This window comes from Tardiphaga sp. 768_D3_N2_1 (assembly GCF_052076105.1).
GTDB lineage: Bacteria > Pseudomonadota > Alphaproteobacteria > Rhizobiales > Xanthobacteraceae > Tardiphaga.
The window spans coordinates 3,010,491-3,065,230 of the sequence record NZ_CP197245.1 but is presented as its reverse complement, the minus strand read 5'-3'; the positions used below and the strand labels follow the sequence as shown (position 1 = coordinate 3,065,230).

Annotated in this window: 60 protein-coding genes and 2 tRNA genes (2 of these 62 cut by a window edge); 45 read left to right on the top strand and 17 right to left on the bottom strand. The window is 61.7% G+C overall.

The genetic code is table 11. The features are described from left to right. The 7 genes from AB8A27_RS14355 to AB8A27_RS14325 all read left to right on the top strand — a co-directional run. A protein-coding gene (locus tag AB8A27_RS14355; protein WP_441242461.1) for a YbjN domain-containing protein crosses the window boundary here: on the top strand, positions 1–148 show its final stretch. The gene continues 368 nt to the left of window position 1, outside the view; the window shows 148 of its 516 coding nt (coding positions 369–516); its start codon lies beyond the left edge, outside the window; its stop codon occupies positions 146–148. 330 nt (positions 149–478) lie between these two features. Then, positions 479–1,009 (top strand): lytic transglycosylase domain-containing protein, encoded by a 531-nt coding sequence (locus AB8A27_RS14350; RefSeq protein WP_441242460.1) that lies wholly within the window; start codon positions 479–481, stop codon positions 1,007–1,009. A gap of 7 nt (positions 1,010–1,016) precedes the next feature. Next, on the top strand, positions 1,017–1,397 hold the full coding sequence (locus AB8A27_RS14345) for a hypothetical protein (RefSeq protein WP_441242459.1): 381 nt from the start codon (positions 1,017–1,019) through the stop codon (positions 1,395–1,397). Positions 1,398–1,413: 16 nt separating this feature from the next. Continuing rightward, entirely contained in the window at positions 1,414–2,163 is a 750-nt protein-coding gene (locus AB8A27_RS14340) for a S1 family peptidase (RefSeq protein ID WP_441242458.1), read from the top strand. 13 nt (positions 2,164–2,176) lie between these two features. After that, positions 2,177–2,644 (top strand): hypothetical protein, encoded by a 468-nt coding sequence (locus AB8A27_RS14335; protein WP_441242457.1) that lies wholly within the window; start codon positions 2,177–2,179, stop codon positions 2,642–2,644. A 595-nt stretch (positions 2,645–3,239) separates the two neighbouring features. Continuing rightward, on the top strand, positions 3,240–3,695 hold the full coding sequence (locus tag AB8A27_RS14330) for a type II 3-dehydroquinate dehydratase (RefSeq protein WP_441242456.1): 456 nt from the start codon (positions 3,240–3,242) through the stop codon (positions 3,693–3,695). Further along, positions 3,692–4,621, top strand: coding sequence for a 2-hydroxyacid dehydrogenase (locus tag AB8A27_RS14325; protein ID WP_441242455.1), 930 nt, complete (start codon positions 3,692–3,694; stop codon positions 4,619–4,621). The genes AB8A27_RS14330 and AB8A27_RS14325 overlap by 4 nt, the downstream gene beginning before the upstream one ends. On the opposite strand, the gene AB8A27_RS14320 is transcribed toward AB8A27_RS14325, so the two are convergent. Further along, complete coding sequence (locus tag AB8A27_RS14320) at positions 4,589–5,536, bottom strand: LysR family transcriptional regulator (RefSeq protein WP_441242454.1); 948 nt, start codon at positions 5,534–5,536, stop codon at positions 4,589–4,591. The two genes, AB8A27_RS14325 and AB8A27_RS14320, sit on opposite strands and share 33 nt — an antisense overlap. Before the next feature lie 91 nt (positions 5,537–5,627). Here AB8A27_RS14320 and AB8A27_RS14315 point away from each other — a divergent pair, with 91 nt between their 5' ends. The 7 genes from AB8A27_RS14315 (at position 5,628) to AB8A27_RS14285 (ending at position 12,098) form a co-directional block, all read left to right on the top strand. Then, positions 5,628–7,088: a 4-hydroxyphenylacetate 3-hydroxylase family protein gene (locus tag AB8A27_RS14315; protein WP_441242453.1), complete on the top strand. Its 1,461-nt coding sequence runs from the start codon at positions 5,628–5,630 to the stop codon at positions 7,086–7,088. Beyond that, on the top strand, positions 7,085–7,588 hold the full coding sequence (locus AB8A27_RS14310; RefSeq protein ID WP_441242452.1) for a flavin reductase family protein: 504 nt from the start codon (positions 7,085–7,087) through the stop codon (positions 7,586–7,588). Before AB8A27_RS14315 ends, AB8A27_RS14310 begins: the two co-directional genes overlap by 4 nt. Positions 7,589–7,599: 11 nt before the next feature. After that, positions 7,600–8,010, top strand: a complete 411-nt coding sequence (locus tag AB8A27_RS14305; RefSeq protein WP_441242451.1) for a RidA family protein — start codon at positions 7,600–7,602, stop codon at positions 8,008–8,010. Positions 8,011–8,185: 175 nt separating this feature from the next. Continuing rightward, the gene (locus AB8A27_RS14300; RefSeq protein WP_092151743.1) at positions 8,186–9,223 is read left to right on the top strand and encodes an ABC transporter substrate-binding protein; all 1,038 of its coding nucleotides are present in this window, start codon (positions 8,186–8,188) and stop codon (positions 9,221–9,223) included. A 76-nt stretch (positions 9,224–9,299) separates the two neighbouring features. Next, positions 9,300–10,154 carry an ABC transporter permease gene (locus AB8A27_RS14295; protein WP_092151741.1) on the top strand — a complete coding sequence of 285 codons (855 nt, stop codon included), beginning with the start codon at positions 9,300–9,302 and terminating at the stop codon, positions 10,152–10,154. After that, on the top strand, positions 10,151–10,966 hold the full coding sequence (locus AB8A27_RS14290; protein ID WP_441242450.1) for an ABC transporter permease: 816 nt from the start codon (positions 10,151–10,153) through the stop codon (positions 10,964–10,966). Before AB8A27_RS14295 ends, AB8A27_RS14290 begins: the two co-directional genes overlap by 4 nt. Then, complete coding sequence (locus AB8A27_RS14285) at positions 10,950–12,098, top strand: ABC transporter ATP-binding protein (RefSeq protein ID WP_441242449.1); 1,149 nt, start codon at positions 10,950–10,952, stop codon at positions 12,096–12,098. The genes AB8A27_RS14290 and AB8A27_RS14285 overlap by 17 nt, the downstream gene beginning before the upstream one ends. Before the next feature lie 11 nt (positions 12,099–12,109). Here AB8A27_RS14285 and AB8A27_RS14280 read toward each other — a convergent pair whose 3' ends face one another. Then, a complete protein-coding gene (locus AB8A27_RS14280; RefSeq protein WP_441242448.1) occupies positions 12,110–12,763 on the bottom strand; it encodes a DUF1028 domain-containing protein in 654 nt (217 codons plus the stop codon). Between the two features lie 39 nt (positions 12,764–12,802). Between AB8A27_RS14280 and argE the strand changes: the two genes are divergently transcribed. From argE to AB8A27_RS14260, 4 genes are read left to right on the top strand one after another with little or no spacing between them, the layout of a single operon-like run. Further along, a complete protein-coding gene (gene argE / locus AB8A27_RS14275) occupies positions 12,803–13,981 on the top strand; it encodes an acetylornithine deacetylase (RefSeq protein ID WP_441242447.1) in 1,179 nt (392 codons plus the stop codon). Continuing rightward, a complete protein-coding gene (locus AB8A27_RS14270) occupies positions 13,963–14,988 on the top strand; it encodes an NAD(P)H-quinone oxidoreductase (protein ID WP_441242446.1) in 1,026 nt (341 codons plus the stop codon). Before argE ends, AB8A27_RS14270 begins: the two co-directional genes overlap by 19 nt. A 48-nt stretch (positions 14,989–15,036) precedes the next feature. Further along, positions 15,037–15,462, top strand: a complete 426-nt coding sequence (locus tag AB8A27_RS14265) for a GlcG/HbpS family heme-binding protein (protein WP_441242445.1) — start codon at positions 15,037–15,039, stop codon at positions 15,460–15,462. A gap of 8 nt (positions 15,463–15,470) precedes the next feature. Continuing rightward, on the top strand, positions 15,471–16,079 hold the full coding sequence (locus AB8A27_RS14260) for a glutathione S-transferase (protein WP_441244911.1): 609 nt from the start codon (positions 15,471–15,473) through the stop codon (positions 16,077–16,079). Positions 16,080–16,086: 7 nt separating this feature from the next. Here AB8A27_RS14260 and AB8A27_RS14255 read toward each other — a convergent pair whose 3' ends face one another. Both AB8A27_RS14255 and AB8A27_RS14250 read right to left on the bottom strand, forming a co-directional pair. Beyond that, the gene (locus tag AB8A27_RS14255; protein ID WP_441242444.1) at positions 16,087–16,359 is read right to left on the bottom strand and encodes a hypothetical protein; all 273 of its coding nucleotides are present in this window, start codon (positions 16,357–16,359) and stop codon (positions 16,087–16,089) included. A gap of 72 nt (positions 16,360–16,431) precedes the next feature. Further along, positions 16,432–17,577 carry a diguanylate cyclase gene (locus tag AB8A27_RS14250; protein WP_441242443.1) on the bottom strand — a complete coding sequence of 382 codons (1,146 nt, stop codon included), beginning with the start codon at positions 17,575–17,577 and terminating at the stop codon, positions 16,432–16,434. Positions 17,578–17,795: 218 nt separating this feature from the next. Here AB8A27_RS14250 and AB8A27_RS14245 point away from each other — a divergent pair, with 218 nt between their 5' ends. After that, a complete protein-coding gene (locus AB8A27_RS14245; protein WP_092151725.1) occupies positions 17,796–18,044 on the top strand; it encodes a hypothetical protein in 249 nt (82 codons plus the stop codon). Positions 18,045–18,161: 117 nt separating this feature from the next. After that, a complete protein-coding gene (locus AB8A27_RS14240) occupies positions 18,162–18,485 on the top strand; it encodes a hypothetical protein (protein ID WP_441242442.1) in 324 nt (107 codons plus the stop codon). 9 nt (positions 18,486–18,494) lie between these two features. On the opposite strand, the gene AB8A27_RS14235 is transcribed toward AB8A27_RS14240, so the two are convergent. Next, entirely contained in the window at positions 18,495–18,854 is a 360-nt protein-coding gene (locus AB8A27_RS14235; protein WP_441242441.1) for a hypothetical protein, read from the bottom strand. A gap of 264 nt (positions 18,855–19,118) precedes the next feature. On the opposite strand from AB8A27_RS14235, the gene AB8A27_RS14230 reads away from it, so the two are divergent. From AB8A27_RS14230 to AB8A27_RS14210, 5 genes are read left to right on the top strand one after another with little or no spacing between them, the layout of a single operon-like run. Next, the gene (locus tag AB8A27_RS14230; RefSeq protein ID WP_441242440.1) at positions 19,119–20,126 is read left to right on the top strand and encodes an ABC transporter substrate-binding protein; all 1,008 of its coding nucleotides are present in this window, start codon (positions 19,119–19,121) and stop codon (positions 20,124–20,126) included. A gap of 42 nt (positions 20,127–20,168) precedes the next feature. Beyond that, entirely contained in the window at positions 20,169–20,984 is an 816-nt protein-coding gene (locus tag AB8A27_RS14225; RefSeq protein WP_068732044.1) for an ABC transporter permease, read from the top strand. A 4-nt stretch (positions 20,985–20,988) separates the two neighbouring features. Beyond that, the gene (locus tag AB8A27_RS14220) at positions 20,989–21,774 is read left to right on the top strand and encodes an ABC transporter permease (protein ID WP_441242439.1); all 786 of its coding nucleotides are present in this window, start codon (positions 20,989–20,991) and stop codon (positions 21,772–21,774) included. After that, positions 21,771–22,832, top strand: coding sequence for an ABC transporter ATP-binding protein (locus AB8A27_RS14215; protein ID WP_441242438.1), 1,062 nt, complete (start codon positions 21,771–21,773; stop codon positions 22,830–22,832). Before AB8A27_RS14220 ends, AB8A27_RS14215 begins: the two co-directional genes overlap by 4 nt. Next, complete coding sequence (locus AB8A27_RS14210) at positions 22,832–23,683, top strand: phosphodiesterase (protein ID WP_441242437.1); 852 nt, start codon at positions 22,832–22,834, stop codon at positions 23,681–23,683. Before AB8A27_RS14215 ends, AB8A27_RS14210 begins: the two co-directional genes overlap by 1 nt. Positions 23,684–23,827: 144 nt before the next feature. Here the strand turns inward: AB8A27_RS14210 and AB8A27_RS14205 are convergent, their stop codons facing one another. Together AB8A27_RS14205 and AB8A27_RS14200 are read right to left on the bottom strand one after the other, a co-directional pair. Beyond that, complete coding sequence (locus AB8A27_RS14205) at positions 23,828–25,306, bottom strand: GH1 family beta-glucosidase (protein ID WP_441242436.1); 1,479 nt, start codon at positions 25,304–25,306, stop codon at positions 23,828–23,830. Between the two features lie 30 nt (positions 25,307–25,336). Further along, positions 25,337–26,173, bottom strand: a complete 837-nt coding sequence (locus AB8A27_RS14200; RefSeq protein ID WP_441242435.1) for a siderophore-interacting protein — start codon at positions 26,171–26,173, stop codon at positions 25,337–25,339. Between the two features lie 314 nt (positions 26,174–26,487). Between AB8A27_RS14200 and AB8A27_RS14195 the strand changes: the two genes are divergently transcribed. Continuing rightward, positions 26,488–27,309, top strand: a complete 822-nt coding sequence (locus AB8A27_RS14195; RefSeq protein ID WP_441242434.1) for an aspartate dehydrogenase — start codon at positions 26,488–26,490, stop codon at positions 27,307–27,309. Between the two features lie 3 nt (positions 27,310–27,312). Here the strand turns inward: AB8A27_RS14195 and AB8A27_RS14190 are convergent, their stop codons facing one another. The 3 genes from AB8A27_RS14190 to AB8A27_RS14180 all read right to left on the bottom strand — a co-directional run bounded on the left by AB8A27_RS14190 (position 27,313) and on the right by AB8A27_RS14180 (position 30,065). Beyond that, entirely contained in the window at positions 27,313–27,978 is a 666-nt protein-coding gene (locus AB8A27_RS14190; RefSeq protein WP_441242433.1) for a peptidoglycan recognition protein family protein, read from the bottom strand. 256 nt (positions 27,979–28,234) lie between these two features. Then, a complete protein-coding gene (locus AB8A27_RS14185) occupies positions 28,235–29,044 on the bottom strand; it encodes a MetQ/NlpA family ABC transporter substrate-binding protein (protein ID WP_441242432.1) in 810 nt (269 codons plus the stop codon). A 28-nt stretch (positions 29,045–29,072) separates the two neighbouring features. Then, complete coding sequence (locus tag AB8A27_RS14180; RefSeq protein ID WP_441242431.1) at positions 29,073–30,065, bottom strand: aliphatic sulfonate ABC transporter substrate-binding protein; 993 nt, start codon at positions 30,063–30,065, stop codon at positions 29,073–29,075. Between the two features lie 342 nt (positions 30,066–30,407). Between AB8A27_RS14180 and AB8A27_RS14175 the strand changes: the two genes are divergently transcribed. The 6 genes from AB8A27_RS14175 to AB8A27_RS14150 all read left to right on the top strand — a co-directional run bounded on the left by AB8A27_RS14175 (position 30,408) and on the right by AB8A27_RS14150 (position 37,008). Then, positions 30,408–31,370 carry an aliphatic sulfonate ABC transporter substrate-binding protein gene (locus tag AB8A27_RS14175; RefSeq protein WP_441242430.1) on the top strand — a complete coding sequence of 321 codons (963 nt, stop codon included), beginning with the start codon at positions 30,408–30,410 and terminating at the stop codon, positions 31,368–31,370. 207 nt (positions 31,371–31,577) lie between these two features. Further along, complete coding sequence (locus AB8A27_RS14170; RefSeq protein ID WP_441242429.1) at positions 31,578–32,699, top strand: methionine ABC transporter ATP-binding protein; 1,122 nt, start codon at positions 31,578–31,580, stop codon at positions 32,697–32,699. After that, a complete protein-coding gene (locus AB8A27_RS14165; RefSeq protein WP_068732062.1) occupies positions 32,689–33,354 on the top strand; it encodes a methionine ABC transporter permease in 666 nt (221 codons plus the stop codon). The genes AB8A27_RS14170 and AB8A27_RS14165 overlap by 11 nt, the downstream gene beginning before the upstream one ends. Before the next feature lie 45 nt (positions 33,355–33,399). Beyond that, positions 33,400–34,194, top strand: coding sequence for a MetQ/NlpA family ABC transporter substrate-binding protein (locus AB8A27_RS14160; protein ID WP_441242428.1), 795 nt, complete (start codon positions 33,400–33,402; stop codon positions 34,192–34,194). 1,180 nt (positions 34,195–35,374) lie between these two features. Continuing rightward, positions 35,375–35,448, top strand: a tRNA-Gly gene (locus AB8A27_RS14155). A 303-nt stretch (positions 35,449–35,751) separates the two neighbouring features. Beyond that, entirely contained in the window at positions 35,752–37,008 is a 1,257-nt protein-coding gene (locus tag AB8A27_RS14150) for a hypothetical protein (RefSeq protein WP_441242427.1), read from the top strand. Positions 37,009–37,107: 99 nt separating this feature from the next. Here the strand turns inward: AB8A27_RS14150 and AB8A27_RS14145 are convergent, their stop codons facing one another. Then, the gene (locus tag AB8A27_RS14145; RefSeq protein ID WP_441242426.1) at positions 37,108–37,665 is read right to left on the bottom strand and encodes a hypothetical protein; all 558 of its coding nucleotides are present in this window, start codon (positions 37,663–37,665) and stop codon (positions 37,108–37,110) included. Between the two features lie 134 nt (positions 37,666–37,799). Here AB8A27_RS14145 and AB8A27_RS14140 point away from each other — a divergent pair, with 134 nt between their 5' ends. Further along, entirely contained in the window at positions 37,800–38,927 is a 1,128-nt protein-coding gene (locus AB8A27_RS14140) for a serine hydrolase domain-containing protein (protein WP_441242425.1), read from the top strand. Positions 38,928–38,933: 6 nt separating this feature from the next. Here the strand turns inward: AB8A27_RS14140 and AB8A27_RS14135 are convergent, their stop codons facing one another. Then, complete coding sequence (locus tag AB8A27_RS14135; protein ID WP_441242424.1) at positions 38,934–39,305, bottom strand: hypothetical protein; 372 nt, start codon at positions 39,303–39,305, stop codon at positions 38,934–38,936. 156 nt (positions 39,306–39,461) lie between these two features. On the opposite strand from AB8A27_RS14135, the gene AB8A27_RS14130 reads away from it, so the two are divergent. Further along, positions 39,462–39,629 (top strand): hypothetical protein, encoded by a 168-nt coding sequence (locus AB8A27_RS14130; RefSeq protein WP_441242423.1) that lies wholly within the window; start codon positions 39,462–39,464, stop codon positions 39,627–39,629. Between the two features lie 50 nt (positions 39,630–39,679). Here the strand turns inward: AB8A27_RS14130 and AB8A27_RS14125 are convergent, their stop codons facing one another. From AB8A27_RS14125 to AB8A27_RS14115, 3 genes are all read right to left on the bottom strand, one after another. Further along, positions 39,680–40,294 (bottom strand): hypothetical protein, encoded by a 615-nt coding sequence (locus AB8A27_RS14125; protein ID WP_441242422.1) that lies wholly within the window; start codon positions 40,292–40,294, stop codon positions 39,680–39,682. Positions 40,295–40,416: 122 nt separating this feature from the next. After that, positions 40,417–41,148 carry a YkgJ family cysteine cluster protein gene (locus AB8A27_RS14120; RefSeq protein WP_441242421.1) on the bottom strand — a complete coding sequence of 244 codons (732 nt, stop codon included), beginning with the start codon at positions 41,146–41,148 and terminating at the stop codon, positions 40,417–40,419. 85 nt (positions 41,149–41,233) lie between these two features. Then, positions 41,234–41,905 (bottom strand): TetR/AcrR family transcriptional regulator, encoded by a 672-nt coding sequence (locus tag AB8A27_RS14115; RefSeq protein ID WP_441242420.1) that lies wholly within the window; start codon positions 41,903–41,905, stop codon positions 41,234–41,236. Positions 41,906–42,161: 256 nt separating this feature from the next. Between AB8A27_RS14115 and AB8A27_RS14110 the strand changes: the two genes are divergently transcribed. From AB8A27_RS14110 to AB8A27_RS14090, 5 genes are all read left to right on the top strand, one after another. Then, entirely contained in the window at positions 42,162–43,397 is a 1,236-nt protein-coding gene (locus AB8A27_RS14110; RefSeq protein WP_441242419.1) for an acyl-CoA dehydrogenase family protein, read from the top strand. Between the two features lie 38 nt (positions 43,398–43,435). Continuing rightward, the gene (locus AB8A27_RS14105; protein WP_441242418.1) at positions 43,436–44,497 is read left to right on the top strand and encodes a phosphotransferase family protein; all 1,062 of its coding nucleotides are present in this window, start codon (positions 43,436–43,438) and stop codon (positions 44,495–44,497) included. Positions 44,498–44,567: 70 nt separating this feature from the next. Beyond that, entirely contained in the window at positions 44,568–45,632 is a 1,065-nt protein-coding gene (locus tag AB8A27_RS14100; protein ID WP_441244910.1) for a DMT family transporter, read from the top strand. Positions 45,633–45,834: 202 nt separating this feature from the next. After that, positions 45,835–46,722 (top strand): DMT family transporter, encoded by an 888-nt coding sequence (locus tag AB8A27_RS14095; RefSeq protein ID WP_441244909.1) that lies wholly within the window; start codon positions 45,835–45,837, stop codon positions 46,720–46,722. Between the two features lie 174 nt (positions 46,723–46,896). Further along, entirely contained in the window at positions 46,897–47,808 is a 912-nt protein-coding gene (locus AB8A27_RS14090; protein ID WP_441242417.1) for a DMT family transporter, read from the top strand. Between the two features lie 33 nt (positions 47,809–47,841). On the opposite strand, the gene AB8A27_RS14085 is transcribed toward AB8A27_RS14090, so the two are convergent. Next, positions 47,842–48,627, bottom strand: coding sequence for an SDR family NAD(P)-dependent oxidoreductase (locus AB8A27_RS14085; RefSeq protein WP_441242416.1), 786 nt, complete (start codon positions 48,625–48,627; stop codon positions 47,842–47,844). 135 nt (positions 48,628–48,762) lie between these two features. Here AB8A27_RS14085 and AB8A27_RS14080 point away from each other — a divergent pair, with 135 nt between their 5' ends. Further along, entirely contained in the window at positions 48,763–49,500 is a 738-nt protein-coding gene (locus AB8A27_RS14080) for a histidine phosphatase family protein (protein ID WP_441242415.1), read from the top strand. Between the two features lie 146 nt (positions 49,501–49,646). Continuing rightward, positions 49,647–50,414, top strand: coding sequence for an SDR family NAD(P)-dependent oxidoreductase (locus AB8A27_RS14075; RefSeq protein ID WP_441242414.1), 768 nt, complete (start codon positions 49,647–49,649; stop codon positions 50,412–50,414). Positions 50,415–50,609: 195 nt separating this feature from the next. Here AB8A27_RS14075 and AB8A27_RS14070 read toward each other — a convergent pair whose 3' ends face one another. Further along, positions 50,610–51,848 (bottom strand): serine hydrolase domain-containing protein, encoded by a 1,239-nt coding sequence (locus AB8A27_RS14070; RefSeq protein WP_441242413.1) that lies wholly within the window; start codon positions 51,846–51,848, stop codon positions 50,610–50,612. Positions 51,849–52,025: 177 nt separating this feature from the next. Here AB8A27_RS14070 and tuf point away from each other — a divergent pair, with 177 nt between their 5' ends. The 4 genes from tuf to AB8A27_RS14050 form a co-directional block, all read left to right on the top strand. Continuing rightward, entirely contained in the window at positions 52,026–53,216 is a 1,191-nt protein-coding gene (tuf, locus tag AB8A27_RS14065; RefSeq protein ID WP_115029402.1) for an elongation factor Tu, read from the top strand. A 150-nt stretch (positions 53,217–53,366) separates the two neighbouring features. Further along, positions 53,367–53,442, top strand: a tRNA-Trp gene (locus tag AB8A27_RS14060). A 442-nt stretch (positions 53,443–53,884) separates the two neighbouring features. Next, entirely contained in the window at positions 53,885–54,085 is a 201-nt protein-coding gene (locus tag AB8A27_RS14055; RefSeq protein WP_441242412.1) for a hypothetical protein, read from the top strand. Between the two features lie 3 nt (positions 54,086–54,088). Beyond that, positions 54,089–54,740: the 5' portion of an AAA family ATPase gene (locus tag AB8A27_RS14050; protein WP_441242411.1), read on the top strand. Its footprint extends 101 nt past the window's final position; only the first 652 of its 753 coding nucleotides appear in the window; it begins with the start codon at positions 54,089–54,091; the stop codon falls past the right edge of the window.

The window sequence follows — 54,740 nt, the reverse complement described above, 5'->3', positions numbered from 1 at the left end:
GGATCACCTCGTTCAGGCACTGGTGCCTTATCTGCGCGAAGAACTGCAGCGGCTCGATACGGCCAGGACCGTCAGTGCACCCGTCGCTGAAGCTGGGGCGCAGGCGCCGGTGGAACCGATGGCTGCTGCCGAAGCGCGTGTCGCCTGACGAGTCCGGAAATCCAGGGTGTCAGGACGACCGATCAGCTTGTATGGCCTCTTGGCCAGTGGCGCCTTCGCACGAGGCGTCCTGGCGGCGGCTTGGGCTGGTATGTTGTCCTGCGCTGTCCTGATATCGACACCGGCCCTTGCTGAAGCCGAGCCCGAGCAGGCCGCCGAGGAAGTCGCCGAGTCGCCGCCGACCGTGCCAAATCCCCCAAAGCCTGCCGCTGGCAATAAAACCGCAGCCTTGGCAGTTCCACCAAACCTGGCAACTCCACCAAAGTTGTCCGGTGCTTCCAATCCCAGGGCGCTCTATCGCTCGTTGATCGAGCGGGAGGTGCGCAACACAAATCTGCCGGCCGATGTGGCGGAAGCCGTAATGGGCGTGGAGAGCGGCTACGATCCGAGCCGCATCGGCGCCGATGGCGAGATCGGCCTGATGCAGGTGATGCCGCCCACTGCGCGCATGCTGGGCTTCAGCGGCTCGATGGCAGAGTTCGCGGCGCCGGAAGTCAATATCCGCTATGGCGTCATGTATCTCGCACAGGCCTGGAACAAGGCCGGCGGCGACCTCTGCACTGCGCTGATGAAGTATCGTGCCGGGCATGGCGAGACACGCTTCTCCCATCTGTCGGTGACCTACTGTTTGCGCGCGCGGGCCCGGTTGATGGCGGTTGGGTATCCCGTCACGGGCACGGTGCCGGTCGCTACCTTCGGATCGCCCGTTGGCTCCAGCCTCGTTGCCGGATGCCGCGGCAGCCGATGCCTGATGTCACGCAATTCCGGCCGGGTCGATTTCGCGGCGCTGAACAACCGGCTGACGCAGGTTGTGATGCAGACAAACGGCCCGAGGCCGATGACGAGGTGAGCGAGCGATGAGAACGAGAATCTTGACGCTCTCGGCGCTGATCGCGTTTGCGATGCCAGCGCTGGCGCAGCAGCCACCAGAGCAGCCAAAGCCCGAAGTCATCATCGGTGGGCAGTCGCCTCCACCCACCGCGCGCGAGCGTTGCGTCGAGGTCGAGATCGGCGGCGCCCGCAGCTTCGGGTGTCTCAACCAGACGCTGAAGCGCGACGTCGAGAAGGTCAGTCCAACCCTGAATTTTCCGCCGATCGATGCGCGGTCGGGCGATACCAAGATCGGCATCGTGAATTTGCCGGGAGTGCAGCAGCAATACGGCCAGAACTACGGGCACTCCGTCATTCCATATCGGCCGCCGCCGCCGGTCTATTCGTCACCGGTCAGCCGGCGCTAGGTTCACAGTGCCATTGATGATTTCAATCGCCCGCGCTGCACTGGTCGCCATCGCGCTGTCTTGCGCGGCTCCCATGCCGGTGCGCGCGCAAATGCTGCTTCCGACGCGAAGCGAAGCGCCGCAGATCGTGCCGCCCAAGCCATTGTCGCGGACGGAGCTACCGCCGGTTGAGCGCGGTGAGCGGGCAGGGACCGGATTCTTTGTCGACGATTCCGGGCATATGCTGACGGCGCGCCGTGTGGTTCAGGACTGCAGTCGCGTGATGATCCAGAAGGAAGGTCGCACGATGTCGGCTCGCGTTGTCGCTCTGTCGACGCCTTATGACCTGGCTCTGTTGCGCACAACAAAGACCCGCGGTCTCGCGGCTGTGTTTCCCCGCAACGTGACGTCGTCCCCCAACGATATGATGTTTGCGGCCGACTATGCGAACCTGCCGATAATGCTCGCACGTGGGGGCGTGCTCGCCAATGCGTCGGTGGGCATGACATCCGGCAGCAGTGAAGCAGGGCATATTGCGCTGAATTCCACCGTAACATTCGGCAGCAGCGGCGCGCCGGTGATGGATTCACGCGGCCTCATCGAAGGCGTTGTCAGCAGGAAGACATCCGTCAATCGGGTGCTCGCGGTCGGTTCGGCCGGAGCCAAGTCGTTCCTCGCGGCGAGCAACATCCGGTTTCAGGAAGATGACCGGCCGCAAATCGCGGGTTCGGGATCTCGTGCGCATCGCGCCGCCAGCATTTCGGCACGCGTCATTTGTGTGAACTAGGGGAGCTATTGTCATGATGCTGTTTCGCCGGCCGTCCTCATCTCCGTCGCGATGGCGTTTTGCCAGGCTCTCTGCATTGCTGGCATCAATCGGTCTGATCTCCGCGCCGGTACCGGCGCGTGCGCAGGGGCTCGACTATCGCAGCCCCGACGCTGCGCCGCCCGCCTGGGGCCAGTTCGCCAAACTCGTGAAGTATCGTTTCGAGGAATGGATGTCCGCCGACGAGGCGATCGCCAATCGTTTTCGCGCCTCGCTGAAAGAGGCCAATGGCACGCAGGACGGACCACCAGCGTCACTAGTCGTCAAGGCCTGGCTCAATCCCGACGGGACCGTCGAACGCGTGTCGTTCGCGAGCTTCAAGGACGATCGCGCCAACACCGATCTGCGTACGGTGTTGACCCGCGGAAATATCGGTGAAGCGCCGCCGCCGGAAATGCTGCAGCCAATCAACCTACGGTTTTCGCTCAATCTATCAAAGTAATAGTTGCAGGGCCGGTCGAAGTGGCCGCTCTGCCGGGCATCCAATGAAGGGATGACCCAGCAATTTCAATTGTTGGCACGACTCTTGCTGCTTGTCGGAAGGCGATAGGGCAGTAGCGAGAGTGTATCTTGAGAAACGTATTGACCCACAGAGCGAGAACCTGGTGTGTGAACATCTGGCGTGAAATCAGGGATTCCCTGAAACACGCACCAATGCATTAGCCGGATGCCGACCGTGCACCGCATGTAGCCGGACCGACTTTTCGACGGGGTTCTTTCGATTGATCGCCTCGCTCATTTTTCCCCGGCAGCGGACGGCGCCCCCTCCGGGCTTTTCACCTGCGGCAACAGCAACCTCTGAACCATACTCAAATCCGTCGAACCGCATAGGTTCTTTCGATTTCTGCAATGAAGCAGGTCTCTCTAAGGTTCAATTTGCGGATGCGCTGCGTCGATGCGTAGCTGCATGCGCCCTGTTGGCGAAGGGGTGAGCATCTGGGGTCATCCGACGTCGCTTGTTCGTTGGTATTTTCTCCCGGTCCAATCTTGCCTCTCGAGAATACCCGATTGCCCTCCAGACACATGAAAGCGCGGCCATGACGTCTCCAGTTGTCTATTTCCTCAATGGTCCCAACGCCAATCTTTATGGACTGGACAAAAGCGGCACCTATGGCCGCGAAAGTTTCGTCTCGATCAAGAAGCGCTGTGAAGACCATGCGGCTTCGCTCGGCCTGACGGTCGACTTCCGCCAGTCCAATCACGAAGGCGTTCTGGTCGACTGGATCCAGGAGGCGCGGGAGAAGGCCGAGGGGATCGTCATCAATGCCGCCGGTCTCACTTACTCGTCGGTCCCGATCCTCGATGCGTTGCTCACTTTCGAGGGCCCGATCATCGAGGCGCATATGAGCAATATCTGGAAGCGCGAGCCGTTCCGCCATCACTCCTATGTGTCACGCGCGGCGACCGGCGTGATCGCCGGGCTCGGTGCACTCGGCTATGAACTGGCGCTGACAGCGGTGTCGCGTCTGATCGCCGAAAAGGTAGCGCAATGACGTCGGAGGTGATGGCGTTCCACAGCGCCTTCGATGACTTCGAGACGTGGCGTGCGGCGCTGGCCGCGGAGGGGATCGATCTGCGGCGGGCAGATGATATCACCGCCCCGACGCGCGTAAGGCAGGCGCTTGTCTGGAAGCCACCGCATGGCTTCTTTGCGCGCTATCCGAATCTCGGCCTCGTCGTCAATCTCGGCGCCGGCGTCGACGCGCTGGTCGGGCGTGACGACCTGCCGGAGGTTCCGATTACTCGCCTGTCCGATCCGAAGATGGCGCGGATGATGGCTGGCTATGTGTTGTTCGCGGTGACGCGGCACGCACGCGACATTCCGGCCTTCGAGCGCGCCCAGCGCGAACGCCGCTGGCACTATATTCACCCGCGCGATCCCGAGACCATCACCGTCAGCATTCTCGGCCTTGGCGAACTCGGACTGACCGCGGCGCTTGAATGCGCCCGGCAAGGCTATCGCGTCCGTGGCTGGTCCAACACGCTGAAGTCGGTGGAGGGCATCGCGACCTCTGCCGGTCTGTCCGCATTGCCGGATATCCTGGGCGATAGCGACATTATTGTCTGCATGTTGCCCCAGACGCCGCAGACAAGCGGACTGCTGAATGCCGAGCGCCTGGCGCAGATGAAGCGTGGCGCCGTCTTCATCAATGTCTCGCGCGGCAGCATCGTCGATGAGCCGGCTTTGATAGCGGCGCTGCGCTCGGGGCATATCGCGGAGGCCACGCTGGACGTGTTTGCCTCCGAACCACTGTCGCCGGACAGCCCGCTCTGGGTGATGGACAATGTGCTGATCACGCCGCATCTCGCATCGGTGGCGCTGCCGGGGTCGGCGGCGCAACAGATCGGCGAGAATGTGCGCCGGCTGCGCGCCGGGCAGGAACTGCTAAGCCGCGTCGATCCGCGCCGGGGCTATTGAGCCCGGCGCGAACTGGCCGCCAACGGCAAAGGCGTCGCGCGCGTAATCGGCGAATGTCTGTACCGCCGGTCGGAGTGCATGGCGCTTCAGACGCAGCGCCATGACATGCGTTGCCGGCAATTTTTCGGTGATCGGCACCACGGCGACGCGACTGCCATCATAGCCAATGGTGGTGCGCGGCACGGCATTGTGGATCGAATATCCCTGGCCATTTCCGATCAGTCCGCGGATCAGCTCGAATGACCGGGTCCGGAAGGAAATGCGCGGCTCGATACCGGATGCCGTAAACAGGCTGGCGAAATAGTCGCGCGAATGCGGCAAGTCCAGCAGGATGAACGGCTCGTCGCGCATTTCAGTCAGGCTGATCGACGACCGGTTGGCTAAAGGGTGATCCGCCGACAGCACGATATAGGGCGGCAGCTCGCAGAATTTCTCACCGACGATCTCGTCGGGAACAGCGAAGGAGTAGGACAGCGCGAGTTCGGTCCGTCCGGAGACCAGACCGTCGATGATTTCCTGCTGGTCGCCTTCTTCCAGTTTCACCGAGATGCCCGGCTGGCGCTCGCGAAAACCGGACAGCAGCCCCGGCATGAAGCGTGTGGCGAGGGTCGAAAAACTGCCGACGACGATCTCGCCGTGCAGCGTGCTGCCCAGGGATTGGGCGCTTTGCGCAAAATCGCGCGCATGATTGAGCAGCAGCCGTGCATCATTCACCAGCCGCTGGCCTGCCGGGGAGAGCGTCACGCCTTTGGCGAGATGACGAACGAAGATCTGGACGCCGAGTTCTGCCTCCAGCTGGCTGAGTGCGGCCGAGATCGAGGGCTGCGAAACGTTCAGGCGCTTGGCGGCTTCTGTCACGCTGCCCGCATCGGCCGTCTCAACCACATAACGCAGGGCCCGGAGCGAGAACCTCATCGTGTTTTCCTATGCATCTCCAAACATAAAAATATTTTCCTTATGATAGGCCCTTCGGCACCCTGTCGTCCAGTCGAACAGGAGCCGATCAATGATCCGCACGGGTGAAGAATACAAACAGGGCATTCGCGATGGTCGCGAGGTCTGGATCGATGGCGAGCGCGTCAAGGACGTGACCGCGCACCCGGCGCTGAAGCCGATCATCGACGTCAAGGCCCGTATGTATGACATGGCGCGTGAAGAGCGTTACGCCGCCGACCTCACTTACGTTGAAGACAACGAGACACATTCGATCTTCTACAAGCCGCCGACGGAACAGAAGGACTGGCACGACAAGATCAAGGCCGTCGATCACGTGATGAAGGATATCGGCGGCGTGGTCACCCGCGTCGGCGACGAGACCATCGGCGAGATGTGGTCGCTGACAGACGGGCGCGACGTGCTGGCCGAGATCGATCCGCGCTTCGCCGCTAATATCGATCATCACATCCGTGCCGTGATCGAAAAGGACATCTTCCACGTCTCAGCCAATACCGATCCGAAGGGCGACCGTTCGCTGCCGCCGCAGCAGCAGGATCCGGATCTCATGGTTCACGTCACGCGTGAGACCGATGCCGGCATCATCATCCGGGGCGCGAAATATGAGACGGCTGCGGCCTATGCCGATCAAGCCTATCTGAAGCCGACCGTCGGCGCCTGGGCCAATGAGAAGCTGTCCGATTATGCGGTCGGCTGCATCGTCAAGATGGGCGCACCGGGCGTCAAGCATATCTGCCGCGGCGGCTTCGCCAATCGCAGCAGCGCCAACATCAAGGACTATCCGCTCGCCAATCGCTTCGACGAGGTCGAGGCGCTGGTGGTGTTCGACGACGTGCTGATCCCATGGGAAGACGTGTTCTTCTATCGCCACACCCGCGCGGCGCAATTCGTGCGCTCGACGCTGCATCGCTATTCAGCATTCCCTTATGTGCTGCGTCTGCTTTACACCGCCGACATGATGATTGGTGCGGCAATGTGGAACGCCAAGCAGACCGGTCTCGACAAGCTGCAGTCGGTGCGTGAGAAACTCGCCGATCTCGTCTGCTACCGCGAAGGCATCAACGCACATCTCACCGCCTCCATCGCGATGGCGGAGAAGAGCCCGGGTGGTCTTCTGATGCCGCAGCAGTCGATGCTCTATGCGGGCCGCGTGTTCGCCTGTTCGCAGCTCCCGGCGATGATGCACATCGCCCGCGAGTTGTGCGGTGGCCAGATCTGCATCACCCCGAATGCTGATGCCTTCGAGGCTGAAGGCAGCGGCAAGTGGCTCAACAAGTTCTATTCACTGAACGATCAGTGGCAGGCCGACGATCGCCGCAAGCTGCTCGCCTTTGCGCGCGACCTGCTCAATTCGGACTATGCCGGCCATCGCCTGACCTTCGTGCAGTTTGCGCAAGCGCCGCACTTCAATCATCTGGCGGCGGTCTATAACAGCTTCGATTTCGCCGGACCGCTGGACTTCGTGAAGAAGTCGGCAGGTCTGTCCGATCGTATCGACGGGGCGAAGTCGTGAGCGCAGCAGCACATCCGCTGGTCGAGGTCGATATCTTCCGCGACGCCATGCGGATGACGGCTTCGGGCGTGGCGGTGGTGACCACGGATGGCGAAGCGGGGCGCGCAGGCGTCACGGTGTCATCGCTGTGCTCGCTGTCAATGGAACCGCCGTCGGTGGTGTTCAGCGTTCACCGCGACAATCGCGGTCTCGAAAAGCTGCTCGCCAATGGCGTGTTCGTCGCCAACGTGCTGTCCGACGAGCAGGAGCGTGTCGCCAGCAGTTTTGCCGGGTTGATCCCCGAACTGCGCGACAATCGTTTTCTCGCCGGTGACTGGTCAGAACTGCTCACCGGCGCGCCGGCGCTCGACGGGGCACTGTGCAATTTCGATTGCCGCGTCGCCAGCGTGTTCGATTTCGGCTCGCATCGCATCGTCGCAGGTGAGGTGCTGAACGTTCGCAACCAAGCTGCGCTGCCCCTGATCTTTTCCGATCGCACATTCCGCCGTCTCGTCGCCTGAGGATCTGCTTCATGACCACCCATCAGCGTTTTCGTAAGTTCAACACCAAGGATGCGTATCCCGAACAGTCGCTCGACAACGATGTCTGCATGGTCGTTCGTGCCAACAACACCGTTTATGTGCGCGGCCAGACGGCCATGGATCTCGACGGCAAGATCGTCGGCATCGGCGATGCCGCTGCGCAGACCGAGAATGCCATGACATGCGCCAAGGTGCTGCTTGAAGAGGCAGGCTCCAGACTCGAGGACGTGGTGAAGATCGTCATCTACATCACCGACCGCGCCTATCGCGAGCCGGTCTATCGCGTTGTCGGCAAATGGCTGAAGGGCGTCTATCCGGTTTCGACGGGGATTATCGTTCAGGGCCTCGCCAAGCCTGAATACCTGATGGAAATCGACATCATTGCGGAAATTCCGGCGTAACGACGCGTCTTTCGCCGGCACTACAAAGATCAATCGGACGTTTGCGGCTTCATCTTTCGCATGATCGATGAGCGCAGTTACGCGCGCCCGTCCGGCGGAAATTCTTGAGATAAATCAATCGTCTGGCACGATGTTTGCTTTTCTTTCTGGGTCATAATCCTTGTGAGGTTTCGAGATGAAGCGCGCCTTGAAGTTTACTGCATTGATGTTGCTGTCGACGCTCGCGATCGGCGGGCAGGCATCCGCCCAGGAGAAGCTGGTGGTCAGCACTTGGGGTGGAAGTTTCCGCGATCTGATCGATGAAGCGATCGCCAAGAAGTTCACTGCCGAGACCGGCGTGAAGGTTGAATACATCACCGGCGGCACGATCGACCGTCTCAACCAGGCCAAGCTCGCGGCTGCCAAGCCCGAGAGCGATGTCACCTTCACGACGGCTCATGTCGGCTGGCTCTATGCCAACGACAATCTGTTCGAGAAGCTCGACATGGCGAAGATCCCGAATGCGAGCCATCTCGTCGAGCAGGCCAAGATCAGCCCGTATCACATCGGCGCCTGGGCCTATGTCTACACCATCGGCTATCTGCCCGATCAGTTGCCCAAGGGCGTGAGCTTCGAGAGCTGGGAAGGCCTGTGGAATCCTGCGCTCAAGGGCATGATCTCGTCGCCCGATTTCGATCCGAGCCATGTGATGGTCGTTGCAGCCAAGCTCTCTGGCGGCGATGCGTCGAACTGGGAAGTCGGCGAAGCCAAGATGAAGGCGCTGAAGCCGAACTACAAGGCGTTCTACACCAACGACGCCAATAGCCAGCAGCTGTTCGCGACGGGTGAAACCCCGGTGCAGGTCGTGCTGTCGATGAATGCCTATTACATGCAGAACCAGGGCGTGCCGATCAAGCTGGCGATTCCGAAGGAGGGGGCCGTGCTCGGCGTCGATACGATGGGCATCACCAAGGGCTCGACCAAGGCCGAGCTGGCCTACAAGTTCATCAACACCGCGCTCGATCCGGACGTGCAGGCGAAGATCGCCGAGCTGAAGAAGGGAAGCCCGGTGGTGGACAACGCCAAGGTCAAGCCTGAGATCGCAGCATTGCCGGGTGTCTTCACGACTGCGGATCAGTGGGCGAAGCAGACGCTGGTGATCGACGCCAAGCTGCGGGCCGAGAAGACCGGCACTTGGCGCAAGTGGTTCACCGAGAACATCATGGCTCCGTAAATAGTCTGGATCGCGATCCGGTCGCTACCGCCGGATCGCGATCCATCGTCTTGAGCTTACGACGTCGAGTTTATCCATGAATACACGTCCATTTCTGGGATGGTTCGTCTCGCCGGCCGGCCTCGTCGCTGTGGGGCTGATCGCGGCGATGCTGGCTGTGTTTCAGTACAGCGTGCGGGCCTATATTCCCGGTACGCTCGAAGTCGGCGGATTCACCTGGGCGAATTTCGAGGCCATGCTGCGTCCGCTCTATGCGCTGGCCTTCTGGAACACGGTGCTCCTGTGCTTCGAGACGGCACTCTTCACCTTGCTGCTTGCTTACCCATTGGCCTATGCGTTGACGCGCACCAACAGTTCGGCGCTGCGTTCCTTCATCCTGATCGTGTCTGTGACGCCGCTGTTTCTGGGCGAGGTCGTGCGGACCTATTCCTGGATGATCGTGCTCGGCAATAACGGATTCCTGAACTCGCTGTTGCTCAAGCTCGGTCTGCTGGATCGTCCGCTGCAAATGATGTTTACCGCCGGCGGCGTAGTCGCGGCGCTGGTGCATGTGACCATGCCGATCATGGTCATCATGCTGGCCGCAGCGCTGTCGCATATCGATCGCAATTACGAGAAGGCTGCCGAGAGCCTCGGCGCCGGCCCGATCCGGATTTTCCTGACCATTACGCTGCCGCTGTCGATGCCGGGCATCGTTGCTGGCTTCTCCACCGCTTTCGCCTGGACCTTCAGCGCGTTCGCGACACCGCAGCTGATCGGCGGTGGTCGTGTCGCGACTGTCTCGACCTTGATCTATCAGCTCGGTTTCTCGTCGTTCAATTTCCCCTTCGCCGCCAGCCTCTCCATCATCGGCCTCGCTTTGTCGCTGGCTGTGATCGCGCTGCTGAAAAAGGCCGCGAGCCCACTCGAACGCATGGCGGGCACGACATGAAGCGCTCACCTGCAACTCTCGCGCTGCGATGGTCCGGCCGCGTCCTCGTGGCCCTCATCCTGCTGTTCGTGCTGTTGCCCGGCGTCGTCGTGGCGATCTCGGCTTTCAACGACCGTGCGATCCTGCAATTTCCGCCGCAATCCTGGTCGCTGCGCTGGTTCTGGCGCGCTTTCTCTTATGCCGATTTCGCAAAGGGGTTTTGGAATGGCCTGACCGTGACGGTCTGGGCATCGAGCATCGCGGTGGTCGTCGGCTCGGCCTTTGCCTTCGCGATTCATCGCTACAAATTTGCGCTCAGGGATTTTCTCGAAGGCATTCTGCTGTCGCCGCTGATCATCCCGCATTACACTGTCGGTCTCGGCATTCTCATTCTCGCCTCGCAGACGGGTGTTGGCCGCGGTTTTCCGCTCGTCATCTTCGCCCATGTGGTGATGGTGCTGCCTTTCGTGATGCGCAGCACTTACATCTCGCTGGAAAATCTCGACACGCGGCTTGAACTGGCAGCCTCCAGTCTCGGCGCCACGCCTTTGCGCATCCTGTTCACGGTGACGATCCCGCTGCTGGTCCCGGGCCTTCTGAGCGGCTGGCTGTTTGCCGCGATCCTGTCTTTCAACGAGTTTACGGCGACGTTGTTTGTCAGCAGTCAGGCGACGCAGACGCTGCCGGTGGCCATGTATAACTACGTCCGCGAATTCGCTGATCCCACGCTGGCCGCGCTGTCGGTCATCTACATCGTCGTGACGGCAACCTTGCTCACGATTGCAAATTCCTTCCTGGGCCTCGGGAAAATCCTGAATGTTGATGCGCACTGATCCGATGACAGCCGACATGCCCTCCGTGGCGAGCGACAAGATTCGCCCGGCGGTGCAGCTCGATGGCGTTACCAAACGTTTCGGCGATTCCGTCGCGTTGCATGAGGCGTGGCTGAAGATCCGGCCGAGCGAGTTCATGACCCTGCTGGGGCCGTCCGGCTGCGGGAAGACAACGCTGCTTAATCTCATCGCTGGCTTCCTCGAAGCCGACAATGGCGAGATTTTCATCGAAGGCGCTCTGGTGACCGAGACGCCCGCGCATATGCGCGAGATCGGTATCGTTTTTCAGAACTACGCGTTGTTCCCACATATGAGCGTCGCGAAAAACGTCGCTTACGGCCTTACGACCCGCGGCGTGGAGAAGAAGGAGATCGCGCGCCGCGTCGAGGAAGCGCTGGCGCTGGTCAAGCTGTCCGGCTTCGCTGACCGCAAGCCGCGGCAATTGTCCGGTGGTCAGCAGCAGCGTGTCGCGCTCGCGCGAGCGCTGGTGATCAAGCCAAAGGTGCTGCTGCTGGACGAGCCGTTCTCGGCGCTGGACAAGAATCTTCGCGGTTCGATGCAGGTCGAGCTCAAGCAGATCCAGCGCGAGCTTGGTGTTACTACCATTTTCGTCACCCATGATCAGGGGGAGGCGCTGTCGATGTCCGATCGTATCGCTGTCATGTCGGCCGGTCGCATCCGCCAGATTGCAGCGCCGGACGATATCTATCGCCGTCCTGCCGATCGCTTCGTCGCGTCCTTCGTGGGTGACGCCAGTGTCCTCAACGGCAGGCTGGTCGCGCGGCGCGGCGATGTCGCGGTGGTCTCGATTGGCGACATGAGCGTCAATGTTCCTGCAATACCTATTGCCGAAGTGGCGATCGGTGATGCCGTGGATGTGTTCGTGCGGCCCGAGCATCTCACCGTCACGCCGCGCGGCGCGATGGGATCGCTGCCGGGTACCGTGACGGCGCAGGTGTTTCAAGGCGGCCATGTCGATCTCTATATCGACGCGCCCGGCAGTACGCGTGAGCGCATCCTGCTACGTTCGCCCGGTATTGCGGCGCTGTCGTCTTGTCCGGTCGGAGCCGAGATCGGATTGAGCATCGGCTCCGACGACATCGTGGCGTTCCCGCCAGGCGAAGCGCCGTGAGGCATTCGCGTCTAGAACGACGGCGCAGCGCCCGGATTCATCGCGCGTGCGACATAGTCTTTCTGCTGCGGCCGGTAGCGTTCCCACAGCGCGCGGAGTTCGCCGATCGGCGCGTCATGCCAGTCGACACGCAGATCGACCACAGGCCAGTCGAACTGGTGCGCCACATGCAAGCCCGCCGCATGTTCGTCGTCGGTCTCGCCGCCGGCATCGAGTCCGGCTTCCAGCGCCGACATCAGCCGCTCCGCCAGCGGTTGCCCGGCGGTCGCCTCGAACCGCGCGATCATCACGCTCGGCACTTTTTCATCGACCAGCAGATTGCCGAGCGCGAGGCAGCCGGCGCCTTGCGCAATGCCGACGATCGGCAAGGCCTGTGTGCCGGAATGCCACGCGACCTGGCCGTAGCGATCAATCACGCCAACCTGCCGCCAGGCCGGCTGCGGCGTGCCTTGCGTCAGGTTGCTGAGCACAGCGCCAGCGCCGAGGCCCTGACGCAGCAGCGCGAGACCGGTCGGGCCGAGTGCGGGGTCAGTGACGTTCTGCGACACCACGAGGCCGAGCGGTCCCACCCAGGCGCAGCGCGCCGGCACGGCAATGCTCGACGACGTAATGGCAATGCCGAACGCGCCGGTCTCGGGACAGCGTGCCGAGATGGAATAGGTCATCGTGATGCTCCTGCAATCGTAAAAGTATTGGTAGTATAGATGATCGAAAGAATAGCTCAAATACTTTGCGATCTGATCAGTATTGAAAGTATAAGCGCGAATTCGAATCTCGATATCATCGTGTATATCGAGCGGATGCTTGCGTCGTCGGATGTGTCCTCGCGCCGCGTGCCGTCGCCGGATGGCCGCAAGGCCTCGCTGCTCGCGACGATCGGTCCGTCGGATCGACCGGGTGTTGTCCTGTCGGCGCATACGGACGTCGTGCCAGTGGAGGGACAGGCCTGGACCGTACCGCCTTTCGCAGGCGTGATCCGCGACGAGCGCGTCTATGGCCGCGGTGCGACCGACATGAAGGGCTTTCTGGCCGTCGTTCTCGCGAACGTGCCGCGCTTGAAGGAGGCGGCCATTGCGGCGCCCGTGCATCTGGCATTTTCCTATGACGAGGAAGTCGGATGTCGCGGCGCGCCCGATCTTGTGCGGACGCTCATGCAGTCCGTCGCGCCGCCGGTGCTCGCCATCGTCGGCGAACCAACGAGTATGCGTGTCGTGCGTGCGCATAAAGGCAAGGTGGCGCGCCGCCTCACAGTGACGGGGCGCACCGGCCACTCGGCGATGCCGCATCGTGCGGCCAATGCGGTCGATGCCGCGGTAGCAATCGCGCATGCGCTGCGTGGCTTCGCGGATGAGGAAATCACGTGCGGCGGCGATGCCGCTTTCGATCCGCCATTCACCACGATCCATGTCGGCTCACTGCATGGCGGCAGCATGGTCAATCTGGTGCCGGAACGGGCCGTGCTGGAATACGAGATCCGCATGATGCCTGGCCGTGACGCAGGCGAGATTCTTGCGCGGGTCGATGATGTGGTCGCCCGCGAGCGCGACCGGCTGCGCACCAATGCGCCGGAGGCTGACATCGTCTCCGAGGAACTGTCGGCCTATCCCGGTCTCGACACCGATGCGAAGGACGCGGCAACGGGATTTGTCGCGCATCTCGCCAGCGACACGAAGCCGCCGACGACCGTCGCTTTCGGCACCGAGGCAGGCCTCTACGCACAAGCAGGCATTCCCACGCTTGTCTGCGGACCCGGCGACATGGCCCGCGGCCACAAGGCTGATGAATGGATCGGCTTCGACGAACTCGCGGCTGCGAACGCGATGATGGACAGGCTGGCGGATTTGCTGCGTCGGCCGAGTGAAGAATGGATGTGGAGTCGATGACGGGCGAGGACGTGACGGTGACATTCAACATGCAGGCGGTCATCGCGCCGCGGACCGGCGGCCCCGATGTGCTGGCGCAGGTCGTGCGGCCGGTCCCGGTGCCCGGTCCCGGCGAAGTGCTGATCGAGGTTGCCGCAGCCGGCGTCAATCGTCCGGACCTGATGCAGCGAAGCGGCGCGGTGCCGCTGCCGCCGGGTGTCACCGATGTGCTCGGGCTCGAAGTCGCGGGCCGTGTGGTCGGTGGCGACGCGGCCCTGCAAGGACAAAGGGTGATGGCGCTGGTGAAGGGCGGCGGTTATGCGCGCTATTGCATCGCCAAGGCGTCGCATTGTCTCGCGGTGCCAGAAGGTCTGCCGATGGACGAAGCGGCGGCGTTGCCCGAAGCGCTGTTCACCGTCTGGCACAATATGTGCGAGCGCGGTCGGCTGGCGAAGGGCGAAGCGGTGCTGGTGCATGGCGGCGCCAGCGGCATCGGCACCATCGCGATCCGCATGGCCATCGCTCGCGGCGCGACGGCCATCGCGACCGTGGGCAGCGAAGCCAAGAAGAAGGCAGTGGAAACGCTCGGCGCCATCGCAATCAACTATCGTAATGAGGATTTCGTTGTCGCGGCGCGCGACGCCACAAACGGGCGGGGCGTCGATGTCGTACTCGACATCGTCGGTGGGCCCTATGTTGCGCGCAATCTCGATGCCCTCGCGCCGGGCGGGCGTCACGTCAGCCTGTCCTTCATGGAAGGCGGCGTCGTGCCGATCGATCTCGGACTGGTGATGCGGAAGGGATTGTATCTGACGTCGTCGACGCTGCGGCCGAAGTCCGACGAGGAGAAGACCGCGATCGCCGCAGCGCTCCGTGCCGAGGTGCTGCCGCTCGTGGCATCCGGCGAGGTGAGGCCCCTGATCTGGCGCCAGTTGCCCCTCGGGGATGCTGCGCAAGCTCACCGCATTCTGGAAGCCAATGAAAACATCGGCAAAGTGCTGTTGCTGCCGGCTGGCGCCACAGCATGAGCAGCAATGTCGACCGCAAAACCCGCATGTCGATACTGGAGCAGTCCCATGGCGACAACTAGGCCCTCCCTCAAACTGACACATGCCGGTGCGCTCAAGGCACTGGCGGGTGCCGTCGCCAAGGCAGAAGAGCTCGGCGTGCCGCAGAACATCACTATCGTCGACGACGGCGGCAACCTGATGGCCTATGTCCGAATGGACGGCGCCAAATTGCTGTCGCGGGAAACATCGATGTCCAAGGCCATTACGGCCGCGTCGCATCGGCAGCCGACATCGCGGCTCAATCCCGCCGACGAGATCAAACTGGCCATCGCAGGCGGCGGGCGCCTGACCAATCTCGAAGGCGGATTGCCGATCGTGATCGGCGGCCAATGCGTCGGTGCCGTCGGCGTGGGATCTGGCACCGGCGCGCAGGACGTCGAAGTCGCGCGCGCCGCACTGGCGGCCATCGATGCGGAGGATCAGAAGCCATGAGCGACAGGATCGAACTGTTCTACGCGCCGACATCGCCCTATGTGCGCAAGGTCATGGCTTGCGCCATCGAACTGGGATTGGTGGATCGCATCGTCAAGCTGCCGAGTGCCGCGCATCCGCTTAAGCGCGATGAGCGGATTGCGGCCTTTAACCCGCTCGCCAAGGTGCCGGCGGCGAAGCTGACGGATGGCACGCTGCTGTTCGACAGCCGGGTGATCTGCGAATATCTCGACGACCTCGGACACGGTTCGCTGTTTCCGCGTGGCGCGGAGCGCTGGCGGGTGCTCACCGAGCAGGCGCTCGGAGATGGCTTGCTCGATGCGGCATTGCTGGCGCGTTATGAGAACACCTGTCGCAGCGATGCACAGCGATCGTCGGACTGGATCGATGGTCAGATGACCAAGATCGCTGCAGCGCTCGACCAGATGGAAAGTGACGTTGCAGTGTTCGGCGCCCGCATCAGCATCGGCAGCCTCACCATCGCCTGTGCGCTCGGCTATCTGGATTTCCGTTTCGCATCATTTGACTGGCGTAGCTCGCGGCCGGCGCTGACCGACTGGTTCGCAACCGTGTCGGAGCGGCCGTCACTGCGAGATACATTCCCGGCCGAGGGATAGCCTGTCGTCAGCTTTCTGCTTCGACCCAGTTCAGTGTCATCCGCATGGCATGGCTGTGCCGGGCGTCGATCAGCCATTTTTCCTCACGATAGCAGATCGAGCGCAACAGGCTCTCGATGGCGAAGGAGGCAAAGAACCGCGGCGTGACTTGCTCGACCTCAATGGGACCGAGCGGAAATGCGATGATCGACGCCGCCTTGAGGTGGCTGTTGTTCGGGAGAGGTTCTGAGGCGCGCAGCAGATTGAGCGTCTCTATGGCAATGGTTTTCTGACCGGGCATCGGGGCATTCTGCCGAAAACCTTACGCTGCCAGCCAGTGCTTAATTTTTCGTGGAGGCCGGCGTCGCGTGGCTCAGGCGGCCAGATGAAAATCAGAAATCTGCACGCGATTTCGGCCTGCCGCCTTGGCCTGGTAGAGCGCCGCATCTGCCCGGCTCAGCAAGGCCTGCAGCGTTTCAGGCTCGGTTGACCGGATTGCGATCCCCACGCTGACCGTGGCGTGGATAACGCCGGCGGAAGTCGGAAACGTCTTTGTCTCCAGCGTCGATCGGATGCGCTCGGCGACAGCGGCCGCTGCTTTTGGGCTCGACCCGGATAGGACAATGCAGAATTCCTCGCCGCCCAGACGCGCGGCAACATCTTCGGCGCGTATGTTCGAGAAGATGACCTCGGCAAAGGCGCGCAGCACACGGTCGCCGGCGGCATGGCCGAACTGATCATTGATCGTTTTGAAGTGATCGAGATCCATCACCAGAATGGCAGTGTTGGATGCTGTCTCCGTTACCTTTTCGCCAAACAGCGCGCGCCGATTGAGCAGGCCTGTCAGAGGATCGGTCATCGCATCCGATTTATGCCGGTTCGACGTTCGGATCTGGTTGATCGTCAGTGACAGCGCACCGATCCCGGTCAGACCGACGATCACCATGAGTGAATTGAACTGTTCTGCCCAATTCATCGGCCGATCGGTCAGCACGAATTGCCCCGTGCGCCAGAGTTCGATGCCGCAAGCCACGAACGATGCGGCCGTGACGAGATAGAGCAGCGCATTTGCGACCATCAGCAGCGGTGCTTCGGCGCGTGCTTTCCAATATTGCGCAGCCGAGAGTGCAACGAGAAGACCCGTGCCGAAATTCGCGGCCATCGTGCCGACGCCGGTGTAACCAAGCGCAAAGCCGATAATCATCGGAACGAGCCCTGCAGTGGTGACGAGGGCGGCCCGGAGCCAATGGGCCTGGTTCGAGCAGAATTGCGTGGTGCCCGCATAGATCACCCCGAAGCCGACAAGCAACAATATGAATGCAGCGAGCTGTAGCCTCGAATCATACTGCTCGAAGCCTGCATAGATGATGACGGCAACAACCGTGGTCGCAAGACCGATCGACCATGTCAGCAGATAGGTCTCGGATCGCGCGACGAGCCAAGTTGCGAGCAATGTGAGCGCGAGCGCAGCGCTGGAGAGACCGATCGCTGCGAAAATGGAGGATTGATCAAGCAACATGATATCCGAACGCGGTGTAATTTATTTGGTACGCAATAAGCAGCACCCACTTACCACCGATCGGTGGCGGGGCCACCCATTTTGTATGGTCAGCAAAGCGTTACCGGGCCCGTAGACGGAATGTCTGGAGGTCGTAAGGCCCGTGTTTTGCGACGATCTGTGCCGGAACGAGACGTAGCGAGCGGCGTTTTCCTGAAGGGCATCACGGAGGGTTGAACATGAAAAAGATTCTGGCAACGGCGGCGGCTGCACTGATGATCGCGAGTTTCACGGCAACGGCGGCTTCTGCGAAGAAAGTCCATCATGGCTACAAGGCGCATCACGGGTATTACGGGGCCTATGGCCAGATGCGAGGTCCCGCAATCTTCCGTGGCAATGCGGCGATGAGCGGCAATCACGGCAATTCCGCCTATGGCAGCAACTCGCTCGGCCATATCAAGGGCGGCAATATCGGGGGCGGCAAGTAGCGCGGCATGACATCGGAGAAGACGAGATCGATCGTTACAATGCGACCGATCTCGTTAACGTGTTTCTGATGGCTTGATGGTATTTGGCCGCCTCGCAACTTACAGTTAGGCTTCGTCATGCTCCCGGATGGCCGTTATTCGGCATGGTTTCGTATTCCCGACAAGGAAGGCATGGGCATCATCACGCTGGCTGATGGTCGATTGTCGGGCGGCGATACGGTGATCGCCTATAGCGGTTCCTATATCCAGACCGGCGATACTTTCACGGCGACGATTGCGACCCGTCGGCATGCGGAGGGCCAGCCAGCGATCTTCGGCATCGATGAAGTTGAGATTGATCTGGTCGGGACATCTAAAACGACGACGGCATCCTGCACAGGTGTCGTGAAGCAACGGCCCGGCGTCCCGTTTGAAGTCGTGCTGGTACGCATGGATGGCTAGGCCTGCGGTCTATTCGCGCAACTCGTACTGATGCCGCAAAAGCTGAACCATGTCCTGGACGCGCTGACGCCAGGCGCGTGCGTCCGGTACCGATCCGGCTGCCGGTGTGATGCGTAACATGGCGTTCCAGGGTCGCGTACCGTAGACAACCACCTCGAAGCCGGCTGCCGGACAGCCATCGATCCCCTTTAGCGCGCGCAGGATCACATCCGCGATTTCCGACCGGTCAAGCGTGCGGGTGCTCTCGACCGCAAGTTGCGGCTCCAGCGATGCCGCTGGATTTTCCTCCGCGACGACTGGACCGAAACCGTCTCTGGTGTCCGCGTCAGGCTCTGGCCTGACCGGTTCGGGGTCACCCGGCCTTTTCATGAGTCGTTCGACCAGACCGAGCAGGCCTCGATCACGTTCGGGCGTTTCTTTCACATCTGCAATCCGATACCAGCGGCGATACGCGATTTCACATCTTCCGCGAGACGTTGTCGACCAGTCCCGAACGAGTTGCGGTGCACAAATGCGCTGCGGGTTGGCTTTGTCGCAAAAGTTTCATGCGCGGCCTATAGTGGGGCGTCACGCATTCCCCTCAGACTTTCTATGCGCCGGCCTTAAGCCTGCGTCAGGATGGAGACGATCGCCGTGAAACCGTTCCGCTTGGTATTTGCTCTGTCCGCGCTGGCGCTTGCCGCCATATCGCAGCCCGCCCGTGCTGCGGACGTCATCTGCTACAACTGTCCGCCGGAATGGGCCGACTGGGCTTCGATGATCAAGGCGGTGAAGACCGACCTCAGCATCGAGATGCCGCATGACAACAAGAACTCCGGTCAGGCGCTGGCGCAGATCCTCGCCGAGAAGGCCAATCCGGTTGGCGACATCGGCTATTTCGGCGTCACCTTCGGCATGAAGGCCAAGGCGCAGGATGCGCTCGAGCCTTACAAGCCCGCAGGCTGGGATCACGTCGATGCCGGCCTGAAGGACTCCGAGGGTTACTGGACCACGATTCATTCCGGCACGCTCGGCTTCTTCGTCAACAAGGATGCCCTTGCTGGCAAGCCGGTGCCGAAATGCTGGAAGGATCTCGCCAAGCCCGACTACAAGGGCATGGTCGGCTATCTCGATCCGACGTCGGCCGCCGTCGGCTATGTGGGTGCAGTTGCCGTCAATCTCGCGCTCGGTGGCACCGACCAGAATTTCGATCCGGCCATCGCTTTCTTCAAGGACTTGAAGAAGAACGACGCGATCGTGCCGAAGCAGACGTCCTATGCCCGCGTCGTCTCCGGCGAGATGCCGATCCTGCTGGACTATGACTTCAATGCCTATCGCGCCAAGTATTCCGAGAAGGGCAATTTCGAATTCGTCATTCCGTGCGAAGGCTCGGTCGTGTTTCCCTATGTGGTCGGTCTGGTGAAGAACGCGCCGCACAAGGACAAGGCCAAGAAGGTCATGGACTATCTGCTGTCCGACAAGGGCCAGGCGATCTGGACCAATGCTTACCTGCGTCCAGCCCGCAAGATCGAACTGCCGGAAGCCGTGAAGGCCAAGTTCCTGCCGGATAGCGAATATGCCCGCGCCAAGAGCGTGGACTGGGGCAAGATGGAGCTGGCGCAGAAAGGCTTCAGCGACCGCTATCTCGCCGAAGTCCGTTGATGCAGAATGGTGCCCCGGCGGGGGCAGGGGCACCATAATTTCATGTCGCACCGTAATTTCATCTGGATCTGCCTGCTGCCGCTCGTAGTGGTGACAGCAGCCTTCTTCCTCTTGCCGATGGCGCAATTGCTCGCTGTGGGCGCCGGCGGATCGCGCGGCGTGTCCGCCTATCTCGCGATCATCACCGAGCCGCGCTATCGCGCCACGCTGATTAATACGGTCGTGCTGGCTGCGGCGACGACCATCGCCACACTGGTGATTGCCACCATCGCCGGCCTGTTCCTGCAGCGTCATCGCTTCCCCGGCCGCGCCGTGCTGATCGCAATGCTGACATTCCCGCTGGCATTTCCTGGCGTCGTGGTCGGCTTTCTCATCATTCTTCTTGCCGGACGTCAGGGCCTGATCGGCGCCATCACCGCCGCGGTGACGGGCGAGAAAGTTGTTTTCGCCTATTCGATCTTCGGTCTGTTTCTCGGCTATCTCTATTTCTCGATCCCGCGCGTGATCCTCACGGTGATGGCAGCGGTGCAGAAGCTCGATATCGGGCTGGAGGAGGCGGCGCGTTCGCTCGGTGCGAGCCCGTGGGCGGTTCAGCGCGATGTGGTGCTGCCGGCGCTCGGGCCCGCCTTCGTCGCCTCGGGTGCGATCGCCTTTGCCACAGCCATGGGTGCCTTCGGCACAGCCTTCACGCTTGCGACAAACATCGATGTGTTGCCGATGCTGATCTATACCGAGTTCACATTGGCGGCGAATTTTGCGATCTCGGCGGCGCTGTCGATCGGACTCGGTGTAATCGCCTGGGCGATCCTCGCGCTGGCCCGCTCGATGAGCGGCGGCGCTGTCGCGGCGGCGGGGTAAGCCGATGCGCGATCGCCTGATTTTCGCTAGCCAGCTCGGATTCACGCTGCTCGTTGCGGCGTTTCTCGTCGTGCCAGTGGTGCTGTCGATTACCGCCGGCGTCACCGTCAATTACTTCCGCGGCATCCAGTCGGGCGTCACGCTGCAATGGGTGGTGCAGGTCTGGAACCTCTACGCTGGCGAGATCGGGCTGTCGTTTCTGATCGCCTTTGCGACCCTGGCGGTGACGCTTGTTGTCGGCGTGCCCGCGGCTTATGGGCTACACGTGAAGGGCGGGAGATTGTCGCGCGTGATCGAGGAAATCATCACGCTGCCGCTTGCAATCCCTGGCCTTGCCATCGCGTTGGCGCTGCTGCTGACCTATGGCGGCTTCGGTAGCTTCCGGCAGTCGTGGCTGTTCATCCTGGCAGGCCATGTGGTCTTCACCATGCCTTTCATGGTGCGCTCGGTGATGGCGGTGTTTGCTTCGGTCGATATCAAGACGCTGGACGAGGGCGCCGCCTCGCTCGGCGCCTCGCCATGGACGCGCTTCTGCAACGTGATCGTGCCGAATGCGATGCCGGGTATTCTCGCCGGATCGCTGATGGTGGTGACGCTGTCGCTCGGCGAATTCAATCTCACCTGGATGCTGCATACGCCGCTGGCCAAGACGCTGCCGGTCGGCCTTGCCGACAGCTATGCGTCGATGCGGCTGGAAGTGGCATCCGCCTATACGTTGATTTTCTTCATCATGATTGTGCCCCTTCTGGTGGCGATGCAGATGTTTGCCGAGAAGGGCGAGACGAAATGAGCGCTGTTGCGGGACACGGTGCGGCCGTTTACATCCAGAATTGCGGCAAGACCTTTCCGGATGGCACGCAGGCGCTGGCGCCGGCCTCCCTGGATATCGTGTCAGGCGAGACGCTGGTTCTGCTCGGCCCCTCCGGTTGCGGCAAGACCACCATGCTGCGGATCATCGCCGGGCTGGAGACGCCTGATGCGGGCGGCCGTGTGCTGTTCGACAAGACCGACATGACCTCAGTGCCGATCGAGCAGCGCCATGTCGGCATGGTGTTCCAGTCCTATGCGCTGTTTCCCAACATGACCGTGGCTGAGAACATCAGCTACGGGCTGAAGATCCGCGGCGTCGACAAGGCCGCGCGCGCGGCGCGTGTCGCCGAGATGGTGGCGCTGACCAATATCGGCGGGCTGGAAAATCGCCGTATCGATCAATTGTCCGGTGGACAGCGCCAGCGTGTTGCGCTGGCGCGCGCGGTGGCCGTGCGTCCACGCGTGCTGCTGCTCGACGAGCCGTTGACGGCGCTTGATGCCTCGCTGCGCGACCGGCTGCGCAGTGAACTCAACAGCCTGCTGCGCTCGCTCGGGATCACCGCGATCTACGTGACGCACGACCAGGCCGAGGCGATGGAACTCGGCGACCGTATCGTGGTGATGCGCAAGGGCGCCATCGCGCAGATAGGCACGCCACGCGAGATCTACTTTGCTCCCCAGAACCGTTTTGTCGCGGAATTCGTCGGTGCGGCCAATATCGTCGAGGGGCCGGTGAGCGGTGGCCGGCTGACGCTGCCCGGCGGTTGGCTGGCGCTTGATAACGCCGTCGACAACGCTGCGGCAGTGGCGATGATCCGGCCGGAGACCATCGGAGTTGTCGCCGAGGCGGACGCCTTCCTGCGCGGCACGGTCGAAAGCGTTGCCTTCATCGGTGATCGCCAGCGTCTCGTGGTGACGGGTGCGGCGAACAAGCCGTTGACGGTGGACGCGCCGAACACCATCAATGTGCGTGCAGGGGAGCGCGTCGGCCTGTCGGTCACGCCTCAAGCGGTTCGCGTGTTGCCGAAAGAAGATTGATGTCCAAGCCGGAATCCAAGCCCACCATCATCGCGCAGATCTCCGATCTGCATATCAAGGCGCCGGGCGAGCTGGCCTATGGCAAGGTCGATACGGCGAAGGCGCTGGAGCGCTGTATCGCCGAGCTGAACGCGCTCGATCCGCGCCCCGATCTCGTCGTCATCTCCGGTGACCTCGTCGATACGCCGACGCCCGGCGAATACGAGCATCTGTGGCGGCTGCTGGCGCCGCTCAAGATCCCGTTCATCGGCGTGCCCGGCAATCACGATGCCCGCGACATGATGCGCGCGGCATTTCCTGATTGGGCCTATGCGAAGTCGTCGGGCCCGCTCGATCAGGCGCGGACCGTTGGCCCGCTCGACATCATCCTGCTGGACTCGCATGTTCCGGGAAAACCGCACGGCACGCTGGAAGCGGCAACGCTGCAATGGCTCGATGCCACGCTGGCCTCATCGCGCGAACGGCCGGCTTTGCTGTTCCTGCATCATCCGCCGTTCCGCACCGGCATCGAACATATGGACGTGCAGGACCTGTTCAATGCGGATGAGCTCGCTGCTATCGTCCGCGAACATCCGCGTGTCCGGATCGTCGCCGCCGGCCACGTCCATCGTGCGACGCTGACGACGTTCGCCGGCACCGCCGCGACGATCTGCCCGGCGCCGAACCATGCGGTCGATCTCGACATCGCCGAATTGCGTCCGCCGTCGTTCCGTGTTGAGCCGCCAGCGTTCCACCTGCACGTTTGGTTTCCAGATGGCGAGGAGGGCGGCCATCTGGTCACCCATCAGGTGCCGATCGGTGACTTCGATGGTCCGCATCCGTTCTTCGGGGCGGATGGGAAGTTACTGTAAAGCACTGTCATTCCGGGGCACGTCGGATCGCGCAGCGAGCCGGCGTGAACCCGGAATCTCGATGTGCGGGCTAACGGGCGTTTCAATTATCTCGAGATTCCGGGTTCGCGCGCGAAGATGCGCGCGCCCCGGAATGACGATGAGCTACATCAGCGCATTCGCCGCAATCAAACTCCGGTAAAACTCCGCGCTGAGCTTCGGCGTTCGTTTCTGCGTCTCGAAGTCAACGTGGTAAAGGCCGAAGCGTTTTTCATAGCCATCGGACCATTCGAAATTATCCATCAGGCTCCAGTGGAAATACCCCGCTACGGGGATGCCTTCCGACGTCGCGCGCTGCAGATGCGTGAGATAGTTCCTGAGATACATGACGCGGTCGAGATCGTGGATCTTGCCATCACCGGCCGGCCGGTCGGCGGCCGATGTACCGTTCTCGCTGATATAGATCTGCTTGACGTTCCAGATCTTGGCGACATTGCGCGGTGCCCAATACAGCGCTTCCGGCCCGATCCGCAGCCAGTCCGAATCCATGCGCGGGAACGAGGTCGGGAATGGCACCAATGCGAAGCCATGCTGGTCATCACTCGCCACCACGTAATGGTGCGGCATGTAGATGTTGAGGCCGACGAAATCTAAGGGCGAGGAGATGATCTTCAACTCTTCTGCCGTGAAGCTCGGCGCATTCTTGCCCGCATAGGCCAGGAATGCATCGGTATATCTGCCTTCGAGAATGACGGTCATATAGCCGCCATTCATCTCGCGCGTTGCGATTTCGGATGCGCGGATATTGGCCGGTGTTTCGATGGCCGGGACGCAGGACGCGATATTTTCGGCGAGGCCAACCCTGGTGCCGGCATGTCCATTGGCGCGGATCGCCTGCACGGCCAATCCGTGGCCCAGCGCGACGTGATGGCGAATCTGATTGAGCTGCGGTTGCGGTAGCTTCAGACCGGGCGCGAGCTCGACCGGGCCGCTGCCATAGCCGAAATCGACGAAGACTGCGCATTCGTTGATCGTGATGATGTTCTTGACGCGGTCGGTGATACGCTGCGCCACATAAGCGGCATAGTCGCCGAACGCCTTCGACGTATCTGATGACGCCCAGCCGCCGACACGATCCTGCAGCGGCTGCGGCAGATCCCAGTGATACAGCGTGGCGTATGGCTCGATGCCATTGGCCAATAGCTCGTCGATGAGGCGGTTGTAGAAATCGAGCCCTTGCGGATTGGGCGTGCCCGTGCCGGACGGAAACACGCGCGACCAGGATATGGAGAAGCGATAGGCCTTCGCGCCCAGCGCCTTCATCAGTTGGACGTCTTCCTTGTAGCGGTGGACATGATCTACCGCGTGGTCGCCGTTGCCGCCGCCGCGGATCTTGTTTGGTGTGTGCGAATAGCTGTCCCAGATCGAGGGGCCGCGGCCTTCGGCCGCGACGGCACCCTCGATCTGATAGGCCGACGTCGCGGTGCCCCAGACGAAATCGGCCGGAAAACGCCGGTCGTTGGCAAGCGCTGCCGGTGTGGTCGCGGCTGTTTGAGCCGCGGCCTTCGCAGGCGAGACGGCGAGGCCGGTGGCGAGTGCGCCGGCCGCTCCGGCAAAATCGCGGCGCGTGAAACGATGGGACACCAGATCTCCTGCTAGTCCGGAACGCGACGGTCAGTCGTCATGCGGTTCATGATAGTTCTCTGCGCCGCCTTTCCAATAGCCTGACGCCTTGACCCATGCCTTGGGATGCTGGCGCTCGTCGACGAGGATCCTGCGGAGGCGCTTGGCTACCTCGGATTCTCCGGCGATGAAGGCATAGCCGTCGCCAACGGGGAGTTTGAGATTGCGCAAGGCATCCTCCATCAGCGTGGTCGATCCGGCGCTTTGCTGGCCACGATGCAGCCAGTTGATGGTAACGGACGCCTTCGATGCGAAGACCTGTTCCTCGGCGGCGTCGGCGATTTCCGCGATCACGATGGCCCGTGTGGCAGGGCGCAGTTCTTCGAGCCGGCGGCCGATGGCGGGCAGGGCAGTTTCGTCGCCGATCAGCAGATACCAATCGAAATCGTCCGGCACCACGAACGACCCGCGCGGGCCGCCGATACCGACTTTATCGCCTGGCTTCGCTTCGGCGGCCCAGGTCGTGGCGGGGCCGGCATCGTGAATGGCGAAATCGATGTCGAGTTCTCCAGCAGCGGCGTCATAGCGCCGCGGCGTGTAGTCCCGCGCGATTGGCCGCGCGCTCTCATCGACCAGCACACGGCCTTCGCTGAAGACCGGCATCAAAGGTTCGGCTTCGCCGGGGCGCGGGAAGAACACCTTGACGTGGTTGTCATAGGACGCGCTGACGAAGCCCTCGAGGTCGTCACCGGTGAGGGTGATGCGCTTCATGTGCGGCGTCACGGACGTTACGCGCTTGACGGTCAGCAGGCGGCGCTTCAGCTCGTGACGAACGCGCGTGATGCGATGACGCTCGGTGGAAATTGTGTCTGAAGGTGTGTCGGTCATGTGGATTCCCGGGGAATCCAGATCGGCCTGTTTGACGCGGAGTCGCGCAGGTCGAGCCTGGATCAGGTTCGATCGGCGCGTTGGTTCACGTTAACGCTTACGTGCGGCCTCGCCGAGACAGCAATCACGGCAGACCTATCGAAACGTCCTTTTACGTGCAAGCCCGGGATTGTCGCACGTGCTGCACGATGGCGTGATGCCGGAAGCCTTCTAAACTGGCCGATATCACCGCATGGACATTGCGGCCTTTCCGGGGGAGAACAGTTTCCGGATGTGGCGGCGTGCCCCCGAAATCAGTGGACGAGATAGACCTGATGAGCACTGAAGCAAAGTCTGCCACGCGCGTGGCCATTGTTGGCCTCGGGCCGATCGGCCGCAAGGTGGCCGAAGCCCTGGATCGCGGCATCGACGGGCTGGTTCTGGCGGCGGTCGCCGTGCAAAATCCGGAGAAGCATCAGTCGTTCCTGTCCGGTCTCGGCAAGGCGCCGCCGGTGCTTCCCATCGCGGGCCTCGCGGATGTCGCCGATATCGTGATCGAATGTGCGCCCGCAGCGTTGCTGCCCGAGATCGTCAAGCCGTTCGTCAGCAAGGGCAAGACCGCGATTGTGCTGAGCGCTGGAGCGCTGTTGTTCAACGACGATCTCATCGCGCTGGCCAAGGCCAATGGCGGCCAGATCGTGGTGCCGACCGGCGCACTGATCGGACTCGATGCCGTGACGGCCGCCGCCGAAGGCAAGATCTCGTCGGTGAAGATGGTGACGCGCAAGCCGGTGAAGGGTCTCGCCGGTGCGCCCTATATCGTCGAGAACAAGATCGACATCGACAGCATCACCGAACCGATGAAGATTTTCGAGGGCACGGCGCGCGAGGCCGCCAAGGGCTTCCCCGCCAATCTCAATGTTGCCGTCGCGCTGTCGCTCGCAGGCGCAGGCCCCGACGCCACAACACTGGAAATCTGGGCCGATCCGGCGCTGACGCGCAACGTCCATCGCGTCGAGGTGGATTCGGATTCCGCACGGTTCTCGATGCAGATCGAGAATATCCCGTCGGAGAATCCGAAGACCGGTCGCATCACGGCGCTGTCGGTGATTGCCTATCTGCGCAAGCAGCGCGCGGCGCTGCGCGTCGGCACGTAAGGCCTATTTGCTGCTTTCGACTTGATGCGCAGGAGTTATCTGCTGCGCAGTCTCGATTCCTTGGGTCCGGGCGATCCTGGCAAGCTCGCAGCCCTCGCAATAGCGGCGATCCTTATAGTCGATCCAGTTGTGGGCGAAGACGCGCTCATTCGGGATGTCGTAGCGAGCCTGCAGCACGCGGACCAGCACGCGCCACGCCGCGATCTGCGCGTCAGTCGGCGGCTTGCGGACATTGGGGTAGTTGCCGACGAACTCGACCCCGATCGATGAGTCATCGTCGATCTGCTGATAGGTCCCGCTGTTGTCAATATATTTGTTGTCGTTGCGGTTGCCGCGACTGAGATGTTTCGGTACCGCCCATTCCGGCGTCGACCAGTAAACCGTGCCGTCGGTCTCGATCCAGATGGCGACGCCGCGACGATCGGGTTTCTGCATCTGCGCGACCGCGTTCCGCCAGGCGGAGCCGATCGCGCCTTCCGACTGATGCACGACGATGTTACGCCATTCGCGCGCGTGGCGGAGATCGGTCCACGGTCGCAGCCAGATCATGTTGAGCCCGGGAATGTCGGGGGTGCCGCGGGAGCGGGCGGCGATCTCGAAGTTCGAGAGCGTTGACGATGCAGGCTCCGCTGGGGGAGAGATTGCCGGTGCAATAGATGGCAGAGTCACGATCGGACCTTCGGTTGTTGAAGGATCGATTTTCCAAATTTCATTGGGTGAAGGCGCTTCCCGCGGAGGTGTCTGGGCGACCGCGGGCGAGCCGACGGTGATCAACAGCAAAATAGCCCACAGGGTGCGGTGGTTCATGCCCCTCAATCCGAAAGCGCAGCCCGCGCCATCGGAAATGGTAACTCAGGCGCTTGCGGAGTCAAACGCCTGAGTAGGTATTGCTATGCTCAGATACAACCGACGCGGGCAGGCCGGCTCAGTTGAAATATTCGGGCAGGGTGAAGCCGGCGTAGAATTTGTCGTTCCGGATCGCGGTCTTGAACATGTCCGATTGATAGGCGGCCACAATGTCCTTTGCCCATTGCGCCTCGACATTGCCGCGGCGGACGGCCACCACATTGGTGTAGGGCTTGGTCATCTTCTCGAGCGCGAAGGCCTCGGTCAGCTTCAGCCCGCTATAGATGGCGAAGTTGCCCTGCACGGCGGCGAAGTCGGCATCGCCGAGAGCGCGCGGGGCTTGGGCGTTTTCCAGCGGCACGATCTTGATGCCCTTCGGATTCTTGATCACGTCGAGTTCGGTCACGTCCACCGGCTTGCTGTCCTTGATCTCGATCCAGCCGAGATCGCGCAGGATCCACAGCGCGCGCTGCAGGTTTACGGGATCATTCGGCACCACCACGGTGGCGCCGGCTTTCACGTCTTCGGCTTTCTTGTGCTTGGTCGAATAAAGGCCCATCGGCGGCGTCGGCACGGTGATGATGCCGGTGAGGTCGGTCTTCTGGCGTTCGTTGTAGGAGGTCAGGAACACCGTGTGCTGCATCACATTGGCGTCGATGTCGTTCTTGAACACCGCCGTATTGGCTTCGAGGCCGGTGGAGAATTCGTAGTATTTGACGGTGTAGCCCTTCTTCTTCAGTTCGGGCTCCACGCCGGCCTTGAAGCCGTCGATGTAAGGACCGGGCACGAAGCCGACCTTGAGTTCGGTCTTGGGGGACTGTGCGCTTGCAGTTGCGAGGGGCGCGAGCGAGAGGGCGGCCGCGGTGAGCGCCGAGAGAAGACGTTTCATAAGATGAGCTTTCGGTAGGGAGAGGGCGTTACTTCGGCGACCAGATCGTCACGTCGGCGGCGTTGACCTTCACGGGCACGAGCTTTTCGGAGAAGAAGGCGTCGGCGATGGTCTGCTGCTCGGACAGGCCGGCCTTGGTCACCGCGCCGACCTTGTAGGAGCGGTGGCTGTTGGCTTCCTCGACGGTGGCTGCGTCGATGCCCCACAGGCCGGAAAGAAGTTTCGCGGCATCCTTCGGCTGCGCCTTCACCCATTTGCCGGTCTCATCCAGCTTCTTGAAGATGACGTTCAGCACGTCGCCGCGCTTGTCGGCATAGGCGGCCGAGGACAGGTAGTAGCGCTTGTAGCTGGCGAGGCCATTGCTGCCGTCGGCGAGGACGCGCGCATTGCTCTGGCGCTGCGCGCTGGTGAGGAACGGATCCCATGCCACCCAGGCATCCACATTGCCGCCGACGAAGGCGATGCGGCCGTCGGCCGGCGGCAGATAGGCCGGCTGGATGTCCTTGAAGCTCAGACCCGCCTTGCTCAGCGCGGCGAGCAGCAGAAAGTGACTGCCGGCGCCTTTGGTCACTGCGACCTTCTTGCCCTTGAGATCGGCGACGGTCTTGAGCGGCGACTCCGCGGGAACCACGATGGCCTGTGCGGCCGGCGAGGCGGCTTCCTCGGCAATGTAAGCGAGCTTGGCGCCGGCCGCCTGCGCGAACAGCGGCACGGTGTCGGCGACATCGGCGCCGAAATCGACATTGTTGGTATTGATCGCCTCGAGCAGCGGCAGGCCGCTGGTGAATTCATGCCACGAGATCTTCACGCCAAGCGGCGCCAGCGCCTTCTCCAGCTCACCATTGGTCTTCAGCACCGCGATCAGCGTCGACGACTTCTGATAGCCGATGCGCACCGTGTCCGGTGTCTGTGCGCAGGCAAACGATACCGACAGCATGGATGCCACCGCCGCGAGTTGCAGCGCTCTGGTGCGCCTGAACACGAAGCGATCGATGAAGTGAGAGAGAAGGATCGGAAGCATGATGCGCTGCTTTGCTGGTGTCGTTGCGAGATGAGCAAAGGTGAGAGAGCGGCTCGTTTCCGTCAATGAAATGGCCAACTGTAGTTATCGGCGCGGCGATGCATGCATGCTGCGACGGCCGGATTGTGCAGCGAAAACGTTCTCTGCCGCGCTTGCGTTGCCGGGAACAGGGCCGAAACATCGCGTTGTTCCGGAGATGAAGCTGCTATGGCCGCGTGCGCCGGGATCGCAAATGTTGCCGGCGACCGACGACCTTTGAAAGCACAATCTTCCCGATTGCGCCTAGCCTTGCACCATCACGTCGGCGCCTGGAATGCCGGCGACATCCGGAGCAAGAACACAATGTCGCATTCAAGACGAAGCATCGTTGCGGGCCTGTCCGCAGCACTTTTGATAGCGGCCGGCTTGATTGCATCGCCAGCCGCGGCGCAGGAGCCGAAGGAAATCCGCATCGGCTTCCAGAAGGCCGGCATCTTCCCGGCGGTGAAGCAGCGCGCGACGCTCGAAAAGGTGTTCAAGGAAAAGGGGATCAGCGTGCGATGGGTCGAATTCCAGTTCGGCCCGCCGATCCTGGAGGCGATCAATACCGGCAATGTCGACTTCGGCTATGCCGGCGACGCGCCGCCGATCTTCGCGCAGGTGGCGCGGGCCAATCTCCTCTACATCGCCGCTATCCCCTCACGCGGCTACAATCAGGGCATCGTCGTTCCCGAGAATTCGCCGATCAGGACGCTCAAAGATCTCAAGGGCAAGAAGGTCGGCTTCGGCAAGGGATCGAGCGCGCATAACACCATCGTCGCCGCGCTGGAGAAGGCCGGGCTGACCTATGCGGATATCACGCCCGTCTATCTTGGCCCCGCAGACGCCGTAGCGGCATTCGCCAGCGGGAATATCGATGCGTGGTCGATCTGGGATCCGTATCTGGCGCTCGCCGAGGGCAAGCAGGCACGGGTGATTGCCTTCTCGAAGGACGTGCAGGACTCCATTTCGTTCTTCCTTGCCAACAAGGATTTCACCACCAGGCATCCGGACACCGTCGCGCTGTTCAACAAGACCTTTGCCGATGAAGGGAAGTGGGCCGAGGCCAATCGGCCGGAGGTCGCAACGAAGCTTCAGGAGGCGACCGGTGTCGACAAGGCCGCCACCACGCGCGCCGTCGAGCGGTCGAACTACACGGTGGTGCCGATCAATGACCGGATCATTGCCACCCAGCAGGAGACTGCGGACCGCTTCCACAAGCTCGGCCTGATCCCCAAGGCGATCAATGTGAAGGACATCGTCTGGACCTGGACCCCGGGCTCCTGAGCTCCCGTAAACTCGCCGGGAGACGATTAGCGCTGTCACCAGCCGTCTTCCGGCACTCTTTTCCTCTCACAGGCCCTTGAAACCGTTGGTTTTTCCCGTTTTGTGCAGTGCGGTTGAAATGTTGCCCGAAATCAGTAGGTTGCCGCCACGGCGCCCGCGACACGCAGGCCGGCCCCGTGCTTCACAACTGCGCAGAAACGTCATTCAATGAACGCTCCCCTGTCCAAGCCGACCGGAGCGCCCGTGCCAGTTCTCGATCCGCAAGATCCTGGCCAACAAGTGCGTGCCATCATCTCCTTTGATGGCGTCAGCAAGATTTTCCCGCCCAGAAAAGACTCCGCCGAGGTGAAGGCGGTCGACAATATCGACCTCGTGGTGCCCGAGGGCGCCATTGTCGGCGTGATCGGCAAGAGCGGCGCCGGCAAGTCGACGCTGATCCGTCTCATCAACGGCCTCGAACAGCCGACCAGGGGCACCGTCACCGTTGATGGCCTCGACATCGGATCGCTGGATGAGAAGGCGCTGCGTCAGGCGCGCCGCTCGATCGGCATGATCTTCCAGCATTTCAACCTGCTGTCGTCGCGCACCGCCTTCGACAATATCGCGCTGCCGCTGGAGATTGCCGGCACGCCGCGAAAAGACATCAAGGGCATCGTCGAGCCGCTGCTCGACATGGTTGGTCTCGCCGACAAGCGCGACCGCTATCCGGCCGAACTCTCCGGCGGCCAGAAGCAGCGCGTCGGCATCGCGCGTGCGCTCGCCACCAAGCCGAAGGTGTTGCTGTCGGACGAGGCGACCTCCGCGCTCGATCCCGAGACCACCGCGCAGATCATCGCGCTGCTCAAGCAGATCAATGCCGAGCTCAATCTCACCATTCTCTTCATCACCCATGAAATGTCCGTGGTGAAGAAGCTCGCCCAGCGCGTCGCGGTCATGGAAGGCGGGCAGATCATCGAGCAGGGCACCACCTACGAGATCTTCTCCAAGCCCACGCATGCGACGACCAAGCGCTTCGTCGGCGAAGTCACCGGCGGCAATGTGCCGGAATGGCTGCAGGCCAAATTGCTGGCCGATTATGCGCCGGGCCGTCAGGCCGTCATCCGCATCGCCTTCACCGGCGCCGATGCCGACGAGCCCGTGCTGTCGCGCCTGACGCGGGCTTACGGCGTCGACTTCAACATCATGCATGGCCAGATCGAATATGTCGCCGATCATCCGTTCGGCACGCTGATCGCCTCCGTCGCGGCCGAGCCGGAATTGCAGGCGAAGCTGATCGCCGATCTCACCGCGACCCGCAACACCGTGGAGCATCTCGGCTATGTCGCCTGAACTGATCAACATGATCCTGTGGTCGACGCTGGACACGCTCACCATGGTGGCGCTGGCCGGCATTTTTGGCACGCTGGCAGGATTGCCGCTCGGCATCTTCCTCGCGACCAGCCGCGCGGGTGAGTTGTTCCCGGCGCCGAACGTCAATCGTCTGCTCGGCCTCGTGGTCAATGCCACGCGCTCGACGCCCTTCATCATTCTCGTCGTCGCCATCGTGCCGCTGACGCGGCTGATCGCCGGCACCTCGATCGGCACCAGCGCCGCTGTGGTCCCGCTGACCATCGCCGCGACGCCGTTCATCGCGCGGGTCATCGAAGGCGCGATCCGCGAGGTCGATCAGGGCCTCGTCGAAGCCGCGCGCGCCTTTGGCGCCAGCCCGCTGCAGATTGTCTGGAAGGTCTTGTTGCCCGAAGCGATGCCGGCGGTGACGCTGGCGCTGACGCTCGCGACCGTCAGCCTGATCGGTTACTCCGCCATGGTTGGCGCCGTCGGCGGCGGTGGCCTCGGCGATCTCGGCATCCGCTACGGCTATCAGCGCTTCATGCCGGAAGTCATGGCGACGGTGGTCGCCGTGCTGATCTGTCTCGTGCAGGGCGTGCAGAGCCTTGGCGACTTCATCTCGCGCCGCCTCGACAAGCGCACGCGACATTCCTGAACGACCGCCCGCATCAGCGGGCCCGTTCACACTCGTTTACTCACAATGGAAAACACCATGTCTCTTCGTCGTTACTTTCTCTCCATCCTCGCTTTCGCCGCGCTCACCGGCGCTGCTTCCGCCGAGACCATCAAGGTCGGCGTGACCCCGGGTCCGCATGCGCAGGTGCTGGAAGCCGCCAAGGCCGTCGCTGCCAAGAAGGGTCTCGACATCCAGATCGTCGAATTCTCCGATTACGTGGTGCCGAATGCGGCGCTGGAAGCCGGCGACCTGCAGGCCAATTCGTTCCAGCATCAGCCCTATCTCGACAACCAGGTGGCCGATCGCAAATACAAGATCGTCGCTGTCGGCAACACCATCAACTTCCCGATGGGCATCTATTCGAAGAAGGTGAAGACCTGGGACGAGGTGAAGTCAGGCGCCACGCTGGCGATCCCGAACGATCCGACCAATGGCGGCCGCGTGCTGATCCTGCTGCGCGACAAGGGCATCATCAAGCTGAAGGACGGCGTCGGTTTCAAGCCGACCCTGCTCGACATCACCGACAATCCGAAGAAGCTGAAGATCACCGAAGTCGATGCCGCGCAGCTCCCGCGCACGCTGCCTGACGTCGACGTCGCCGGGATCAACACCAATTACGCCACCCAGGCCGGTCTCGATCCCGTCAAGGATGCGATCCTGCGCGAAGACCCGAAGGGGCCTTACGCGAATCTCATCGCCGTGCGCGCGGTGGACAAGGACAAGCCCTGGGTGAAGACGCTGGTGGAAAGCTATCAGTCGCCCGAGGTGAAGGACTTCATCGAGAAGACCTTCAAGGGCTCGGTGCTCGCGACCTGGTAAAGGTGAGGAAAGCGCTTCGCTGAGCAGGCGAGGCGCTTCTAGCGGGAAGAGGCGGTCCCGCTCTCTCTCTCTCTCTCTCTCTACGTCATGGCCGGACTTGTTCCGGCCATCCACGTCTTTCTCCTTCGTGGCCAAGACGTGGATACCCGGCATGCGCCGGGCATGACGATTGTGTGTGGGGCGACCGCCACCGCGCCATCGCAAATCCAGAATTTCAAACAGCCCCATCGTCCCTGAAAACACACGTTCGCATTCTCGCGACGCTTGCGCGTCCGAGCTATGAGCATTCCCATCCACCCTCTCCGAAAAGAGGGCGTGCGGAACGCCGGGTGCCCGTTGCACCCTTGGGCCTGATGCCGAATGCGGTCTTCCGCAATTGTGAGTGCATCAGGACTTTCGGAGGCGCAGGGCAAGTGCCCGGCGTTCCGCCTGCGGTGTTTTTTCGGTTGCCTGCACATCTGCCTTGGCGAACGGTCCCATCACCAAAATTAATGTCCCAGGGCGGAGGGACAGGGTAGCCGCAAAGCACTTGGCCGGACGCGTTTCGATTTGGTCGTCCGTCACACTGTCCAGGGATCTTTCCATCTCAAGGTCGGCCGTGTCCTTGCCAGTGGCAGTGCTGGCGCAGATCCGTCCTGCCCGAAGACAGACGTCCCCCATGAACCGCGTAACGCCGCATCTCCGGCGTCCACCGCATCCAGCCCCGCGAACGTGACGATCGCGCTCGCCCCTCTCACCGGGGCCGGACGGAGGGGAATATAATCAATGTAGGGATATTGTCAACGGAAGATAGGAAAAAATGTTTGAGCACCGTCTCGCCACCCCACACTGTCATTCCGGGGCGCGGGCGCGCCTTCGCGCGCGCGAACCCGGAATCTCAGCATGGGAATCTCCAGACAGCGCAAAACACTTCGAGATTCCCCGCCATTCCAATTGGAATGGCTGAGGTTCGCATTGCAGCGGCTGCGCCGCTTCCATGCGCCCTCAGGCAAACCAATTGGTTTGCCGGGGAATGACGAGCGAGGCGGCCCGGCATCTACGGTCGGCCTTCAGCCGTAAATCGCATGTCCACACGCCATCCCCTTGAAATCCAAACGCAATCCGCCGGTCGCAGCGGGCAGGGGATGCGACCTCACATGAGGTTGAGACCCGTCGCGCAACGTGTTACCTGACGCGGCACGCGGGTATAGCTCAATGGTAGAGCAGCAGCCTTCCAAGCTGAATACGAGGGTTCGATTCCCTCTACCCGCTCCAAGCACTCACTCCAAAAAGTTATATTGTTCAGCGGTTTGTAGACGGACCTTCCGGTTCATCTAGCAAACGTTTTAGCCTGTGAACGACTTTCGGGCGCGCGTCGGGCGCAACTGCCCTAAGTATCGAATCTGGAATCAGCCCTCCGAGTGGCGCTTTAAGACGTTAGATTTTTTGTCTGAGTACACAGTCCTTCGACGAAATGTTCACATTACACTCCCTCAAGTAGCAAGCCGGGTTCGCGTGAATCTGCGAGAGATCGGGCTAGTGGGCGTGTGACTTCAAGTTATCCAATGGAGTTGTGCTTTGGGGCCGATCACACTCTTCGATAAATCTTTCATCGAGATGCTGAACATTGATGAGGCCGCTATTTTCGATTGCCTCTACAACTCGGTGATTTGCCCAATATTTTATACGGAGGTGTTGGCTGATCTGTCGAAGCAGCCCCCCGGTCAGCGTTCAGCAGAACAGATAGTCGGAGATGTCGCGAAGAAGACACCGATTATGTACGCGACACCGAATGTCCTTCACACGACGATATGTATGTCCGAACTTGCCGGCAATGTTATCGAGATGCGACGCGCGCCCGCGAGAGCAGGAGGGAGGCCAGTTCGTAGGCCGGATGGCTCCGTAGGCGTGATTTACGATGAAGCCCCAGAGGCGAAGGCATTTGATCGTTGGCAACGCGGGAAATTCAAGGAGGTCGAGCGAGACTTTGCAGTCGGTTGGCGCAAACAGCTCCTAGAAGCGGACGACGAGCTAACATCAAAGCTGGCTCGGCAAATTCTATCAATCACTCAAGAGCCGAAAAATTTGGTGGATGCACTGGTAATTGCGAAGCAGGTTCTGCAAGGCGATGGCCAAAGGTTTTCGCTGTTGAAGACCGCATATATCCTTCTGGGGCTAAATCCGTCGCGCTTTCATCGAGTCCAAGCTCGGTGGGTGGCGGCGGGGCGCCCGCATCTCCATGAGTTTGCTCCTTATACAGCGCATTGCCTGCTGGTCGAGGTGTTCTTCAACATCGCCATCGGAAAGAAACTGATATCGCCGGATCGTGCGAGCAATCGCGTTGATATGGCGTACTTGTTCTATCTACCGTTCGCGATGGTGTTTGTTTCCAATGACAAGTTACACCAACGAACCGCGCCGCTCTTCATGTCGGACAAACAGATTTTTGTGTTTGGGGATGACCTAAAAAAGGATCTCACTTCTCTCAATAACAGATACTCGGCGCTCCCCGAGGCTGAACAGAGCGAGGGGTTGTTTCGTATCGCCAGCTATCCTCCCAAGGATGATAGCTGCTTAACAACTCGTATTTGGAAGCAGCTTGGAATGAGAGTTGAGCGCGATACGACTGAGCGAAACTCGGGAGGGCCGCTGGCCTCTGAACTGCTAGAGTCCGTAAAGAAAATGAGGGAAGCTGCCGATAATCGGAGTGGTTCTGCACAATTTAGTCAGTCTGAACTCGAAGACCCAAGTCATATTGTAATCGAGCGCATGGTTCCTCTGCGACGAGGGAAGTGGCGCTTTATGCCTCCGGGGGTCGAGGCTTCGGAAGATTAGTGCTGTGTGGTTTAAGCAATCTCACGGCAAACATCGACCGCCGTGATGGAGACATGTCGTCCTGTAATCGGCGCTTGGCCCATCTAGTAACAGAGCCGCTTATTCTGTGCTGCTGCCGAGCCTCACGGTTGTTGCCCGCAGTCCGTGGTAAGGAAGGGGCATTCGCCAGCCTGCGTTCGGTGGGAGATTCCAGTCGCTGTCCGGTTGGAGGCCACGAGACTTGCTGGCGCCAATGAACGCGTCAACTATTCTGTCGAGCTCTGAAAATGCAGGGAATAATTCATAAAGGTCCAACGTCTCGAATTCCGAATTGGGCTTCAAGTACCTGAACTCATACGTTTCGTGCTGGGGGCCGAGCTTATTCACGATCCACAGAGCCTTTACCGATGTGAAGCCGTTGTCGAGGCACAACTGATGTAGCTTCGCCAAACTGTGACGGACAGCCGGTGCTCTCAACGTTTTCGGATCCACACCGCTCGCCCCGAGGAAGGCCTTGAAATAGAGTTCGGCAGCGAAACCGGCTAGCTGATTGAAGGCGAGTACGAACGGAAAGTCGTAGGGCGTCGTCATTCGAGCGCTGTTTGTCACGATCAAATACATGGACTGCACGTAGCCTCTGGCCACGCTGTATTCTCGCTCGCCTTTGTTCCGGATCATTTTATTTATCCTTGGAATCCAGCTGGCTGGATGCGATGGGGTAGCACTGCTGCTAGCAAGAGCCAACCGCTTGCCGTCGCTCCCTATTCGGTCAATAACGGTGGCCTGTTGTCCAAAGCGAGCTCGATCCCCCCATGACAGAGTCACGTTATTTCCCGTCCAGTGGCACCGCCTGGGACAAGATCGATCCGCGCGCCGCCGGCTACGCGCCGGACAGACTCGCAGCAGCCGTGGCATTCGCGCAGGCCAATGAAACGCCGTGGCCGCGCGGGTTCTATTACGACGACGGCCGCTACGCGCCGAATGTGGACTGGAATGAGACCGGGCCATGGAGCGCGGTGCTGGGGCCGGTGCGCGAACGCGGCGGGTCGGCGGGCATGGTGCTGCAAAATGGTCGCGTGCTGGCGTCGTGGGGCGAGATCGCGCGGCCGGATATGACCTTCTCCATCGCCAAGAGCTATCTCGCTGTGCTCACGGGCCTCGCGGTTGATGACGGGCTGATCGGGGATATCGATGAGCCCGTTGCCAAGCGCGTGCCGGGGTCGCTGTTTGCCGATGCTCACAACGCGCCGATCACCTGGCGGCATCTGCTGCAGCAGACCAGCGAATGGCGCGGCGAGCTGTTCGGCAAGCCGGACCAGATCGATCACAACCGTCTGGTCGCGCCGAATGCCGACAACAGCCGCAAGGGCGAGCTGCGCGAACTGCAAACGCCGGGCAGCTTCTACGAATATAACGATGTCCGTGTGAACCTGCTGTCGCTCAGCCTGCTGCATCTGTTCAAGCAGCCGCTGCCGGAGGTGTTGCGCGCGCGCATCATGGATCCGATCGGCGCGTCCAAAGACTGGGAGTGGGTCGGCTATGAGAATTCCTTTGTCGAGATCGACGGGCAGCGGATGCAGTCGGTGCCGGGCGGCGGCCATTGGGGCGGCGGCATGTTCATCGGCGCGGAGGACCATGCGCGCTTCGGCCTGTTGATGGCGCGCGGCGGCGCATGGAACGGCAAGCGGCTGCTGTCGCAAAGCTGGATCGATGCGATGTGGGCGCAGTCTGCGCAGCAGCCGAATTACGGTTTCCTGTGGTGGCTGAACCGCGGGCCGCATGCCAACAAGGCCGCGCCGGACACGGCCGTCTATGCGCTTGGTGCCGGCGGCAACATGATCTGGATCGATCGGGATGCTGACATGATCGCGGTGACGCGGTGGCTCCCCAGCGCGAAGGCGCCGGAATTTATCCGGCAGTTGATCGCGGCGCGGATCTGAAGCGCGTCATGCCGGCGACGACGCCTGCGCCGCGGCGTCGCTGCGGCTGGACAGCAACGAACACAGGGCGGCCGGAATGGCGCCGATCAGGCCGAGGGCCACGACGTGCCTGCTCGACCCGAGCAGCAGGGCCATCGTGAGCACGGTTGCTCCGTAGGTCAGAAGCGTCGTGATGATGACGGCAGGTACGGGCGATTTGGCGACCAGCCAGTCGAGCAGGGCGACCAGCAGCCCCGGCACGATGAAGAGGCCGTAGATCAGGGCGATTCCGGCCCCGCTGTCCTGCGCGAGCAGGCCCGTGATGGCGTAGGTCACGGCATAGAACGCGGCGGTGGCCACGACCGGAAACAGCGCAAGAAAAATCAGAAACCGCTTCATGACATCTTCTCCAGGACCGTTCGGTCGGTCTTGGGTCAGTGCTGGACGGGTTTTCGTTCAATGGACCGGGCGATATCGGTCATCGTCCCGATTGGGCAACGCGCCCATGCAACGGATTGTGCGTGGTGGCGTTGGCCTGCACAGGGAGACATCGACATGAGCGAACGCAAGCCTGCAGAGCAAGCCCCCGAAAGTCCGGCGACAAAGCCGGACCCGCTCACGATCCTCGGCGACCATCCGCCTCCGGAGGATCAGTTCGGCGGTGGCGACATCTGCTCGCCGGAAGCTGAGCCTCCGACCGACGACGACAAGCCGCTCGACTGATCCTCCTGCACGGCGCAGATCTCGCGTCGCGCGGCGGTTTGCATCGCGGGTTACATCGGCGGCACGACGCCATTGGTGCCGGCGACCACGTTGCCGGTGGAGAGCGTTCCGTCGTCCGCCTTCTGCGACGGCACGAACACCGTCGTGCCCGGCTTCAGGTCGGCCTGCGCGGCGGGTGCGAAGGTGACGACCGTGGTGTCATCCGCGACCGAGATGGTCTTTTCCTTGCCGTGGAAGGTCACCGTGATGTTGCGGCCGTCGACGTCCTTGACGGCGTTGGTGACGGTGGCGTTGGTCATGGTGCTGTTCGGCTTCAGATCCCAGGGATAGCTGCCTTCGCCGGTGCCCTTCATGCCCGCCGGAAAGATCAGGACTTCGAGGGCGCCGTCGCCGCCGCGCGATTTGGGCAGCGAGGCGATGCCGACGAAGTCGCCGGGCTTGATGTCATTGAGCGAGGCCTTGGCCACGCCGGTGACTTTCCAGTTGTCGTTCAGCTTGATCGCGGTCGAATTGCCCTCGCGGGTTTTGACCGTCAGCTTCGCACCGTCGACACTTTCGACCGTGCCGCGAACACGAACCGTCTCGGCTGCGCTTGCGGCCGGAATGGTGGCTGCACTCAGCAGGGCAATGCCCAGCCCTGTGACTGCCGCATAAAACGCTCTCATATTTCGTCCTTTCACGTAACGCTCTTGGCCTGGTGCCGATAGCGTTACGTTCGGGGATCGCGATGATTACGCGGGTGAGGATCACGGTGCGGTGATCGGGAACACGCTGTGTTCCTGCAGTCTCACTTCTGCGCGGCGAGATGCTGGTCGGGAACGGCCGCTGTACCCGAGGATGCCATTTCATCCAGCAGCGCCTGCGCCAGTCCCTTCTGCGCATCGGGCAGGCCGCGATTGCGCGCGGCTTGCTCCAGCGCGAAGGTCGCCTCCATGTGAATGCGGAAATGCGCGGCGTTCTGTTCGACGCCGGTGCCTTCAGGCATATCGCCGAACACCACGTCATGGCAGCGCGCCACCGAGCGCGAAGTGAAGGCGCGGCAGGAGAGGGGGCGGACTTCATAGACCGTGCAGCGATTGTCCGATCCGAGCAGCGCGCAGCGCATGCGAAGTTTCATGACATCGGCCGCATCGCGCGCGGCAGCTGCAGCGACTTCGAGGCGGGCGCGCAGCGCCGTCTGTTCGTCCGGCGTGAAATGCGTCGCGATATGCTGCGCCATCACCGTCGCGGTGCCGGGCGGCACCTGGACATAAAGGTGGCAGCAGGCGGCGCAGCCGCTGCTGCAGGCATTGCCGGGCTGGTTCGGGATATTGTCGCGAAAGCTTGCGGTGGCGGCATCGGCAATGGCGGACGCGTCGCGGGCGGCGTCGGCGATGCTGCCTGCCTGTTCGAAGGCGACGCCATAGGCGGCGCGCAGATTGCCGAAGATGCCTTCATAGCGGCCGGACAGCGAGCGCATCAGCGTGCCCACTTCCATGATGTTGTCCGACACGAAGTCGATGGCGTCCTGTGCGCTCATGCTGGGGTCCCGATCCGCTTCCGTCCTACGCCGCGAATCGGCGGGACGTCACCAGCAATCTGACGCGGGAACCGGGCTTTACCGGTCAGGCGCGCGCTTTCGCCTTGGCCGGTTCCTTCAGCGGGGCCTTGGCCGGTTTCCCCATCAGCGCCATGACGGCGACCGCAACCACGCGGTCGGTGATCGCCTGCACATCGTTGAGATCGCACAGCCCGTCGGACATGCGCGTCAGGCGTTCGCTGTCGCGGATGGTCTGATGTGCCATGGCCAGCGCGAAATGCAGCGCCCAGAAGATATCCGCGGGGTCCCGATCGGGCAGGGACCGGCGCATCGCCGCGGCGAAGCGCTTGAGGTGATCGACCTCGCGGTTCTTGATCTTGCGGATCGGCGGAACGGATTCGATCGAGGCGCGGATCATGAAGCGCGCGGCATCCGAACGCTGCTTTTCGGGGCCGAGGCAGCCGCGCAATGTCGGGCCGACGAGGGCGGCAAAGATCGCATTGATGTCGGCGCGGCCGTCGCCGGCTTCCTCTGCCGCCTTCAACTCGCGCAGGCGCTCGCGATTGGTGGCGAGGCTGCGCGTCACGAACAGCTCGGCGATCAATTCGTCCTTGCTGCCGAAATGATAATTCACCGCCGCCAGATTGACGTCCGCCGCGGCCACGATGTCGCGCATGGTCACATCCGCAAAGCCGCGTTCGGCATAGAGCCGCTCGGCTGCGGTGATGATGGCGGTTCGTGTGTTGTCTGCTGCCATGGCAAAAATCCTGAGCAACATGGCCCCATACAATGGGCGCGCAACGGGGTGATTGCTTTTCAAACGCGTGTATGAAACTATCGTTTGAGCGTCGGGAAATGTCAATGTGCGCCTGATGGCATATTGCATCTGCTCAGCGCCTTCGCCCCCGCGCGGATCTGTGTCGCATTTGCAGAGACAATTTTGCTCTTGCGGTGATCCGGCGACGGGACAACAGTGCCGCCAAAGATTTTCAAGAAACAAAGAGGATCGCCCCATGGACTTCAATATGTCGGACCGCCAGCGCGAATGGCTCGAGCGCGTCTCCTCCTTCATGACCAAGCATGTCCGCCCCGCCGTGCCGATCTATCGCAAGCAGGACGAAGAGGGAGAGCGCTGGAAGGTGATCCCCATCGTCGAGGAATTGAAGAAGCTGGCGAAGGCTGAAGGCCTGTGGAACATGTTCATGCCGCCGTCGTCGCATGAAGATGACGAATTCCACGGTGCGGGCCTGACCAATCTCGAATATGCGCTGCTCGCCGAACAGATGGGTCACATCGGCTGGGCCTCGGAAGTCTTCAACTGCTCCGCGCCGGACACTGGCAATATGGAAGTGTTCATGCGCTACGGCACCAAGGAGCACAAACAGAAGTGGCTGAAGCCGCTGATGAACGGCGAGATCCGTTCCGCCTTCCTGATGACCGAGCCGGCCGTCGCATCTTCGGACGCGACCAATATCGAAACCTCGATCAAGCGTGACGGCGATCATTATGTGATCAACGGCCGCAAGTGGTGGTCGTCGGGCGTCGGCGATCCGCGCTGCAAGATCGCGATCGTGATGGGCAAGACTGATCCGAACGCGCCGAAGCATCAGGCCCAGTCGCAGATCCTGGTGCCGCTCGACACCCCCGGCATCACCATCGAGAAGATGCTGCCGGTGTTCGGCTTCGATGACGCGCCGCATGGCCATGCCCAGGTGCTGCTCGAAAACGTGCGCGTGCCCGCCAGCAACATCCTGCTCGGCGAAGGCCGCGGCTTCGAGATCGCGCAGGGCCGTCTCGGTCCGGGCCGTATCCATCACTGCATGCGCACCATCGGCAAGGCCGAGGAAGCGCTGGAGAAGATGGTCCGCCGCCTGCAGTCGCGTACCGCCTTCGGCAAGAAGATCATCGAATATTCGATCTGGGAGCAGCGCATCGCTGAAGCCCGCACCGATATCGAGATGAACCGTCTGCTCTGCCTCAAGGCCGCCGACATGATGGACAAGGTCGGCAACAAGACCGCCCAGCTCGAAATCGCGATGATCAAGGTCTCCGGCCCGAACATGGCGCTGAAGATCATCGACAACGCGATCCAGGCCTTCGGCGCCGCCGGCGTGTCCGACGATGCGGGCCTCGCCCGCGACTATGCGTCGATGCGCACCATGCGGCTTGCGGACGGCCCGGACGAGGTGCACAACCGTGCCATCGCCCGGCTCGAACTGCGCAAGTATGCCAATGAGGCAAAGCACTAAAGCTCGGCACCAAGAAGAAACGCTAAGCGGAGACTGACGTGACCGATGGTGTGAAGCGCGACGACGAGTATAACGGCACGAGGCCTGTCGAGGAGCGGCATCGCTTCGACGAGATGAGCCTCGAGGCCTGGATGCGCGAGCATGTGGAAGGCTATGAGGGACCGCTGACCGTCCTGCAGTTCAAGGGCGGACAGAGCAACCCGACCTATCGGCTGAATACGCCGAAGCGTTCCTACGTGATGCGGCGCAAGCCGTTCGGCAAGCTTCTGCCATCGGCGCACGCCGTCGATCGCGAATACAAGGTGATCGCGGCGCTCGGCAAGCAGGGCTTCCCGGTCGCCAAGGCCTATGCGCTGTGCACCGATGACGCCGTCATCGGCTCGGCGTTCTACATCATGTCGATGGAAGACGGCCGGATCTTCTGGGATCCGGCGCTGCCATCGGTGCCGAAGGAAGACCGCCGTGCGATCTTCACGGCGAAGATCGAGACGCTGGCGCAGCTGCACAGCTACGATCCGGAGAAGATCGGGCTGGGGGACTTCGGCCGCCCCGGCAATTACTTTGCGCGCCAGGTCGATCGCTGGACCAAGCAGTACCGTGCTTCCGAGACGCAGCTTATTCCGGAAATGGAACGGCTGATCGAATGGCTGCCGACCTCGGTTCCGGAGCAGGAGCGGGTGTCGGTGGTGCATGGCGACTATCGCATCGACAACATGGTGTTCAACGCCACGCAGCCGAAGGTGCAGGCGGTTCTCGATTGGGAGCTGTCGACATTGGGCGACCCGATGGCCGACTTCACCTATCTCTTGATGCAGTGGATCATGCCGGGCCTCGACGGGCTCGATTTCAAGGCGCTCAACATTCCCACCATGGACGAGGCCGCGAAGATCTATTGCGACTATGCCGGCCGCAAGACCGTACCGGACCTCAACTGGTACTATTGCTACAACCTGTTCCGGCTCACCGGCATTCTGCAGGGCATCGCCGGCCGCGTTCGCGACGGCACCGCGTCGTCAGCCAAGGCGATGGAATCCGCCAAGCGCACCGTGCCGCTGGCGCAGGCCTCGTGGAAATACGCGCAGCTCGCCGGCGCGAAATAGACGAGCACGGCCGTAGGATGGGTAGAGCGAAGGCGCTTTCGCGCCGAAGCGAAACCCATCGGTGGCTGCCATGAAAGCGATGGGTTTCGCTGCGCTCTACCCATCCTACGCATCTTCTGGACGCCCCGCCAAGAAGGGCCGGCCGCTGGGAATTGCTGCCGCTACGATCGACCTGGAAACGCACGTGGGGCTCTCTCCCAATCTTCACGGCAGCCTGTTGATGGCCGCCGCCATGGCCAGCTTCAGCGTCACTGACGCGATGTCCAAATTCCTGCTCGCACAGATGAATTTTGGGCAGTTGGTGCTGCTGCGCGGCATCGTTGCGAGCCTGCTGATCGCTGCATTGGCCGCGCATCGCAGAGCGTTGCGACCGCTGCGGGTGCTGTTCGCTGCGCCGGTGGCGCTGCGCATCATAGGCGAGGTCGGCGGCACGGTTCTGTTTCTGCAGGCCATCACGCATCTGCCGCTGGCCAATGTGGCGGCGATCATTCTGTCGCAGCCGCTCGCGATCACGCTCGGCGCGGTGCTGATCCTCGGCGAGCGTGTCGGCTGGCGCCGCTGGCTGGCGATCACCGCGGGCTTTGCCGGCGTCCTGATCATCGTGCGGCCGGGCGCGGCGGGCTTCAACCAGTTCACCTTGCTGGCGCTCGGCGCGGTCGCGTTCTATGCGCTGCGCGATCTCGCGACCAAGAAAATTCCGGCGGACATTCCTGCGCTCTTCGTGACGCTGCTGACCACCGTTGTGATGACGCTGGTCGGAGGCGGGCTGATGGTTCCGCTTGGCGGCTGGGCCGAGCCGTCGGCTTCGGCGCTCCTGTTGCTGGCCGTCGCCGCGGTGCTGGTGCTGATCGGCTATCAATGCGTGATCATGGCGCTGCGCATCGGCGATGTCTCCGCGGTGGCGCCGTTTCGCTACACGCAACTGCTCTGGGCCATGCTGCTCGGCTATCTGATGTTCGGCGATGTGCCCGATGGCGCGATGATCCTCGGTGCTATCGTCATCGTGGCGTCGGGTCTTTACGCGTTCCATCGCGAGCGTATTCGCAACCGCGAGATGCCGCGCGCAGCGGAGGCTTCCGGCGTGCCGATCGATAGCGATGACAGCAGGGACGAGCGAAGCATTCGTGTGTCGTGACGCCGGCCTTGGCGCCATGCAGATATGCGCAGCTCGTGAGCGTCAAATGAAGGGCCTGGACGTGCCCGTCGTCTGGCTCGCATCTCCGTTTTAGTGCACATGAGAAGCTACTCTTTTGCGCCGACTCGTCGGCTTCAGCGGCAGCCATTCCAGAAGAATCCCGGCGGTTACTTTGTCTCTCCCTCCCAATCTTCGCGGCAGCGTGCTGATGGCTGTTGCCATGGCCGGCTTCAGCCTGAATGACGCCGTCACGAAATTTCTCACCGCGCAGATGAATTTCGGCCAGGTGATGCTGGTGCGCGGTGTCATCGCCGGCGTGCTGGTGTTCGGGCTCGCTTATTATCAGCAGGCGTTGCGGCCCGTGAGCATCCTGTTCAGGCTGCCGGTGGCGCTGCGGGTGTTCGGCGAGATCGGCGGCACGGTCACGTTCCTCGCATCCATCACCTATCTGCCGCTCGCCAATACATCGGCGATCTTCCAGTCGCTGCCGCTGGCGATCACGCTCGGCGCGGCAGTGATCTTCGGCGAGCCCGTCGGTTGGCGGCGCTGGCTGGCGATCCTCGCCGGCTTTATCGGCGTGCTGATCGTGGTGCGGCCGGGTGTGGAGGGCTTCAACCAGTTCGCATTGCTGGCGCTGATCTCGGTGGGCTTCTGCACGATCCGCGATCTCGCCACCAGCCGGATTCCCAAGGAGATCCCGTCGCTGTTCGTGACACTGCTGACCACCTGCGTCGTTGCCGTGGTCGGCGGTGCGATCATGGTGCCGCTCGGCGGCTGGACACGGCCGTCGAACGGCGCGCTCGGCCTGTTGCTGCTCGCCGCCGTGCTGGTGCTGATCGGCTATCAATGCGTGATCATGGCGCTGCGGGCCGGAGACATCTCCGCGGTGGCGCCGTTTCGCTACACGCAGCTGCTGTGGGCGATGCTGCTGGGCTATCTCATCTTTGGCGACGCCCCCGATGCGGCGATGATCCTCGGCGCATCGGTGATCGTGGCGTCAGGCCTCTATGCGTTCCATCGCGAGCGCATCCGCAATCGCGAGCAACTCGTGTCGGCGAAGGCATCCGCGCTGCCGACGGAGGGGTTATGAACTGACCCTGAAGAGGGCGGTCAGAGCGACATCAGGCCAGCGCATAGTGAATGGCAGGGACGCGTGAGCCATCTGGCTCGCTTGTCCGTTTTGGTGCAGATGACGCGCAATCATCTGGCCTGAGTCTTGCTCTGCTCAGCCTGTTTGCTCGGCTCGTACTCACCCAGGATTGTTTTGCCTCTCTCTTCCAATCTGCGCGGCAGCCTGCTGATGGCTGTCTCCATGGCGTCTTTCAGCGTCAACGACGCCATCGCCAAATTTCTGACCGTGCAGATGCATTTCAGTCAGGTGATGATGTTGCGCGGGCTGTTTGCCAGCGTGCTGATCGGTGCGCTGGCGGCGCATCAGGGCGCGCTGCGGCCGCTGCGGCTGCTGTTCGTGCCGTCAGTGGCGCTGCGCATCTGCGGGGAGATCGGCGGCTCGGCGCTGTTCCTGGTCGCGGTGAGCGCGCTGCCGCTCGCCAATGTGACCGCCATCGTTCAATCGCTGCCGCTGGTGATGACCTGCGGCGCCGTGCTGATCCTGGGCGAGCCGGTGGGGTGGCGGCGGTGGCTGGCGATTGCCGCGGGCTTCGTCGGCGTGCTGATCATCGTGCGGCCAGGTGCCGAGGGGTTCAGCCAGTTCACTTTGGTGGCGCTGCTGTCGGTGTTGTTCTACGCCACACGCGATCTCGTCACCAAACGCATCCCGGCCGAAATTCCCACGCTGTTCGTGACCTTCCTCACCGCCGTTGCGGTCACGCTGGGGGGAGCGGCACTCGCCGTGATGCACGGGGACTGGCGGGCGCCATCCCTTCATGCGCTCGCACTGCTTGCGCTGGCGGCGGTGATGACGCTGATCGGCTTCCAGTGCGTCATCCTCGCGCTGCGCGTCGGTGACGTTTCGTCGGTCGCGCCGATGCGCTATTCGCAGATGCTGTATGCGATGCTGCTGGGCTATCTGGTCTTCGGTGACGTACCCGATGCCATGATGGTGCTCGGCGCGAGTGTCATCGTGCTATCCGGCATCTACACATTCCACCGCGAGCGCGTCCGCGACCGTTTGCTGGCTGCGAATTCGTCCAACGCTCCGCCGGATGGCGTGTAGCGCGGCGATTGCGCCGCGCTACAGTGATGCAACTTAGATCGGCTTGCCCGCATAAGGCATCGACGCCGTGAGGCCGCCGTCCACCGGGATTGCCTGGCCATTCACATAGGACGCTTCGTCGCTCGCCAAAAACAGTCCCATCGCTGCGAGCTCATGCGGCTGGCCGGCGCGCTTCAGCGGATTGAGCTGGCCGATCTTGCCCTGCGTGCCGCGCTCCTTGGCATTGTCGAAGATCGGCTTGGTCATGCCGGTCTCGATCAGGCCGGGGCATACGGCATTGATGCGCACGCCGGTGCCGGACAGCGAATAGGCCGTGGTCTGCACCAGGCTGATGACGCCGGCTTTGCTGGACGCATAGGGATGGCCGGACGCACCGGACTTCAGGCCTGCGACGGAGGCGGTGAGAACGATCGAGCCGTGGCCCTGTTTCACCATATGCGGCATGGAATGCTTGATCGCGAGGAACGGCCCGATCAGATTGATGCGCAGGATTTCCTGCCATTGCTCGACGGTCTGTTCCAGCAGCGGCACGAGGCCGCCCGACACGCCGGCATTGGCCCAGATCGCATCGAGTTTGCCGTATTTGGACACGGCCTTGTCGATGAAGGCTTTCACGTCGCTCTCGGAACCCGCATCGGCGGTGACGGCCTCGATGGTACCGCCGGCGTCGCTCACGAGTTTCGCGGTCTCATGCACGCTCTCGCTGCGATCGACGATGATGAGCTTCGCGCCTTCCTTCGCGAACAGTTGCGCGGCGGCGCGGCCGATGCCGCTGCCTGCGCCGGTGATGATGACGGATTTGCCTGCGAGGCGACCCATAAGTTTCTCCCTGTATGTTTTTTGTGCGGCGTGCCGCCATATGGAATTCAATGAGACGTGCCAGGCTGCAAAGATGCTTGAGGCGCTTCGCGCTCTGACGTACGACAAATGAAACAGTATTGAAGGGTGGTCACGATGTCCAACGCCGAGAAACCGTTCGTGGCGCAGCATACGGTCCCACAGGGAGCGACGGCGACGCGGTGGTGGTGGGTGAGACACGCACCGGTGCGGGGGGACGGCGGCAACATCTACGGCCAGAAGGATATGGACTGCGACTGCAGCGATACCGTGGTGTTCAGCGCCGTTAGCAAGATCCTGCCGCGCAATGCCGTATGGTTCTCCAGCAATCTGAAACGCACGCATCAGACCGCGAGCGCCATCTGGGCCGCGGGCTTTCCGAAACCCGACACGATGCCGCATGAAACGGATTTCGCCGAACAGCATCTCGGCGACTGGCAGGGCATGAACCGCGCCGCGTTCTTCGCCAGCCGTCCCATCAATGTCGGCAGTTACTGGTTTGCGCCGATCGACGAGCCATCGCCGAATGGCGAAAGCTTCATGGATCTCTACAACCGCGTCCGTCGCGGTATCGACCGCATCAATGCCGAGCACGCCGGCAAGGACATTGTCGCGGTGGCGCATGGTGGCACGATCAAGGCGGCCATCGGCCTTGCGCTCAACGATCAGCCGGATCGCGGTCTCGCTTTCACCATCGACAATTGCTCGGTGACGCGGCTCGATCATCTCGCCAGCGACGGCCATAGCGGCTGGCGCATTCCGATGGTCAACCAGCAGCCATGGATCGCCGATCCCTCGCATGCAGCGATGCATCAGCCGGCAGGGCCGGAAGTGATGCCGACGAAACTGGCTTAGATATCTCAGCCGTCATTGCGAGGAGCGAAGCGACGCGGCAATCCAGTTCTTTACTTCGAGAAAGGAAGACTGGATTGCTTCGTCGCCAAGAGGCTCCTCGCAATGACGACGGAGAGAACAACAAACAACAATAGGGAGAAACACACATGAACCTGTTCGACATGACCGGAAAAACCGCCGTCATCACCGGCTCGACGCGTGGCATCGGCCGCGCCATTGCCGAGCGCATGGCCGAGCATGGCGCCAAGGTGGTGATCTCGTCGCGCAAGCAGGATGTCTGCGACGAGGTGGCGAAGGAAATCAACGCGCAGTTCGGTGTGGGGACTGCAGTGGCGATCGCCGCGAATATCTCGAGCAAGGAAAACCTGCAGAACCTCGTCGACGAGAGCAAGAAAGCGTTCGGCAAGATCGACGTGCTGGTGTGCAATGCTGCGTCGAATCCGTATTACGGACCGCTGGCCGGTATTTCCGACGATCAGTTCCGCAAGATTCTCGACAACAACATCGTCGCCAACAACTGGCTGACCAGCATGGTCGTGCCGGACATGATCGAACGCAAGGATGGCGCGGTCATCATCGTGTCGTCGATCGGCGGGTTGAAAGGCTCGACGATCCTGGGCGCCTATGCGATCTCGAAAGCGGCCGACATGCAGCTCGCGCGCAATCTCGCCTGCGAATACGGCAAGTTCAATGTGCGCGTGAACTGCATTGCGCCTGGCCTCATCAAGACCGACTTTGCGAAAGCGCTGTGGGACAATCCGGAGAACCTCAAGGCCTCTACCGCACGCTCGCCGCTGCTGCGCATCGGCGTCCCCGATGAAATCGCGGGCGCCGCGGTGTTCTTAGGGTCCGCGGCCGGGAATTTCATGACCGGCCAGACCATGGTGATCGACGGCGGCGCTACGATTAGTTGAGATCAAACTCGTCGTTCCGGGGCGCACTCTTGCGCGAACCCCAGCCACTCCAATTGGAGTGGCTGGGAATCCCGAAGTGATGAACACTCTGATATTCCGGGTCTGAGCTTCGGTCGGCTACGCCGACTTGCGCTCATCCTCAGCCACTCCAATTGGAGTGGCGGGGAATGACGAGTGTGGTGTTCGCCGAGGGTCTTAGTCTTCCACCGCCGCGTAGACCAAACTCCGGATCAGCGTGCGGAAATATTCCCGCTGGCCCGGTCCCTGCGACATGAACACCGCGAACAGTTCTTCCTGCGGATCGATCCAGAAGAACGTGCCGGCGACGCCGCTCCAGAAGAACTGACCCTTCGATCCCGCATAGGGCGCGTGACCATCGTCCGTCCGCACGGCGAAGCCGAGGCCGAAACTGTGGCCGGGCGGCACGAGATGCGTCTCCAGCTTCACATTGGGGCTGAGGTGATTGGATGCCATCAGATGCAGCGTGCGGCTGCCGATCACGCGGTTGCCGTCCAGCGTGCCGCCATTGAGCAGCATCTGGCAGAAGCGCGCATAGTCCATGGTCTTTGATACGAGGCCGCCGCCGCCAGATTCCATCTTAGGAATTTCCAGCGGGTCGAACAGCGCGACTTTGTCGCCGGTCCAGGGATCGGTGGGGAAGGGCTGGGCGATACGGTCCTTGTTCGCGCCTGCTGTGTGGAAGCCGGTCTCGGCCATCTGCAGCGGCGCCAGAATGCGTTCGGTGAGATAGGAGCCCAGCGACTTGCCGGACACGACCTCGATGACGCGGCCGAGAATGTCGGTGGAGCGGCTGTAATTCCACTCGGAGCCGGGCTGGCAGATCAGCGGCAGGGCGGCGACGATCTTCGCGTGTTCTTCATTGGTGATGTCGCGATTGCGCAGGTTCGACTTCTGGTACATCCGCTGCACCATGCCGTTGCCGGTGATCTCGTAGGAAATGCCCGAGGTGTGGCGCAGCAGGTCCTGGATGGTGATCGGGCGCAGCGGCAGCGCCAGTTCGAGCGCGCCGTTGCGCTCGACGCCAACCTTGGTATCGGCGAATTCGGGGATGTATTTGGCGAGCGGATCGTTGAGCAGGATGTAACCGTCCTCGACCAGCTGCATGATGCCCAATGAGACGATCGGCTTGGTCATGGAGAAGATGCGGAACAGGCTGTCGCGGGTCATCGCTGCCCCGCCATCCGGCGTCTGCTTGCCGAAGGCCTCGAAATAGCCGATCTGGCCGCGGCGGGAGACCAGCATGGTGACGCCCGGCGTGGTGCCCTTGTCGATCTCGCGCCTGAACGCGTCCGACATGATTTGAAGACGGTTTGATGACAATCCCAGCGTTTCCGGCCGGGCCTGCGGCAACTCGGGGGTAAGCACCGGGGTCTCAGGGGACGTGGCGTGTTTTGCGGCAGTTTGGGCGTTCATGAGGGCTCCCGATAGCTCTTTGATTGATCTTGTCATTTGCCGGCTTACATAGGGGGCTCGCCGGCATGGTTGGAGAAGCTTGGCCCAGAAGTTCGGGCTTGAACAGGGCCGTTTTCCCTTGTAACCAGCCGCCGGTTTGGTGTGCCACGCATGGGCGTCGGCAAAACAGGTGGATCAATGGCCAAAGCAAAATTTGAACGTAACAAGCCGCACTGCAACATTGGTACGATCGGTCACGTTGACCACGGCAAGACGTCGCTGACGGCGGCGATCACGAAGGTGCTCGCGGAGACGGGCGGTGCGTCGTTCACCGCTTACGACCAGATCGACAAGGCGCCGGAAGAGAAGGCGCGCGGCATCACCATCTCGACCGCTCACGTCGAATACGAGACCGCCAACCGCCACTACGCTCACGTCGACTGCCCCGGCCACGCCGACTATGTGAAGAACATGATCACCGGCGCCGCGCAGATGGACGGCGCGATCCTGGTCGTGTCGGCTGCCGACGGCCCGATGCCGCAGACCCGCGAGCACATCCTGCTCGCCCGCCAGGTCGGCGTGCCGGCGCTGGTCGTGTTCCTGAACAAGTGCGACATGGTCGACGATCCGGAACTGCTCGAGCTCGTGGAAATGGAAGTCCGCGAACTGCTGTCGAAGTACGACTTCCCGGGCGATGACATTCCGATCGTCAAGGGTTCGGCGCTCGCTGCGCTCGAAGACTCGAATCGTGCGCTCGGCCACGACGCCATTCAAGAGCTGATGAAGAACGTCGACAGCTACATCCCGCAGCCGGAGCGTCCGGTTGACCAGCCGTTCCTGATGCCGGTGGAAGACGTGTTCTCGATCTCGGGCCGTGGTACGGTCGTGACCGGCCGCGTCGAGCGCGGCATCGTCAAGGTCGGCGAGGAAATCGAAATCGTCGGCATCCGCGCCACGCAGAAGACGATCTGCACCGGCGTTGAAATGTTCCGCAAGCTGCTCGATCAGGGCCAGGCCGGCGACAACATCGGCGCGCTGCTGCGCGGCACCAAGCGTGAAGACGTCGAGCGCGGCCAGGTGCTGTGCAAGCCGGGTTCGGTGAAGCCGCACACCAAGTTCAAGGCCGAGGCCTACATCCTGACCAAGGAAGAGGGTGGCCGTCACACGCCGTTCTTCACCAACTACCGTCCGCAGTTCTACTTCCGCACCACCGACGTGACCGGTGTTGTGCATCTGCCGGAAGGCACCGAAATGGTGATGCCGGGCGACAACATCGCCATGGAAGTGCACCTGATCGTGCCGATCGCCATGGAAGAGAAGCTGCGCTTCGCCATCCGTGAAGGCGGCCGCACCGTCGGTGCAGGCGTGGTGGCCTCGATTATCGAGTAATCGATTAAAGACGGCGGGCAGGGGGCAGTTCCCTTGCCCGCCGTTTTGATTCCGGCGGGATTTGATTTCGGAGGGGCGCTTCGCCTCTTGCAAATCAGGCGTCGCATATGCTTCAAACGGCGCGGAAATGACGGTGCGCCGTTTTCCTGTAGGGGTGTAGCTCAGTTGGTAGAGTACCGGTCTCCAAAACCGGTTGTCGTAGGTTCGAGCCCTACCGCCCCTGCCATTCTATCTCTCTGAAATTGCCGCTGTTTCATCGCTCGTTCGTCGGCTTGAGCCGAGAACGTGCTGTGAATTGAACCCAATTGGGACCATCAGGTTTTCAGAAAGCTGGCCTATAGGGCGGCAATCGTTTCCGACAGCCTCTCGTCCGGCGCCCAAGCAGTAAACAAGTAGAGATCAAACCACCTCTTCAGGTCGTGACTGACACTTTGGTTCCCGCGAGGCAAACGGGTCTCGTCGTGTCATGTCGGTCCTCGGGGGGGGCAAGGTCTCCCTCTTTCTTCAGTATTTACATATGCTTACATGGAGTTGGCGACTACCCGTAAACTGGCAGGCGTTATTCAACTTTAGTTAGAACGGAACTCATTAACGTCGTTTAAGTTGACTATCGTCCACGTTGTGCGAGAATTTCCGCAAGCGAGCGCTTAGCGCATTGGAGAGTTAGTATGAAGTCCCTTCAATCAGCTGATCTAACGCAGGTTGGCATGCTTTTCCGGCGCGAAGCAAAGCTCGCGAAGGCCGAGGCAGACAAGCGCGGGTTGAAATCCTCTGGTACAGACGCGCAGGGACGCTTTTGGTCTCCGAGTCTTGACGAGCCTGTTGTGGACAACAACGTCATTGAAGAGCACCTGCCAAAAATTGCTTAGAGCGTGCCGCCCGTCGAACCGCCTTATTGCCTGTGCATCGCCGGCCCGAACGGAAGTGGAAAGTCGACTCTAGTCCGCGCGCTTCGACGCATTGCTCAATTGCGCGACTGGATCGATCCGGACGTTGTCGCATCTGACCTCCGCGGGCGGCCGGAAAACATCCCGTACTCCGACGAACACCTGTCTCGAATAGCTTTTCGTCAAGCTCGCTACATGAGAGTCGAGTACGCTCGAGCAGGACAATCGTTTGGGTTCGAGACCGTTTATTCGCATCCCTCGAATCTCGACTTCCTGCGGACGCTCACAGCGTTCGGCTATAAAGTTGACCTGTATTTTGTTTGCACAGAAAGCCCAGAAATCAACATGCAGCGCGTGGCCAACCGAGCTGCATCCGGTGGGCACGACGTCCCACTCGATCGCATTCGCACGAGGTGGTCGAAGTCCATTGAAGTGCTTCTAGCTTCGCTGCCCTTCATTGAACGGATCGCGTTGTTTGATAACTCTTCCGAGCAGGCCGACGCCAGATTTGACGCCGAAATCAAGCTGGACGGCGCTCAACGCACAATAAAACTAAATCACTCGCAAGAGCCTTTGTCAGATTGGGCTTACAGCTTAGTCATAAGGCAGTTCTCACTTCAGGCTATCCAACCAGCGC

Coding starts and splice junctions, on each gene's coding strand:
- AB8A27_RS14215 (WP_441242438.1), top strand. CDS start 21,771: ATGAGCGCTGTTGCGGGACACGGTGCGGCCGTTTACATCCAGAATTGC.
- AB8A27_RS14305 (WP_441242451.1), top strand. CDS start 7,600: ATGACCACCCATCAGCGTTTTCGTAAGTTCAACACCAAGGATGCGTAT.
- AB8A27_RS14285 (WP_441242449.1), top strand. CDS start 10,950: ATGTTGATGCGCACTGATCCGATGACAGCCGACATGCCCTCCGTGGCG.
- AB8A27_RS14225 (WP_068732044.1), top strand. CDS start 20,169: ATGTCGCACCGTAATTTCATCTGGATCTGCCTGCTGCCGCTCGTAGTG.
- AB8A27_RS14295 (WP_092151741.1), top strand. CDS start 9,300: ATGAATACACGTCCATTTCTGGGATGGTTCGTCTCGCCGGCCGGCCTC.
- AB8A27_RS14125 (WP_441242422.1), bottom strand. CDS start 40,294: ATGAGAGCGTTTTATGCGGCAGTCACAGGGCTGGGCATTGCCCTGCTG.
- AB8A27_RS14085 (WP_441242416.1), bottom strand. CDS start 48,627: ATGGGTCGCCTCGCAGGCAAATCCGTCATCATCACCGGCGCAGGCAGC.
- AB8A27_RS14055 (WP_441242412.1), top strand. CDS start 53,885: ATGAAGTCCCTTCAATCAGCTGATCTAACGCAGGTTGGCATGCTTTTC.
- AB8A27_RS14335 (WP_441242457.1), top strand. CDS start 2,177: ATGATGCTGTTTCGCCGGCCGTCCTCATCTCCGTCGCGATGGCGTTTT.
- AB8A27_RS14180 (WP_441242431.1), bottom strand. CDS start 30,065: ATGCTTCCGATCCTTCTCTCTCACTTCATCGATCGCTTCGTGTTCAGG.
- AB8A27_RS14255 (WP_441242444.1), bottom strand. CDS start 16,359: ATGCCCGGTCAGAAAACCATTGCCATAGAGACGCTCAATCTGCTGCGC.
- AB8A27_RS14135 (WP_441242424.1), bottom strand. CDS start 39,305: ATGAAGCGGTTTCTGATTTTTCTTGCGCTGTTTCCGGTCGTGGCCACC.
- AB8A27_RS14115 (WP_441242420.1), bottom strand. CDS start 41,905: ATGGCAGCAGACAACACACGAACCGCCATCATCACCGCAGCCGAGCGG.
- AB8A27_RS14235 (WP_441242441.1), bottom strand. CDS start 18,854: ATGAAAAGGCCGGGTGACCCCGAACCGGTCAGGCCAGAGCCTGACGCG.
- AB8A27_RS14080 (WP_441242415.1), top strand. CDS start 48,763: ATGTCCAACGCCGAGAAACCGTTCGTGGCGCAGCATACGGTCCCACAG.
- argE (WP_441242447.1), top strand. CDS start 12,803: ATGATCGAAAGAATAGCTCAAATACTTTGCGATCTGATCAGTATTGAA.
- AB8A27_RS14200 (WP_441242435.1), bottom strand. CDS start 26,173: ATGACCGACACACCTTCAGACACAATTTCCACCGAGCGTCATCGCATC.
- AB8A27_RS14270 (WP_441242446.1), top strand. CDS start 13,963: ATGGATGTGGAGTCGATGACGGGCGAGGACGTGACGGTGACATTCAAC.
- AB8A27_RS14145 (WP_441242426.1), bottom strand. CDS start 37,665: ATGATCCGGAACAAAGGCGAGCGAGAATACAGCGTGGCCAGAGGCTAC.
- AB8A27_RS14130 (WP_441242423.1), top strand. CDS start 39,462: ATGAGCGAACGCAAGCCTGCAGAGCAAGCCCCCGAAAGTCCGGCGACA.
- AB8A27_RS14320 (WP_441242454.1), bottom strand. CDS start 5,536: ATGAGGTTCTCGCTCCGGGCCCTGCGTTATGTGGTTGAGACGGCCGAT.
- AB8A27_RS14185 (WP_441242432.1), bottom strand. CDS start 29,044: ATGAAACGTCTTCTCTCGGCGCTCACCGCGGCCGCCCTCTCGCTCGCG.
- AB8A27_RS14345 (WP_441242459.1), top strand. CDS start 1,017: ATGAGAACGAGAATCTTGACGCTCTCGGCGCTGATCGCGTTTGCGATG.
- AB8A27_RS14245 (WP_092151725.1), top strand. CDS start 17,796: ATGAAAAAGATTCTGGCAACGGCGGCGGCTGCACTGATGATCGCGAGT.
- AB8A27_RS14110 (WP_441242419.1), top strand. CDS start 42,162: ATGGACTTCAATATGTCGGACCGCCAGCGCGAATGGCTCGAGCGCGTC.
- AB8A27_RS14290 (WP_441242450.1), top strand. CDS start 10,151: ATGAAGCGCTCACCTGCAACTCTCGCGCTGCGATGGTCCGGCCGCGTC.
- AB8A27_RS14280 (WP_441242448.1), bottom strand. CDS start 12,763: ATGACCTATTCCATCTCGGCACGCTGTCCCGAGACCGGCGCGTTCGGC.
- AB8A27_RS14120 (WP_441242421.1), bottom strand. CDS start 41,148: ATGAGCGCACAGGACGCCATCGACTTCGTGTCGGACAACATCATGGAA.
- AB8A27_RS14165 (WP_068732062.1), top strand. CDS start 32,689: ATGTCGCCTGAACTGATCAACATGATCCTGTGGTCGACGCTGGACACG.
- AB8A27_RS14140 (WP_441242425.1), top strand. CDS start 37,800: ATGACAGAGTCACGTTATTTCCCGTCCAGTGGCACCGCCTGGGACAAG.
- AB8A27_RS14220 (WP_441242439.1), top strand. CDS start 20,989: ATGCGCGATCGCCTGATTTTCGCTAGCCAGCTCGGATTCACGCTGCTC.
- tuf (WP_115029402.1), top strand. CDS start 52,026: ATGGCCAAAGCAAAATTTGAACGTAACAAGCCGCACTGCAACATTGGT.
- AB8A27_RS14160 (WP_441242428.1), top strand. CDS start 33,400: ATGGAAAACACCATGTCTCTTCGTCGTTACTTTCTCTCCATCCTCGCT.
- AB8A27_RS14195 (WP_441242434.1), top strand. CDS start 26,488: ATGAGCACTGAAGCAAAGTCTGCCACGCGCGTGGCCATTGTTGGCCTC.
- AB8A27_RS14240 (WP_441242442.1), top strand. CDS start 18,162: ATGCTCCCGGATGGCCGTTATTCGGCATGGTTTCGTATTCCCGACAAG.
- AB8A27_RS14325 (WP_441242455.1), top strand. CDS start 3,692: ATGACGTCGGAGGTGATGGCGTTCCACAGCGCCTTCGATGACTTCGAG.
- AB8A27_RS14330 (WP_441242456.1), top strand. CDS start 3,240: ATGACGTCTCCAGTTGTCTATTTCCTCAATGGTCCCAACGCCAATCTT.
- AB8A27_RS14100 (WP_441244910.1), top strand. CDS start 44,568: ATGAAAGCGATGGGTTTCGCTGCGCTCTACCCATCCTACGCATCTTCT.
- AB8A27_RS14250 (WP_441242443.1), bottom strand. CDS start 17,577: ATGTTGCTTGATCAATCCTCCATTTTCGCAGCGATCGGTCTCTCCAGC.
- AB8A27_RS14175 (WP_441242430.1), top strand. CDS start 30,408: ATGTCGCATTCAAGACGAAGCATCGTTGCGGGCCTGTCCGCAGCACTT.
- AB8A27_RS14070 (WP_441242413.1), bottom strand. CDS start 51,848: ATGAACGCCCAAACTGCCGCAAAACACGCCACGTCCCCTGAGACCCCG.
- AB8A27_RS14300 (WP_092151743.1), top strand. CDS start 8,186: ATGAAGCGCGCCTTGAAGTTTACTGCATTGATGTTGCTGTCGACGCTC.
- AB8A27_RS14340 (WP_441242458.1), top strand. CDS start 1,414: ATGATTTCAATCGCCCGCGCTGCACTGGTCGCCATCGCGCTGTCTTGC.
- AB8A27_RS14315 (WP_441242453.1), top strand. CDS start 5,628: ATGATCCGCACGGGTGAAGAATACAAACAGGGCATTCGCGATGGTCGC.
- AB8A27_RS14170 (WP_441242429.1), top strand. CDS start 31,578: ATGAACGCTCCCCTGTCCAAGCCGACCGGAGCGCCCGTGCCAGTTCTC.
- AB8A27_RS14210 (WP_441242437.1), top strand. CDS start 22,832: ATGTCCAAGCCGGAATCCAAGCCCACCATCATCGCGCAGATCTCCGAT.
- AB8A27_RS14265 (WP_441242445.1), top strand. CDS start 15,037: ATGGCGACAACTAGGCCCTCCCTCAAACTGACACATGCCGGTGCGCTC.
- AB8A27_RS14075 (WP_441242414.1), top strand. CDS start 49,647: ATGAACCTGTTCGACATGACCGGAAAAACCGCCGTCATCACCGGCTCG.